Here is a 57,307-nt window from a genome sequence, read left to right on the forward strand (position 1 = left end):
CACCTCCTCACAGTCATGAACACCGCCACGAACCCCCGCACCGGCGCCACCCAGACATCCGGGGCCCAGCCAGCCGGTTCGGATTCCGGCCCCGGTGCGGATTCCGGCCCCGGTGCAGGTTCCGGCCCCGGTTCAGGTTCGCCAGCCGGTGCGGGGTCCGGTTCAGGGCTTGCCGCAGCGGAGAGCCGCGCCGCCGCGGTACCGGCTACCGTGTCCGGCGCGGCCGGGCTGTCAACGCCCACGGGTATTTGGGCGTCCGCCGGGGTGGCACCCGCCGCCGGCACCCCGGAGAATGACCCCGGCACGGCGTGCCTGGACCTCCGCTCACGGGCACAGAAGCTCCTCGACGGCCTCGTCGGCGCCTGCAAAGTTGCCCTCGCCACCGGCTCACTGCCCGCCGCCGGCGGACTCCGCCCACAGGTCATGGTCACCATCGACTACCGGGACCTGCTGGCCCGGCTCGCAACCACCGACAACAACGGCAACGGCGACGACGACGGCAAGGCCGATCTGCAAACCACCTTCGCCGGCCCCGCCTCCTACGGCCCCACCTCCCCCGGCCGGCCCACGGAACACACCGCAGAACACACCGGAACCCTGCCCTTCACCGGACCCATCACCGCCTCCACGGCACGGAAAATCGCCTGTGACGCGGATATCATCCCGGTCCTGCTCGGCGGGGAAGGCCGGATCCTGGACATCGGGAGAGCCTCGAGAATCTTCCCGCCCCACATCCGCAAAGCCATCACCGCCCGCGACCAGGGCTGCGCCTTCCCCGGCTGCACCATCCCCGCCCCCTGGTGCGAAGCCCACCACATCACCTACTGGTCCCACGGCGGAACCACCGGAACAGAGAATAGCGTACTGCTCTGCGCCCACCACCACCACATCATCCATAAAGAACAATGGACCATCCAGATCCGCACCGGCATCCCCTGGTTCATCCCGCCCCCACACCTTGACCCCGGACAAAAACCCCACCGAAACCACTACTTCCGGCCCACAGATCTCAACACACCGGCGTGACTGACAGGATCCACGTGACCCGGCCGCTGCCTGCGCGGCGCCCACGCTATCAGCGCTGATCGCGTCGGCGTCGTGACCGGTCCTGGCGACCTTGGGCCAACTTCGGGCTCAGCGGGCGGGCGGCGGTGCCAGTGGCAGCAGCGCCGCTCCGGCAGTTGCGGTGTCCGCGGACGTTTCCCACACCCGCCGCAGCGCGCAAAACTTCCACCAGTGGTGCTTGAGGACGTCGGGGTTGGCACGCAATGGGCGGACTTCCGTCTCCCCGACGGCGACGGCCAACAGGATCGGGGATTCGCCGTACTTCCAGGACTCCCACTCTCCGGCCACCGGATCCACCAGGCTTTCCTCGGCCTTCATGCCCGCCACGAGCTGCATCACCACTTTGTCGTCGAGCGCCTTGATGGTGCCGTCGCGGCTGGTGCCCTTGGTCTTGTAATCGATAAGGCAGATGCGGCCGTTGATCTTGGCCACGAGGTCCAGGGTGCCGGCGTAGCCAACAGTCTTGTTCCATACCGTGATCTCTGGCGCCACCGGCTCCACCTGGAACAGCTCCCACCATTCGTCGAAGCGGGCGGCGAACGCCTCCTCGCCATTGGCGGACAGGGCCTCGCGGGTTTCCTTCATCTCGTGCGGGCGCCCGAGGGCGCGAAGGGCCACCTGCTCGCAGTAGTTGTGGACCCTGTCCCCGCGCTTCGCGGCATCGTCCCGATACGTTTCTGCTGCCTTGGCGGCGCGGCTTACGGCCTGGCGTACCTTCGCGGGGCTGCCAAGGATGCCCGGCAGAGTGGGGTCCTGGGCGAGGCTGTTAGCTCCCATGTACCCGAACCAGCCGTCCAGGCCATGGGGCTGCTGGCCGATAACGTTGGTGATGGAAGGGGCGGAGAACTGCTCGGATGTGGAGCGGGCATACATCCGGCCGTATTCCGTGGCGTGGGCGAGTAGTGGAGCGGTCATGGAAGAGACTCTTTCACGGGGGTCGGACGGTGGAAGCACGGCGGTGCCACAACAAGAGGCCACAACAAGAGGCCGGGACAATAAGGGGCCGAAACAGTATGAGGCCAAGAACGCGCGTAAAAATAAAATGGTCCGCCCCACTCGGTGAGCGGAACGGACCATCTACTGGGGTGGGCGATACTGGGTTCGAACCAGTGACCTCTTCGGTGTGAACGAAGCGCGCTACCACTGCGCCAATCGCCCCAATGCCATTGAATGCTAGCCCACCCTGGCGGATTTTAGAAATCAGGCCCGAGTCTGCCCGAATGCGTCGCTGCGGGACCCGTCGTCGTACTTCCGCCGACCGCCCAAAGCACCCGGCGGAGCTCCTTGAATTACACTCGTGTAATTAGAAAAATCCCCTAGAATTCAAGGAAGCACGGGCATTCGCCGCCCGTGGCGTCTTCCCGATTTGAAAGATCCCTGAACGTCCTATAGAGTTCTTATTCGTTGGAACGCGAGGAAATGCCGATTGCGGCGGGGAATTGCAAACAATATTGCGGACGTAGCTCAGCTGGTAGAGCACCACCTTGCCAAGGTGGATGTCGCGAGTTCGAATCTCGTCGTCCGCTCGCAGGAGACTGTCACGGTAAGGTTCTTCGGAGTCCTATCTACACGGTGGGTTGGCCGAGAGGCGAGGCAGCGGCCTGCAAAGCCGTTCACACGGGTTCGAATCCCGTACCCACCTCGGTGAATACCCTGGTTTCCGGTTCCGATCGGTTACAAGGGGCGATTGGCGCAGCGGTAGCGCGCTTCCCTGACACGGAAGAGGTCACTGGTTCGATCCCAGTATCGCCCACCACAGCAAGGAGACTTGCTTGATCCAGTTCGGCCGGTCCTCGCCGGCAGGGACTAAAATGCGGACGTAGCTCAGCTGGTAGAGCACCACCTTGCCAAGGTGGATGTCGCGAGTTCGAATCTCGTCGTCCGCTCTCCTCAGCACAACTCAACACCGGAACGTTCCGGTTGCGGGCGATTGGCGCAGCGGTAGCGCGCTTCCCTGACACGGAAGAGGTCACTGGTTCGATCCCAGTATCGCCCACCACATCAAGCAGCTCCCCGTGAGCTGCTTTTTTTGTGTCCTTTTGCCTTGGCCTTCCTGCTGCGCACGACCGACCTGCGCCGATTACCCTGTGGGCGTACACCCTTGGCACCTCCGCTACCGCCGGATAAGATCGAAAGCGCTAGGAGCGATCTGGCTCCGCGACCGAAGGGAGGTGCCCGTGGGTTTACTTGACGATCTAAAGGGCAAGGCTCAGCAACTTATTGGTGGCAACGAACAAGCCATCAAGAACGGCATCGAGAAAGCCGGCGATTTCGTCGACTCGAAGACCGGCGGAAAGCACGCCGACAAGATCGATTCCGTTCAGCGGGGCGCTTCCGACTTCGTGGCCAAGGCGAACGGGCAGCCGAACGCGGCACCCGTCGCTGAGGAGACTCCCGACGCCGGTAAGCCACCCGTTGCCGGTGAGCCACCCGTTGCCGGGGATCCCCGGCAGCAGGGCCTCTGACCCAGATACGTCAGTGAGGTGTCGGTCCCGCCGGGAGGCGGCGCCGGCACCTCCGGCGTTTAACACCACATAAGCAAAAAACGCGGGGTCACATAGGGCCCATCCGGCACGTCAGGATGGGCCCTATGTGACCCCGCGTTGCCTCTAGGGGTTAGGAGGGCTCGTGGTTCTGTCCCTCGCGGGCCAGGGCGGTGAGCCTCGACACGGCCCGGAAATACTTCTTCATGTACCCGCCGGTCATCATTTCCTCGGTGAAGAGCTGGTCGAACGGCACGCCGCTGGCCAGGATCGGCACGTCCTTGTCGTACAGCCGGTCGGCGAGCACCACGAACCGCAACGCCACGGCCTGTTCGGTGATGGTGTGGACGTTTTTCCACACCACGCCCTCGATGCCGTCGAGGAGCTGGCGATAGCGGCTCGGGTGGACGCCGGCCAGGTGGTCGATCAGGGTGCTGAACTCATCGCGCGCCACCGTCTTGCCGTGGAACTCGGCCTGCATGTGGCGGGCCAGGTCCTCGTTGGCCAGCGGCAGCGGCGCCGCGGGCAGCCCGCGGTGGCGGAAGTCCTCGCCGTCGATCCGGACGACGTCAAACTGGTCCGCAAGCACCTGGATCTCCCGGGCGAAGTCCACGGCGGCAAAGCGTCCGTCACCCAGGGAACCCGGCAGGGTGTTGGACGTGGCCGCCAGCTTGACGCCGGCGTCGGCCAGTTCCCGCATGAGCCGGGACATCAGCACGGTGTCGCCCGGATCGTCGAGCTCGAATTCGTCGATGCACACCAGCTTGTAGTGGCTCAGGGCCTCCACCGTCTTGCGGAAGGACAGCGCGCCGACCAAATTGGTGTATTCCACAAAGGTCCCGAAGGCCTTGGGCCCCGGGGCTGCATGCCAGAGCGAGGCGAGCAGGTGGGTCTTTCCCACGCCGAAGCCGCCGTCGAGGTAGATCCCGGCGCGCGAGGTGTCCTTCTTGCCGAAGAGACGTTTGAAGAGCCCGTCGCCGTCACGGGCGCCCACGCCTGCCGCGAAGCCTTCCAGCGCCCGGACGGCGGCGGTCTGGCTGGGCTGGGACGGATCCGGGCGGTAGCTGGAAAACGAGACCTCGCCGAAGCGCGGCGACGGATAGAAACCCTTGAGGAGTTCATCCACGGAAATTGCCGGGGTGCGGGCGGCGAGCTGTTCGATTTGTACCAAGGTGGTCCGTTCTGCTGGTCACTTGTCCCCAGCCAGAATACCGGCATCGCGGGAGCTGCCGGTCTCCCGCTGCCCGGCGGGGAGCGTCAGGTGATAAAGGACATATTTCCGAGTGTTAACCCGGTGGCGCAATCCCGCCGGGGCGTGGCTAGTGTTGTAGCAGACCCGGCGCCGTGATCGATCCTTCCGCGGCCCGGCCTCCTGACCGTTTCAGTGAAAGGCCATCGCCATGCCCTACCCCGTTGAGCAGAACGAAAAGTTCGCCGCCTACGCCCACCCCGGGCGGCTGGTCTCCACCGATTGGCTGGCGGCGGCCATCGAAGCCGGCGCCCTCGAAGACGGAAAGCCCGACGGCGGCGCCCTCGAAGCCGGAAAGCCCGAGGGCGGCAAGCTGGTGGTGGTGGAATCCGACGAGGACGTGCTGCTCTACGAGACGGGCCACATTCCGGGAGCGGTCAAGATCGACTGGCACACGGACCTGAACGACGAGGTCACCCGCGACTACGTCGACGGCGCTGCCTTCGCCGCCCTCGCTGCGGCCAAGGGCATCTCCCGTGACAGCACCGTGGTCATCTACGGTGACAAGTCCAACTGGTGGGCAGCGTACGCCCTCTGGGTCTTCACGCTGTTCGGCCACGACGACGTCCGGCTGCTCGACGGCGGCCGCGACAAGTGGATTGCCGAAGGCCGGTCCCTCACCACCGACAAGACTGTCACCACGCTCTCCGAGTACCCGGTCGTCGAGCGCAACGACGCCCCGATCCGGGCCTTCAAGGACGATGTCCTGGCCCACTTCGGCAAGCCGCTGATCGACGTCCGCTCCGCCGAGGAGTACACGGGCCAGCGCACCCACATGCCCGCCTACCCGGAGGAAGGCGCCCTGCGCGGCGGCCATATCCCCACGGCGGCGTCCATTCCGTGGGCCCGCGCGGCCGCCGAAGACGGCACCTACCGCAACCGTCCCGAGCTCGAGGCACTCTATCTCGGCGAGGCAGGCCTGCAGGAAGGCGACGACGTCGTGGCCTACTGCCGCATCGGCGAGCGTTCCAGCCACACCTGGTTCGCGCTCAAGTACCTGCTTGGCTTCGACACAGTCCGCAACTACGACGGGTCCTGGACCGAATGGGGCAACGCCGTGCGCGTCCCGATCACCAAGGGCACACAACGCGGAACAGTACCGGCCGCCTAATAGCCCCCAATGTGGCCGGGTAAGTCGCCGGCCAGGTCGCCGGCACGGCAGCGGGCAAAGTTGCGGGCGCAGCAGCCGGGAGCAGGACACAATGGCTGCGCCTGCGTAAGCTGGAACGGATGAATACTCCTGCCCTCCCCACCGCACTCGCGGAAATTGTTGATGACTTCCAGGCCCTCACCGAGCCGGACCGGCTGCAGCTGCTGCTGGACTTCTCCCGAGAGCTTCCGGAGCTCCCCGACCGGCTCAAGAACCACCCGGAGCTGATGGAGCAGGTGGTCGAGTGCCAGTCGCCGCTGTTCCTCACGATTGAGACGGAGCAGCACGACGGCGGCGCGCCGGACCGCGTCCGGATCTTCTTCAAGGCGCCGCCCGAGGCGCCGACCACGCGGGGCTTCGCCAGCGTGCTGCACGAGGGCCTCGACGGCTTGAGCCCGGCGGAGATCCTGGCCGTCCCGGACGATATGCCCGAGCTGCTGGGCCTCACCCGCGCCATCACTCCCCTGCGGATGCGCGGAATGTCGGCGATGCTGGGCCGGATCAAGCGCAAGGTTGCTGCGCTCCCGCAGCATGCCTGACCCTGGGCGCCCACTTGGCCCGCAAGCACGCGTCACAGGGAACTCCGGCCACCGCGGCACTCGCCGCGGCCGGGGTTTTCTTTGTCCCGCACCCTTATAGTCATGATCCCGCGGCGGCCAGCTACGGCTTGGAAGCCGCTGAGGTCCTGGGGATTGACCCCGCCCGGGTGTTCAAGACCTTGATGGTCGACGTCGACGGCAAGCTCGCCGTCGGCGTCGTGCCGGTGAGCGGAAATCTGGATCTCAAGGCGATGGCGGCGGCGATGGCGGGCAAAAGGGCCTCGATGGCTGATCCGGCCGCAGCCGAACGCCGGACCGGCTATGTCCTCGGCGGCATCTCGCCGCTGGGCCAGCGGCAGCCCTCCCCCACCGTCGTGGATGAGAGCGCCCTGGGCCTGGCCACGATCCTGGTCTCGGGCGGCCGTCGCGGCCTGGACATCGAGCTGAGCCCGGCCGAGCTGATCCGTCTCACCGGGGCCAAAACGGCACGCATCGGCACCCGCCGGAGCTGACGATCGCCGGGTTGCGCCCCCGCCGGGATGGCCTACGCGGCCAGGCCCGTTCCGGCCAGGCCCGATCCAGCGCGGTCAGGCCAGTTCCGGCGTGGTCAGGCCTGCCCCGGAGTGGGCTGGCCCGGGTTAGCCCGCGGCGCAAGCTGCTGCCGCAGCCAGGCCATCACCAGCCGCTCCCAGCGCTCCGGGTCCACGTTCCATTCCTTGGTATGCCGGGCCCGGCTGAACGTCTCGAAGCTCACCATCTCCGGGTTCTTTTCGGCCAGCGCCGCGGACGGGCCGTAAGGGACGTATTCGTCGTCGACGCTGTGGATGATCAGGGTCGGCGTGCGCAGTTCCACCGCCCGGGAGACCCAGTCCATGGCTTTGAGGTCCACCGGGGCGGCGAGGCCGGTCAGCCGACGGCCCAGCCTGTGGCCCATCATCAGCTGCCCGTATCGGCCAACGGCCGAGGGGATCCGGTTGAGCTCCGCGTGGTGCGCCAGCACATTGACCCAGTTGATCACCGGCGCGTCGAGCACCATGGCCCGGATCAGGTGGTGGTAGCGGGAGAGGTCGGCGGTTTGGAGGCAGATCGCACCGCCCATGGACCAGCCGAAGAGCACCACTTCGCGGGCACCCTGTCCCAGGGCATAGCCGATGGCAGCCTCAACGTCGCGCCATTCGGTGGAACCGAGGCCGTAGCGGCCGTCCTGCGCCGAGGGCGCCTGTCCGTCGTTGCGGTAGGAAATCAGCAGGCTGGACATGCCCAGTTCCCGCGCCGTCCGGACCGCCCGCAGCGCCTCCTGCCGGGTGGCACCGCGCCCGTGCACCATGATCGCCCAGATGTCCGCCGCCGGTGCCGCCGGGATCAGCCACGCAGGCGCGGTCCCGCCGTCGACCTCGATCAGGACCTCTTCGGAGGGGAGTCCGATGCTGGCGGGATCCGGGTGGGTCGTGCCGGTCCACATGCCGCGCCGCGCCGTGGCAAGATCCCCGCTGTAGACGGCCTCGACGTCGCGCTGCACGGTGCGCTCGGCCGGTGAGTAGGACACGATCCTGCCGATCCTCGCGTGGCCCCGGCCGCCGTCGAACAGGAAACCGTAAGTGCCCTCCACCGTGGTCTCGGGGGTGGCCGCCATGATGACCTGCAGCCCATGCGCGTCACGGATCACCGCAAGGATCTCCTGGTCCTCTTCGCGGACCCGGGCGGGGGTGATTACACGGCGGGCGAAATACAGGGCCAGGGCTGAGGAGCCGGCGGCGAGCAGTCCTGCCGCAACGCTCCCGCCGATGATGCCGCCCACCGCCCACTTGGCGCTGCCCGGCAGCGAAACTTCGCCCGCGGGGGCCGGGAGAGTGGCCGCAGCCTTTGCTTGGGCGGTGGAGATCCGGTGCGGGGCGGGCAGGAGGCGCAGGGAGGAAGCCATGGCACCATTCTTACCGACCCCGCGGCTCCCGGCCGCATCCGCGCGGCGTCCGTGACTTAGAACGGGGCCCCTCCCGCACCATCGAGTGCTCCGCAACTGCCCGTAAGACCGCCCAAAAGGGCGCGTTTGGAGCACTCGACGGCACATTTTGTGCGGGGCCAACGGCGCGGGGCTAGGCTGGGGGCATGAGTGATCCAATCGTCATTTTGACAGAAGAGCCCCTCGGCGCGGATGACCGCGTCAACATTGAAACCCTGGTTGCCGGCGGTGATACTCCGCTGGTGGTCCTGGTTCCGGCGAATACCGAGCGGCACCTGCTGGTCGATTTCCTGGAGAACCTCTCCCTGCTGGAGATCGCCAAGGCCTTCCGTGAATTGACGTCGCGGTCCGATCCCGCCGGGGAACGGGCCGAAGCCGCCGAAACGCTGGCAACCTCGCTCACGGCCCTGGCCGGGCTGGGCGGCGGCGTCACCGGCGAAATCGTCGAAGGCAAGGCCGTGGACAGCCTCGTCGCCAAGGTCAAGGAGTTGGGCGCCGGACAGGCTGTGGTAATTACCCGCCCGCACGCCGTCGCGGATACGCTCCACACTGACTGGGCCAACAAGGCACAGGACCAGCTGGGCCTTCCTGTGCTGCATCTGTACGCCGGATCGGGATTTATCGGGGACTCCTGAGCGTTACTCAGGCTATGAGCACCCTCGATAACACCTCAGAAAACACGTCCACGGCCGCCGGCCCGGCTGAAAATGCGCCCGTGGATAAGTCCGATGCGCAGTGGCGCGATGAACTGACGCCGGAGGAGTACCGCGTCCTCCGCCAGGCCGGGACCGAGCGACCGTATACCGGCGAGTACTGGGACAGCCACACCGCGGGCGTCTACCAGTGCCGGGCCTGCGGGACGGAACTGTTCACGAGCAACGAGAAGTTCGATTCGCACTGCGGCTGGCCCTCGTTCTGGGCGCCGCTCGCGGAAGGCACCGTCCGCTACATCCATGACCGCGCCCTGGGCATGGAACGCGTCGAGGTCCGATGCGCCACCTGCGATTCCCACCTAGGCCATGTGTTCGACGGCGAAGGATTTGGCACCCCCACGGACCAGCGCTATTGCATCAATTCAGTCTCGTTGAAGCTGGTTTCAGCGGACGACGCCGGCAAGTAGCCGGACGGGGCAACGGGGGACATGCTCATTCTTCGCACCCGGGACCGGGCACAATGACACTATGCCCATCCGCCGGCCCCGGCGCGGGGCATGTCCCTTCGGGCCGGTGTCCTGGCCAGCGGGACATGCTCATTCTTCGCACCCGGGACTGGGCATAATGGCACTATGTCCATCGCCGGCCCCGGCGCGGGGCATGTCCCTGAGGCCGGACGGGCAGCGCCGCCACCGCTGTAGCTGGAACCGCTCTGCTGACCCACTTGCCACAGTCTTTCTTATGCTCGAAGCAATTTTGCATTAGGATTCCTGATTGCTTGCTACGCTCGCTTTAGTTACAGACGAGCGACGCTCCCCGCAATCAGAAAGGCGCCTGCAGCCGATGACTACCACCGCTATCACCCCCGCCGCCACCATCACCGCCACCGTCACTGCCCCCATCACCGCCAACTCCCCGGACTGGCTGCGGCTCAAGAGCGCCGCCACCGCACTGCAGGCCCTCCAGATCCAGGACGGATCCGTCCCGGAGGCTGCAAACCACGAGGCCGCCGCAGAGCATGTCGGCGCCATCACGGCCGCCATCACGGCTCTGGCCCCCGCTTTCACCCACGACGCGGGCTACCTCGATCTCCTTGTGGCCGACTTCGGCAGCTGGGCCGACGGCGGCTTCGGAGTGCCTGACTTCCTGGACTCCCTGCAGGCCTTCCAGCCGCAGCAGCACCGGGTCAACGGCCTGCAGCACCTCGTAGTCTTTCCGATGTACACGCAGAACGGCAGCAGCAGCCGGCTGGTCGAGGCCGTGCTGATTGAGGTCATCTGGCCGGAGTTCATCGCCGGGCTGGAAGAGGGCGAATACTCCAACAAACTCTTCGTACCGATCCGCTTCCTGGACTTCACTCCGGGCTACAACACCAACTCCGCGGTATTGTTCCCGGAAACCGTCGCCGTCCGGGAAACCCCCACCTTCACCTGGGGTGCCATCTTCGCCGACCGCGAGGCCGCCCGCTTCCGCCGTGTGCTGCGCGCCGCCGCGGACATCACCTCGCTGCAGCTGCCCGAGGACGCCGCCGCCCTGCTCGAGGACCAGGAGCTGACCCAGGAAACGTTTGTGATGTGGGATCTCATCCATGACCGCACCCACATGCGCGGCGATCTGCCCTTCGACCCCTTTATGATCAAGCAGCGCATGCCGTTTTTCCTCTACTCCCTCGAGGAACTGCGCTGTGACCTCACCGCGTTCCGCGAATCCGTGAAAGTCGAAAAGGACGAGGACGCTGATCCGGAGGCCCGTCGGCACGCCAAACTGGTCCAGTACGCCGTCATCTTCGACCGGATCTTCCGTTTCGCCATTACCGGCAGCCGCGTCCGGAACTACGACGGTCTCGGCGGGCAGCTGCTCTTCGCCTGGATGCACCAGCACCACGTCCTGCACTGGACCGACAGCAAGCTCAGCATCGACTGGGACGAGGCTGCCGACGTCGTGGTTGCCCTTGGCGCCCGGATCGAGGAGCTGTACTGGCGCTCGATCGACCGTCCCAAGATGGCCCACTGGCTCGCCGCCTACGAGCTGATCTCCGGCACGGTCACGCCCAACCCGGCCTCCGTCTGGGCCAAGGGCCCCGGCGCGCTGCCCCTGGCCGGCCCGCCGCGCGGCCTCACGGACCAGGTACTCGACGACGAGTTCCCGCTGTCCATGTTCTACGAGGCACTGGAAAAGAAGATGCGCCCGGTCATCGAATCCACGGCAGGCATCACGGGGTCCTCGGACGCCGGCACAGACACCAACCCGGACACCGGCACAGCCGCCGGGGCGGCAGCTACCGCCATGAACGCCGGATGAGTGCCGGCCGCACCCTGACGGTGCTGGTCACCGGCGGCAGCGGGCCGTCCGGGGTCGCCACCGCGCGGGCCCTGCACGACGCCGGCCATAGGGTCTTCACTGTCGGCTCGGACGGACCCCGGATCGGGGCCGCCGCGGCGGCGGCCGGCAGCGGGGTCGTTCCACTGGTCTGCGACCTCGCCTCCCTGGCGGACGTCCGCTCGCTGCACGCCACGATCATCGCGGAGGCAGGGGCCGTCGACGGCGTCGTCCACCTCGTCGGCGGCTGGCGCGGCGCCAAGGGCATCACGGACCAGAGCGACGCGGACTGGGACTTCCTGGAACGCGGCGCCGTCACCACCTTGCGGAACGTCACCCGGGTCTTCTACGACGAGCTCGCGGCCTCGGACACGGGCCGCTTCGCCATGGTCTCCTCCACCGCCGTCGGCAGCCCCACCGCGGGCGGCGCAAGCTACGTCGCGGCCAAGGCGGCGGCCGAGGCCTGGACCCTGGCCGTCGCCGACGGGTTCCGCCGGGGCCAGTCCGGTTCCGCCGGCCCCGGCAGTGCCCGGCCGGTGGAGCAGCACAGCGCTGCTGTGATCTTTGTGGTCAAGGCCCTCGTGGATGCCGCCATGCGGGCGAAGTCCCCCGAACGTACCTTTCCCGGCTTCACCGATGTGGAAGAGCTGGCGGCCGCCGCCGTCGGGCTCTTCACCTCCCCGGCATCCGAGCTGAACGGCCGGCGGCTGGCGCTCAGCCGTTGAGCCGACGCGCCGGAATTAGCCGTTGAGGCCCGATCTCTCTACACTGACCTGTCTACACTGAAAGCGTGAGCAAAGCGATGACCAGCACGGTTGAGATCAGCACCGTTGAAACTGCCCCTGCCAGCACCGCGGTGCGGCTCCATGACCCCTCCGTCCGGGGCTTCGCCTCGGACAACTACTCCGGCGTGCATCCCGAGGTGCTGGCCGCCCTGGCCGCGGCCAACGAAGGCCATCAGGTTTCCTACGGCGAGGACGACTACACCGCCCGGCTGCAGCAGCTGATGGAGGAGCACTTCGGGGTAGGCATCGAATGCTTCCCGGTCTTCAACGGCACCGGCGCCAACGTGCTCTCGCTGCAGTCCCTGCTGCCGCGCTGGGGTGCGGTGGTCTGCGCCTCCACTGCGCATATCAATATGGACGAGAACGGCGCCCCCGAGCGGATCGGCGGCATCAAGCTCCTCCAGGTGCACACGGAGGACGGCAAGCTCACCCCTGAACTGATCGACAAGGAAGCCTGGGGCTGGGGCGACGAGCACCGCGCCCAGCCGCTGGCCGTGTCCATCACCCAGACCACTGAACTCGGCACCTGCTACACCCCGGAGGAAGTCCGCGCCATCGCGGAGCATGTCCACTCCAAGGGCATGAAGCTGCATATGGACGGCGCCCGGCTGGCCAACGCAGCGGCCCATCTGAACGTGCCGCTGCGGGCCTTCACCCGCGACGCCGGCGTGGACATCCTCTCCTTCGGCGGCACCAAGAACGGCCTGCTGTTCGGCGAGGTGGTCGTGGCGCTGAACCCGGAAGCCGCGCACGGCCTGATCTACCTGCGCAAGATGAACATGCAGCTGGCCTCCAAAATGCGGTTCATGTCCGCCCAGTTCATCGCCCTGCTCGACGGCGGTCTGTGGCTGCGCTCCGCCGCGCACGCCAATGCCATGGCGGCCCGGCTGCGCGCCGGCGTCGAGTCCATCCACGGCATCGAGCTGAGCCAGAAAACCGAGTCCAACGGCGTCTTCGCCGTCCTGCCGGCGGGCGTCGCGGACCGGCTGCGCACGTCCTTCCGTTTCTACGACTGGAACGAGGCAACCCGCGAGGTGCGCTGGATGTGCTCCTTCGACACCACGCCCGACGACGTCGATTCCTTCATCGCTGCGATCAAACGCGAACTCGCTGCCGCCTGAATTCCGGCAGGCAGCACCGCACCACAGCTGCCTGGGCGCGCGCCGCCGCCCGGCACCCACTGTGCCGGGCGGCGGCGAGCCTGCCGGACTTGGGCGCAAGAGTTGCATAATCTTCCAGTGTGAGCGCACTCGAGCAGGTTCCGGCAGATTTTCTCTTTGCCCTGGGAACGCTTCGCCAGGCACGGTGCCGCGGCGAGCTGCGGCTGGAGGAGATTCCGGCGCCCGCCCGGCTGGCACCCTTTGCCGTGGCGCTCGGGGCCGAAGTCATTGCCGCGGGCGGTCCGGCGGGTTCCCGGGCGGCCCATGGCCCGGCCTCCGCGGCTTTTGAGCCGGCGTCCGGCAGCGAGGACGTCGAGCTGGCCACCGGCCGCTTCATCCTCCTCCACGACCCCGACGGCTCTGCCGTGTGGGACGGCGAATTCCGGATCGTCACGTACATCCGCGCCCAGCTGGAGCCGGAGATGGGCAACGACGAAATGCTCGGCTCCGTCGCCTGGGCCTGGCTCGTCGAGGCCCTGGAAAACCACTCCGCCCCCTACCGTTCCGCCGGCGGCACCGCGACGCGGGTGCTCTCCGAAAGCTTCGGCACACTCGCCGAACGGCCCAACTCGATCGACATCGAACTCCGTGCGTCCTGGACCCCGTCCAGCCCGGACATCACCTCGCATCTCGAGGCGTGGTCGGACATGGTCTGCACCTTCGCGGGCCTTCCGCCGCTGCCCGACGGCGTCACATCCCTTCCACGCAGGCGCAGACAGCCGTGATATCGGGCCCGGGCAGCCTGCCACCCGGCGCGGCTTTGGCCCGTGTGCGGCCTGCAACGCCGGGGTGCTGGTCACTTGTCGGTAAACTGAAGCCATCATGACCCCTCACATTCCGGAAATCACCACGGCCGCCGCCATACCCGTCACTACAGAGGCTGGACCAGGCGCTTCAGAGGCCCCTGATATCGCAGCCCACATCGCGGTGGACGGCTTCGACAGCCTGGTCCCCGAGGTCATCGACCTCGATGCCCCCCGCGACGGCGTGCCGCTCGTCATTGAAACCCAGTCCGGCCTGGAGCGGTGCGCCGCGGCTCTGGCCGCAGGCCACGGTCCTGCGGGGGTGGACGCCGAACGTGCCTCGGGGTTCCGCTACGGCCAGCGCGCCTTCCTCGTCCAGATCCGCCGCGAAGGCGCCGGCACCTGGCTGATCGATCCGGAGCCGTTCGAGGACCTGCGGATCGTCAACGACGCCCTGCGCGGCGTCGAATGGATCCTGCATGCCGCCAGCCAGGACCTGCCCTGCCTGTCCGAACTGGGCATGTGGCCGGACAAGCTCTTCGACACCGAGCTGGCCGCCCGCCTCGCCGGGCTGCCGCGCGTTGGCCTCGCCGCCGTGATCGAACAGCTGCTGGGCTTCGGCCTGGCGAAGGAACACTCCGCCGCCGACTGGTCCACCCGCCCGCTCCCGGAACCCTGGCTGCGCTACGCGGCCCTCGACGTGGAGGTCCTGACCGAGCTGCGCGAGGAACTGATCGAGCTCCTCACCGCCGACGGCAAGCTGGACTTCGCCGGCCAGGAGTTCGCCGCCCTCCTCGAGTCCGGGCAGGCGCCGCCGCGCGTCGACCCGTGGCGTAAGACCTCCGGGCTGCACCAGATCCGCGACCGCCGCCAGTTGGCTGCGGTCCGCGAACTCTGGGTCGAACGCGACTCGCTCGCCCAGAAGCGCGACGTCGCCCCGGGTCGGCTCCTCCCGGACTCGGCCCTCGTGGCCGCCGCGAAGGCCATGCCCGGCACCGTGCCGCAGCTGCTGGGTACCAAGGGCTTCCACGGCCGCGCGGCCCAGCGCGAGGCACCGCGCTGGCTGCGCTGCATCAGCGCGGCCCGGACCCTCGAGGACCTTCCTCCCCTGCACCTGGCCACCAATGCTCCCCCGCCGCCGCGGGTCTGGGCGGAACGGGACCCGGATGCCGCCGCGAGGCTCGCCACCGCCCGGCCCCTGCTTCAGGCCAAGGCCGAGGAGATCAACATGCCGCTGGAGAATCTGTTGACGCCGGACTACCTCCGCCGGATCGCCTGGCGCCCGCCGGCCGAGCTGAGCGAGGAAGGCATCGCTGAGGAGCTCCAGAACCTTGGCGCCCGCCAGTGGCAGATCCAGCTCGCCGCGCCGCTCATCACCGAGGCTTTCCTGAACCCCCGGCCGCTGCCGGCCAAGGCAGCCCAGGCAGCTTCCGGGACAGAGCCCGACGGCGTCCGCTAAGCCACGGGCGCATCACTCCTTGCCAGCTATGTTACTCACGAGTAACATGTTGCTTAATGTCGCCCGGATTCCCGCCCCTTTGGCACCTCCTGCCACGGGTGCGGCTCCGGCATCCATGTCTCAATGAGGAGTATCACGTGAGCCAAGATCGCCCAAGCGGCCAACCCAGCAGCGGAAACCCGAGCAGCGGACAACCCAGAAGCGCAAATTCCCGCGCGGCAGGTTCCCGCGCCGTGCGCGACGTCGTTTTCGTCGACGGTGTCCGCACCCCGTTCGGCCGCGCAGGAGAGAAGGGCATCTACGCCGGAACCCGCGCCGATGACCTCGTGGTCAAGTGCATCCGCGAATTGATGCGCCGCAACCCGTCCCTGCCTGCGGAACGCATCGACGAGGTGGCCATTGCCGCCACCACGCAGACCGGCGACCAGGGCCTGACCATCGGCCGCACCGCGGCCCTGCTGGCCGGGCTGCCCCGCACGGTGCCCGGCTTCGCGATCGACCGGATGTGCGCCGGCGCCATGACCGCCGTGACCACGACGGCGAGCGGCATCGGCTTCGGCGCCTACGACGTCGTGATCGCCGGCGGCGTGGAGCACATGGGCAACCACCCGATGGGCGCCGGGGCGGATCCCAACCCGCGCTTTGTGTCCGAACGGATCGTGGACCCGGCCGCCCTGAACATGGGCAACACCGCCGAAAACCTGCACGACCGCTTCCCCGCCATCACCAAGGACCGCACCGATGCCTACGCGGTCGCGTCCCAGGACAAGCTCGCCGCCGCCTACGCGAAGGGCCGGATCCAGCCCGATCTGGTGCCCGTCGCCACGATGAAGCCCGGCCAGGGCTGGACCGTCAACACCGTGGACGAGCCGCCGCGCCCCGGCACCTCGGTGGCGGACCTCGCCGGCCTTAAAACCCCGTTCCGTGCCCATGGCCGCGTCACCGCCGGCAACGCTGCCGGCCTGAACGACGGCGCCACCGCCGCCCTGCTGGCCTCCGCCGACGCTGCCGAGGAGCTCGGCCTGCCGGTCAAGATGCGCCTGGTCAGCTACGCCTTCGCCGGCGTGGAGCCCGAAGTCATGGGCATCGGACCGGTTCCCGCCACCGAAAAGGCCCTCAAGAACGCCGGCCTGGGCATCAAGGACATCGGCCTCTTCGAAATCAACGAGGCCTTCGCCGTCCAGGTCCTCAGCTTCCTGGACCACTTCGGCATCGCCGACGACGACCCCCGGGTCAACCGCTACGGCGGCGCGATCGCCGTCGGGCATCCGCTGGCTTCCTCCGGTGTCCGGCTGATGAACCAGCTGGCCCGCCAGTTCGAGGAGGACCCGGCCGTCCGCTTCGGCATGACCACCATGTGCATCGGCCTGGGCATGGGCGCCACCGTGATCTGGGAAAACCCGCACCACGCCGGCTACGGCACCGCTTACCCCGAGACCACCACCACCGAGACTGGAGCCGCAGCATGAGCGCCGCAGATTTCCGCAAGCTTGCCGACCTCTTTCCGAACGAAACGGTGACCCGCTCCTATGTCCAGGACATCCAGCTCCCCGCCGCAGGCGGGAAGAGCCCCGGCACCTTCGCGCTGGTGACCCTGGACAACGGCCTGGACCACTCCAAGCCGACCACCCTGGGTCCCAACACCCTGGTGGAACTCGGCACCGTCCTGGAAGGGCTGAAGGAACGCGCCGCCCGCGGCGAGATCGCCGGCGTCGGCGTCACCGGCAAGCCATACTTCCTTGTGGCCGGCGCGGACCTGTCCACGGTGAAGTCCATCAGCGGCCGCGAACACGGGCTCTGGATGGCCCAGCTGGGCCACGAAGTCTACGCCACCCTCGCCAACCTCGGCGTCCCCAGTTTCGCCTTCATCAACGGCCTCGCCCTCGGCGGCGGGCTGGAGATCGCCCTGCAGTCCACCTACCGCACCGTCTCCACCGGGGCCGGTGCGCTGGCCCTGCCCGAGGCCTTCATCGGCCTCGTTCCGGGCTGGGGCGGGGTGTACATCCTGCCGCGGCTCATCGGCCCCGAGAACGCCCTCAAGGTGATGATCGAGAACCCGCTGAGCAACAACCGCACCCTCACCGGGCCGCAGGCCTTCAAGCTCGGCATGGCGGATGCGATGTTCGAGCCCGCCGACTTCGTCGAGCAGTCCGTCGCCTGGGCCGCGAAGGTCATTGCCGGCGCTGTGACGCCGGAACGGGCCAACGCCGTCGACCCCGCCGAACCGGAGGTCGCCGCCCGCTGGGCCGCCGCCGTCGCCAGGGGACGGGCCTTCGTGGAAGCCAAGACCTCCAACGCCTCACCGGCGCCGGCGAAGGTCCTGGACGTTATGGAAGCCAACCGCACCCTGAGCCAGGCACAGTCCGCCGAGCTGGAATGCGCAACGCTCGCGGATCTTATGCAGACCGACGAGTTCCGTTCCACCGTCTACGCGTTCCTGGATCTCGTGCAGCGGCGTTCCAAGCGCCCCGCCGGCGCCCCGGACCGCAAGCTGGCCCGCCCGGTGACCAAGATCGGCGTGGTCGGCGCCGGGCTGATGGCGAGCCAGCTGGCCCTGCTCTTCGCCCGCCAGCTCAAGATACCCGTGGTCATGACGGATATCGACCAGGCCCGCGTGGACAAGGGCGTGGGCTACGTCCATGCCGAAGTGGACAAGCTGCTGGCGAAGGGACGCATCAGCTCCGACGCCGCCAACCGGACCCGGGCGCTGGTTTCCGGTTCGGTTTCCAAGGAGGCCTTCGCCGACGCCGATTTCGTCATTGAGGCTGTCTTCGAGGAGCTCAACGTCAAGAAGCAGGTCTTCAAGGAGGTCGAGGCGATCGTTTCGCCCGAGTGCATCCTCGCCACGAACACGTCCTCGCTGTCCGTCACCGCGATGGCCGAAGACCTCGAGCACCCGGAGCGCCTGGTCGGCTTCCACTTCTTCAACCCGGTGGCCGTGATGCCGCTGCTGGAAATTGTGCGTGCGCCGAAGACCGACGACGCCGTCCTGGCCACCGCGTTCGAGCTCGCCAAAGGGCTCAAAAAGTCCGCCGTGCTGGTCAAGGACGCCCCGGCGTTCGTGGTCAACCGCCTGCTGCTGCGCCTCATGGGTGAAGTGACCGCGGCCTTCGACGAGGGCACGCCCGCCGAGGTGGCGGACAATGCGCTGCGCCCGATGGGGCTGCCGATGACGCCGTTCGTCCTCGGCGCCATGGTGGGCCTGCCGGTCGCGCAGCACGTTCAGGAATCGCTGCACGCGGCGTTCCCTGACCGCTTCACCGTCTCGGCGAACCTGCAGAATCTGATCGACAGCGGCGTGAAGTCCATCTGGGCCGCGCCGAATGGAACACCGGAGAAGGGCCCGGACGGCAAACCGTTCATCCCGGCCGAATCCCTGGCGCTGATGACGTTCGGCAACGAGCCCTCAACTGCCGAGCAGGTGCTGCGCCGCACCCAGGATGCGCTGGCGGCGGAAATCGGGCTGATGCTCACCGAGGGCGTCGTGGCCGGTCCGGAGGACATTGACCTGTGCATGATCCTCGGCGCCGGCTGGCCGATGTTCCTTGGCGGCATCACCCCGTACCTGGACCGGGTGGGGGCCTCGGAGCGGGTCAACGGCAGGAAGTTCCTGGCGGCCGGGGTGGCGTCCGCGCCGGCCTAAGCCGCGTCTGCCCGGCCATGGGCGTCCGGGACAGCGGCGGCAGGCTTCAGAGTTGGTGGAGCCTGCCGCCGCGCAGGTCCAGCGTCCTGTGCGCGTTCGCTTGCGCGAACCGCCGGTCATGGGTGACCAGCACGACGGCGGCGCCCCTCGCCGTCGTGCTGTCGATAGCCGCCCGCAGCCAATCCAGCCCGTGCCGGTCCAGTCCGATCGTGGGCTCATCCAGCGCCAGCACCGCCGGTTCCCGGGCCAGGACCGTGGCCAGGGCCAGCAGCCGCTGTTGTGAAGCCGGAAGCTCCGCCGGGTGCATCTCCTCAGCATCGGCGAGCCCGACGGCGGCCAGCGCCTCGCGCGCGCGCCGGGCGGCCTCCCCCGCCCCGAACAGCCGGCCAAGCCCGAAGCTGATTTCCCGGCGGACCGTCCGCTCAAATAGCTGGTCCCGCGGCTGTTGAAACAGCAGCCCCACAGAGGCCGCGACGCGGCCGGGCGCTACACCGGCGATACTTTTCCCCTGAACGCTCACTTCCCCGGTGTGCGGCCTCAGCAGTCCATTGAAATGGCGCAGTAGGGTTGACTTGCCGGCACCGTTGGGGCCCGTGACGGCCACGATTTCGCCGGGGCGGACGGTCAGCGCCAGGCCGCGAAGCACTGCTGTCCGCGGGACGTCCCGGGACGATCTGCCGGGGCTCCGGTAGCCGAAGCCGACGCCGCGCAGTTCAAGGGCCGGGGCTGCCCCCGGCGCACGGGTGGACATGACCCGCCGGCCCGTCGCAGCGGAGGACATGTCCGCCACGACGCCGGCCCGCCCCGGCTCCGGCGACGTCTCCAGATCTGCGGGCGTGCCACTCGCCGTCACAAAACCGCCGTCGAGGATGATCCAGTGTGCAGCCGTTAGGGCCAGCCCGTCCGCCGCCTGACTGAGCAGTACCACGGCGGTGCCGGCGTCGAGCAGCCCGCGAATGAGCCCCAGAACCTGGACGCCGCCTTCCGCATCGAGGGAGGCCAGCGGTTCGTCCAGCACCAGCACCTCCGGACGCGTGATGACGGCACAGCCCACGGCCAGGCGGCGCAGTTCGCCGCCGGATAACGAGCCGGGGTCCCTGTCCAGCAGTGCCGCCAGCCCGGTCAGGGCGGCTGTCCCGGCCACCTCGCGGCGCATCTGCTCGCGCGGCATGCCGCGGTTTTCCAGGCCGAACGCCAGTTCCTCCGCCACGGTGGAACGGACCAAGGACAGCATCGCGGCCGCGTCCTGGGGGACGTAGGCCACGCGCTCCGACCAGGCCGCGGGGTCGATCCGGGGATCGTCCTCGCCGCCGCGGAACACCAGGCGGGTCTCCCCCAGCTGCAGGCTGCCGCTGAGGCTGCCCGCCTGGCCGGGCCGCAGCCAGCCGGCCAGCACTTTGCCCAGCGTCGACTTGCCGCTGCCGGAACCGCCCAGCACCGCGGTCAGTGTGCCGGGCCCGGCGTTCAGCCGGATCCCCCGCAGCGCGGGGACGGTGGCCCCGTGGAACGTGAAGGTGTTGATGCTGGCGGCCAGCAAGGGCCGGACGGAAGCAGTCATGCGGCCCCCGCAGCCGGCCAGGAGGAGACGAGCCGCCAGGTGACGCCGGCGGCCGCGAGCAGCAGCAGCACCGCCCGGATCCGCTGCTGGGCAGCCGAATCCGGGACCTCACGGTAGCTTGTGCGCGGTCCCGGCCGGCCAAAGCCCCGGGCGTCGAGGGCCTGCGCCCGGCTGCCGGCGTCCTCGATGAGTCCGAGGACCAGCGGGACCATCTGCAGCCGCGCCGCGCCCAGCCTGGCCGGCAGGCCGCCGCCGAGTACCAGCCCGCGGGCTTCCTGGGCCTGCCGGATCCTGACCAGCCGGGTAGCCATGGCGGGAAGAAGCGTCAGGGCGGACGCCAGGACGAAGCCGAACTGCGGTGGCACCCGCCGCGCGGTCAGGGCGGCGACGAGGTCTGCGACGCTGACGGTGAAGGAGAACAGCAGCAGGACCAGCACACAGGCGGCCGTTCGCGCCCCCAGTTCGAGGGCAAAGCCCAGCCCCTCGGCGGTCACGCGGGCCGGGCCCCAGCTGGCCAGGACCGTACGGCCTGCCGGGAAAAACAGGCCGTGCAGCATCAGGAGGGACAAAACCAACGGAAGCAGGATCGCCGCCGCGGCAGCCATCACCCGGCGTCCGACGCCGGCGCGACAGGCCAGCCCAACCGCCGCGAGTGCAACGGCGGCGGACAGCGGCCAGCTGGCTGCCGACGTCGTGATCACCGCAGTGGACCCGGTGGCCGTCAGCGCCGTCAGCGGGTGAAGGCGCCGGCGCACGTCATCGGAGGACATGGCTCAGGAGGAGGATGTCGCCGCGGCCTTGCCCGCGAGCACCCGGAAGCGGCGGACAAACGGGAACTGGAAGGTGGTGCGGCGCGGAAGTGTGTACGCCAGGAGCGCCGCAATGGCGAAGACGATTGCCTTGTCCATGGGATCCGAGATGAGTGCCTGCTTAGTGATGGCGGCCAGCAGGGTATCGCCCATGGCACGGAAGGCGCTGACAATTGCGCCCGTTCCCAGGCCGGAGGTGCCGCCGAAGACGAAGGCGGCGATCGGGGCGGAGACGACGCCGGCGAGGATGCCCGTGACGAAGCCCGCCACCGGCGCGAGGTAGAAGCGGCGGAACAGCCCGCCGCGGGCGGCCAGCCCGGCCAGGAAGCCGATCAGCGCGGATCCGGCCGCGAACGGCAGGACGGTGGGGTTGACGAAGGACCACACGACACTGCTGAGCACTCCGGTGGCGGCGCCGGCCGCCGGGCCGGCGAGGACGGCGATCAGGACGGTGCCGATCGCATCGAAGTAGAACGGCAGCCCCGTGGACCCCATGAGCTGGCCCAGCACGACGTTGAGGACCAGGGCGACGGGCATCAGGACCAGGGTGGAGGTGGGCAGCACCGGCAGCACCGCGAGAAGCAGCAGCACCGCGCCGAGCAGGAACCCGCCGAGCGCCACCAGCGCGGAGAAGCTGGCCGGTCCGCCGGCAATATCGGCCGGCTGGGTGAGAACGAGGAACACGTAAGTGGCGGCGATGGCTCCGGCACCGGCGAGTTCGAGCAGGCGGCGGCCGCGGCCACCCGCCTCCTGAGACCCGGGGCCGGTAGCGGGGTGGATCAGGGACGGCTGTGACATGGGAGATGGCTGTGACATGGGAATGGTCCTTCGGCAGAGAGCTACAACAGCGGCCTCATGTCACCTCGGCGCAGCTACCATCCTAACGAGTGCCTGCCCGTTCCGCGACGGCAGTCTCAGCCGGGCCCGGCCCGGCCCGCGCCACCCCGGTCCCGGGGCTTGAGGACCAACGCTCGGGAATGTCACGCTAAGCCGGTGGGGCCAGGGCGCAGGGGTTCTGGCCGGAGCTGCTGTTACGCCGGGCCGGGGCAGCCGCCGGCGGCTCGCCGTCCGACCCTTGTTTTGTTGAGGTGGCGCCCGCGGACGAACCGGAGGAAGACGCCCCAAACTCACCTCCGACCAGGCCCACCACGCCCAACAGCTCTACGACGCCGGGGACCACACCGTTCAGCGCATCGCCGACCTGCTTCAGGTCCCACGCTCCAAGAACTACCGTCACCTCAACAAAACAAGCATCGGACGACGCCCCACCCCAGCGCCGTGACCCGGCGTAACAGCGGTGCCGACCAAAACCCCTGCTACCTGGCCCACCGGCCTAGCGTGAATTTCCCCAGCCTTGGTCCTCAGTCCCGGTCCGCGCCGACTTTCCGGGCCAGCGCGCCCACGGAGGAAATCAGCTCCTCGAAACACTGCTCCGGGTCGTTGGAGTCCACTATCCGCGCGTTCGGCGGCAGTCCCCACAGGCCGCGGAAGTCCGCCACCGTGGTACCGATGAGCAGCGGCGACTCGATTTCGACGTCGACCGTGGCCAGCCGTGCGGTGAACGGGGTCCGGCCGGCCGCGGCGCAGGCTGCGAAGGCGTCGTGCATGTGTGCCACGTAACCCTGGTCATAGAGACGGTGGAACTCCAGATAGAACCGGATCGCGTCGGAGAGGCAGGCCACCAACGGATTGTCCGAGGTGCTGCGCAGTCCTTCGGGCTGTTCCGGCAGGACAAGTTCCGGCCCGGCCCCGGCCGCCTCGGCGAGGCGTTTGAGGTGTTCCGGCCGCATTTCGATCCGCTCGGTGGATTCCAGCGCGCAGACGAGCGGCAGCTTGTCCTCCGGGAGGCCGCGGTAGGCATCGAAGACTTCCTTGGCGGCGTGCGGGTCCACCGAGACGTTCCATTCCGCCGTCGGCGTGGTGTTGCCCTGGTAGTAGAAGCTGCCGCCCATGATCACCAGGCCCTTGAGCAGCCGCGGCAGCTCCGGTTCGCGGCGCAGGGCGAGGGCAAAGTTGGTCAGCGGACCAGTAATCAGCCCGGTGATCTCGCCCGGGCTGGCCCTGACCTCTTCCACCCAGACGTCGACGGCGTGGCGCGCTGAGATTTGCTGGGCGGGCGGCGGCAGTTCGGCGTAGCCGATCCCCTGCGGCCCGTGGGTCTCCTCGGTGGTGACCAGCGGAATCTCCAGCGGCACCTCGGCGCCGATGGCCACCTCAATGCCCTGCCGGCCGCACAATTCCAGCAGGGCCAGGTTATTCAGCGCCACCTGCCGGGCCCCCACATTCCCGGCGGTGCACGTGATGGCCTGGAGGCGCACCTCCGGCCGGGACAGCAGGTAGACCAGGGCGAGGGCGTCGTCGATGCCGGTGTCCACGTCCAGCAGGACAGTCTGCGTTGGAGCGGGCACCGTCAGATCCCACCCGGGTGCAAGGGCGCCACTTAGAACAGCGCGACCCTGGGCGTGCGCGGGAAGAGGTCGTTCAGTTCGGCCAGTTCCGCGGCGCTGGGGATCCACGCAACGGCAGCGGCGTTCTGCCGGACCTGCTCGGGCCGGGTGGCTCCCGCGATGACGCTGCTGACCGAGGGCTGGGCAGCGAGCCAGGAGAACGCCACCTGGATCTCGTTCAGGCCCCGCTCCGCGGCGAAGGCGCTGAAGGCGCCAAGCTGGTCCCAGTCGGCGTCGTGGACCAGGTTGGTGCGGGTGTGGCTGAGCCGGGATCCCTCGGGCGCGGTGTCCTTGGCATACTTGCCGGTCAGCAGGCCGTTGGCGAGGGGGAAGTACGGCAACACGCCCAGGCCGTAGGCAACGGCTGCGGGCGTGACTTCGAGTTCGGCCCGGCGGTCCAGCAGGTTGTAGTGGTTCTGGCTGGAGATGAACCGTGATCCCCCGCGGGCCCGGGCCACGAATTCGGCCTCGGCAATCTGCCAGCCGGCCCGGTTGGAGTGGCCGAGGTAGCGTACCTTGCCGCTGGTGACGAGCTCGTCGAGGGCCGCGAGGGTCTCATCGATCGGGGTCAGCGGGTCGGGGACGTGGAACTGGTAGAGGTCGATCCAGTCGGTGCCGAGCCGTCGCAGCGAGGCCTCCGCGGCCTTGATGATGTAGCGGCGGGATCCGCGGGCGCCGAAGTCGTTCCCGTTCGCCCCGCGCATGTCCATGCCGAATTTGGTGGCGATGACCGCATCGTCACGGCGCCCCCTGAGGGCGTTGCCCAGCATCGTCTCGCTGAGGCCCGGCTCCCGGCCGTAGGTGTCCGCGACGTCGAAGAAGGTGATGCCGGCGTCCAGGGCCGCATGCACGACGGCGTCGGTCCCGCCCTGCGACCCGGTGGCCGTATTGGCCCGGCCGAGATTGTTGCAGCCGAGTCCCACCACGGAGACGGTTAATCCGGAATTTCCTACGCGTCGGTATTCAGTCATGGGATTCAGCCTATCCCGGGCCGGCACGGGGACCGGCCGGGTCCGGGGCCGGGCCCCCGGGCGGGTGACCCGCTAATTCCGGGGCAGCTCCAGGCCGTGTTCATCCAGCGCGTCCTGCAGCTGCGCGAGGGTGCGGGGGCAGACCCCCGGCATGCCCGCGAGGCGGCGCTGGCCAAGCAGCGCGACGTGTTCAAGGGTTTCCACTCCTGCATGCGCGAGCGTCCTGCGCGCAGGGGCGGCCAGCCCTGCCGGGAGCGGGGTGCTGCCTGGTTGAGGGGATTTACGTGTCATTGGCTGCCTTCCAGTCGGTTGCCCCCGTATGGTTGCGGACCGTGCCGGGCGCCCTAAAGCGTGAAGCTGTTCGCCGGCTTCGGTGAGTGCTTGAGCCTGAAGGACGTCTCGCCGAACGGTGCCGCGCCGATGCTCAGCTTGGTGAAGTCCAGGTCCTCACCGCGAACGCACACCTTGATGGCGCTCACGGCCTTATTCACGTCCGGGGTGAGGATGATGATATTCAGCTTGGAGTCGGAAAATTCGGAGCGGTCCACGACGCCCAGTCCGCGCCATGCCAGGTGGCTGATCAGGGCGTCCTTTGCTTTCTCTTCGAGGTAGCGGTCCCGGTCCGTGCCGTCCTTGGTCTTGAGCGCATACTGGGCAACCACCCAGAACTGCTCCTGCTCGGGGATCTCGGCGAAGCCGTCGTCGGCGCACTGTGCGGCGAACGCGTCCATCAGACCCTCAGCGGCGGCCGCGTCGGCGACATCGGTCTCGTCGGTCTTGCTCTGGTGCCCGACGACGCCGTGGTTCATCACGAACTGGCTGTAGTCCTCGTCGAACCAGGCCTCCCTGAAGTCAAGGACCCCTTCGTCGCTGCGTTTGTAGACCCGGATAATTCCGCTCATGCCTGTCCTCTCCTGAACCTTTCGCGGCCGGCGCCGTCAAACGGTGGCTCTTGTGCCTTCACTGCCTGGTACAGCTGATGTGTTCCCGGGTTGATCCGGGGCACCGGATCGCCCGTCAGGACCCCGGGGACCCTCACAGAATCGGCAGGCTGCCGGTGCTGGGGTGTTCCTGCCCGGGAAGGGGCCGCGCGAACGGCACCTTGGTCCCCAGGACCTGCGCCACGACGTCGTGCGTGACCTGCTGGGCGGTCAGTCCGACGCGGGCCAGGACCTGGCTGCGGGTTCCGTGGTCCAGGAACTCGACCGGGAGGCCCACCTCGTTGAGGGCCGTATCGACTCCGGCGGCCCGCATTTCCTGCCGGATCCGGGAGCCGACGCCGCCGGCGCGCACGCCGTCCTCGATGCAGATGACCAGACGGTGGTGCGAGGCGAGGGCGATGATGGAGTTCCGGACCGGGAGGACCCAGCGGGGGTCCACCACGGTGGAGCTGATTCCCTGCGCTCCAAGCCGGTTCGAGACGTCCAGCGCGAGTTCGGACATCGCGCCGACGCTGACGATCAGGACATCGTTTTCGCTTGAGCCTGCGGGGCGGCGGGCGAGGACATCGACGCCGTCGCTGAGCCGTTCCACGGCTTCAACCTCGGCACCGACGCTGCCTTTGGAATAACGGATCACGCTGGGCGCGTCCTCGATCGAGACGGCCTCACGGAGTTCCTCGCGCAGCCGGGTGGCGTCGCGGGGTGCGGCCAGGTGAAGTCCGGGCACGATCTGGACCATGGCCATGTCCCACATGCCGTGGTGGCTGGCACCGTCGGGTCCGGTGACGCCGGCCCGGTCCAGGACGATGGTGACCCCTGCCTTGTGCAGGGCCACGTCCATCAGCAGCTGGTCGAAGGCGCGGTTCAGGAAAGTCGCGTACACGGCGACGACGGGGTGCAGCCCGCCGAACGCCATGCCCGCGGCGGAGGTGAGGGCGTGCTGTTCGGCGATCCCGACGTCGAACACCCGCGCGGGGTGCCGGGTCGCGAACTTGTGCAGCCCCACGGGGATCAGCATGGCGCCGGTGATGCCCACAATGTCTTTGCGCTCGTCCGCGATATCGGCGATCTCGTCGGCGAACACGGCGGTCCAGGACTTAGAGCCGCCGACCTCGGTGGGCTCGCCGGTCTCCGGGTCGATGATCCCGACGGCGTGGAACTGGTCCGCCTCATGGGCGCGGGCGGGCGCATAGCCGTGGCCCTTCTCCGTCATGGCGTGGACAATCACGGGTCCTGCGTAGTTCTTGGCGGTGGAGAGGGCGTGCTCCATGGCCTGGAGGTCATGGCCGTCCACCGGGCCGATGTACTTCATGCCGAGGTCCTCGAACAGGCCCTGCGGGGCCCACCAGTCCTTGATGCCCTTCTTCATGGCGTGCAGGCTGCGGTAGGTGAACTGGCCGACGGGTCCGCCGTTCTGCAGCTTCCGCCGCCACCAGTCCAGGGTGCCTTCGTAGGCGGGCGCGGCGCGGAAGGAATCGATGGTGGGGCGCAGCGAGGCGAGGTAATCCGCGAATCCGCCCACCGTCGGGGCGTAGGAGCGGCCGTTGTCATTGACCACTATCACCACGCGGCGTTTCCTGTCCGCGGCGATGTTGTTGATGGCCTCCCAGGCCATGCCGCCGGTCAGGGCGCCGTCGCCCACGACGGCGATCACGTAGCGGTCACCGTCGCCGGTGAGCCGCCGGGCGCGGGAGATCCCGTCGGCCCAGGACAACGAAGAGGAGGCGTGTGAGCTTTCGACGATGTCGTGCTCGGACTCGGCGCGGTCCGGGTAGCCGGAGAGGCCGCCCTGCTGGCGCAGCGTGCTGAAGTCCTGGCGTCCGGTGAGGAGTTTGTGCACGTAGGACTGGTGCCCGGTGTCGAAGACGATGCTGTCGCGGGGTGAATCGAAGATCCGGTGCACCGCGATGGTGAGCTCAACGACGCCGAGGTTGGGGCCGAGGTGCCCGCCCGTCTGGGAGACGTTGCCGATGAGGAAGTTCCTGACGTCGGCTGCCAGCTGTTCCAGCTGCGCCCCGGACAATTTGCTCAGGTCCTGCGGATTCCGGATGGTCTCCAAGATTCCCAACGGCCCCTCCTTCGGGTGGTGGACATGCCTTTTAACTCTAACGCCTCCGGACTGGCCCCCGTGCCCGATTTTTGGCCGGAATGCTGCCCGGGATGCTGGCGGGAACGTGAAGGCCCCGGTCGGTCAGGGACCGGCCGGGGCCTTCACGCCTGGCGGCTCCTCCCTTGCGGGAGAAGTCCGCCGCTAGTTGGCGGAGACGATCTCCGCGCTCCCGCGGTAACCCGGCGGAAAAGCATTGCCGGGTTTACCGCGGGTCCCTACGCGGAGATCTGGCGCAGCACGTACTGCAGGATTCCGCCGTTGCGGTAGTAGTCCGCCTCGCCCGGGGTGTCGATGCGCAGGACCGCATCGAAGGACGTGACGGCGCCGTCTTCCGCCGTTGCCGTGACTTTCAGCGTCTTCGGCGTGGTGCCCTCGTTGAGAGCGGTGACGCCCTCAACCGCGAAGGATTCCGTTCCGGTCAGCCCGAGGCTGGCAGCGTTCTGGCCGGCCGGGTACTGCAGCGGCAGGACGCCCATGCCGATCAGGTTGGAGCGGTGGATGCGCTCGTAGCTTTCGGCCACAACGGCCTTGACACCCAGCAGCGCGGTGCCCTTGGCGGCCCAGTCACGGGACGAACCGGAGCCATACTCCTTGCCGGCCAGGACCACCAGCGGGATGCCGGCGGCCTGGTAGTTCTGGGCGGCATCGTAGACGTAGGCCTGCGGGCCGTCCGCCTGCGTGAAGTCGCGGGTGAATCCGCCCTCGACGCCCGCTCCGTCGTTGAAATCAGCCAGAATCTGGTTCTTGATCCGGATGTTCGCGAAGGTGCCGCGGATCATGACCTCGTGGTTGCCGCGGCGTGAGCCGTAGGAGTTGAAGTCCTTGCGCTCCACACCGTTGGCCAGCAGGTACTGCCCGGCCGGGGTGTCCGACTTGAAAGAACCTGCCGGTGAGATGTGGTCCGTTGTGACCGAGTCGCCAAGCGTCAGCAGCACGCGGGCGCCGGTGATGTCCTTGACGGGCTCCGGGGTCGCCTTGATGCCGTCGAAGTACGGGGGCTTCCGGACGTAGGTGGACTTGGGATCCCAGGCGAAGGTGTCGCCGGCCGGGGTGGAAAGGGCCTTCCAGCGGTCGTCGCCGTCGAAGACGCCCTCGTAGCCGCGGGCGAACATGTCCTTGTCGATCGAGGAGTCAATGACCTGCTGGACCTCGACCGGGTTCGGCCAGATGTCCTTCAGGAAGACGTCGTTGCCGGCCTGGTCCTGGCCCAGCGCGTCGGCTTCGAAGTCGAAGTCCATGGTTCCGGCCAGGGCGTAGGCGATGACCAGCGGCGGGGAGGCCAGGTAGTTCATCTTCACGTCCGGGTTGATCCGGCCTTCGAAGTTGCGGTTACCGGAGAGCACCGCGGCGACGGAAAGATCGTTGGCCGCGATGGCCTCGGAGATTTCGGCGTCGAGCGGGCCGGAGTTGCCGATGCAGGTCGCGCAGCCGTAGCCGACGATGTAGAAGCCAAGCTTCTCCAGGTACGGCGTCAGGCCCGACTTGTTGTAGTAGTCCGTGACCACCTTGGACCCGGGAGCCACGGAGGTCTTGACCCACGGCTTCGAGGCCAGGCCCTTCTCGACGGCGTTGCGGGCCAGCAGTGCAGCCGCCAGCATCACGGACGGGTTGGACGTGTTGGTGCAGGACGTGATCGACGCGATCGAGACCGCGCCGTGGTCCAGCTCGAATTCGCGGCCGTCGGCGGTCTTGACGTTGACCTTGTTGGACGGGCGGCCGTTGGACGTTGGGCCGTGCGCGTGCGGGGCGTCGTCCGTCAGGTGCGTTCCGGAGGCGGTGAAGGACGGTGCGTCCGAGGCGGGGAAGCTCTCGTCGATCGCTTCGTCCAGGCTGCCGCCGGCCAGCTCTTCCTTCACATAGTTGCGCAGGTCCTGGCGGAACTGGGCCTTCGACTCGGTGAGGATGATGCGGTCCTGCGGGCGCTTCGGGCCGGAGATCGACGGAACAACCGTGGACAGGTCCAGCTCGAGGTACTCGGAGAACTCGATCACCTTGGAAGGGTCGTGCCAGAGGCCCTGTTCCTTCGCGTATGCCTCGACGAGGGCGACGTTCTGCTCGGACCGGCCGGTGAGGCGCAGGTACTCGAGGGTGACGTCGTCGATCGGGAATATGGCGGCCGTCGAGCCGAACTCCGGGCTCATGTTGCCGATCGTGGCGCGGTTGGCGAGCGGCACAGCCGCGACACCTTCGCCGTAGAACTCCACGAACTTGCCCACAACCCCGTGCTTGCGCAGCTGTTCGGTGATGGTCAGCACAACGTCGGTGGCGGTGGCGCCGGCCGGGATGGACCCTGTCAGTTTGAAGCCCACGACGCGCGGGATCAGCATGGAGACGGGCTGGCCGAGCATGGCAGCCTCGGCTTCGATGCCGCCGACGCCCCAGCCCAGCACGCCCAGGCCGTTGACCATGGTGGTGTGCGAGTCGGTGCCGACGCAGGTGTCCGGGTAGGCCCGGAGGACGGTGCCGGTCTCGGTGTCCACCTCGCGGGTCATGACGGTGCGCGCAAGGTACTCGATGTTGACCTGGTGCACGATGCCGGTTCCCGGCGGGACTACCTTGAAGTCATCGAACGCCGTCTGGCCCCACCGCAGGAACTGGTAACGCTCACCATTGCGCTGGTACTCGATCTCCATGTTGCGCTCCAGTGCGCCGGAATTGCCGAAGGCGTCGATCTGCACCGAGTGGTCAATCACCATCTCGGCCGGTGCCAGCGGGTTGACCCGCTTGGGGTCGCCGCCGAGTTCCTTGACTGCTTCACGCATGGTGGCAAGGTCCACAACGCAGGGCACGCCAGTGAAGTCCTGCATGATCACGCGCGCCGGCGTGAACTGGATTTCAGTGTCGGGCTCGGCGCTGGGGTCCCAGCCGGCCAGTGCGCGGACGTGGCCGGCCGTAATGTTGGCGCCGTCCTCGGTCCTCAACAGGTTTTCAAGCAATACCTTGAGGCTGAACGGAAGGTTATTTGCACCTTCAACGGAGTTCAACCGGAAAATTTCATATTCGGTACCGGCTACATTAAGTTTGCCTTTTGAACCGAAGCTGTCCACAATGCTCATCGCAGGACTCCTCTCGCAACAGTTTCATCTTTGTCGCGCCGCAGACCCCTTACTAGTTAGGCGAACCTAACTGGTACCAGTGTTAGCGCAGGGTGCGTGAGGTCAGCCGTGATTACGGAGCGCGACGTCGGACTACTCCGCCCATCGTAGTGGCATCAGCCCCGGGGCGTCAGCAGCGCCACAGTCTCCATGTGGTGGGTGTGCGGATAGAGGTCAAAGGCGCGCAGCCCTGACAGCTCCCAGCCGCCCGCCTGGAAGTAGCCAACATCGCGGGCGAACGACGCCGGATCGCAGGACACATAGGCCACGGCCCGGGGTCCGGCCCCGATGACCTGGTTCACAACGGCCCTGCCTGCTCCGGCCCGGGGCGGGTCCAGCAGAATGGCGTCGAAGCGGCGTGCTTTATCGCGCAGCACCCGTTCCACCCGGCCCTGGACAATCTCGACCTGGGACGCGTCATGAAGGTTTTTCCGGGCGTCCCGGCTGCTGCCGGGCGATCCCTCCACCGAGAGTACCGAGCCGGTCACGCCGACGGCGTCTGCCAGCGGCGCGGTGAAGAGGCCCGCCCCGGCGTAGAGGTCCGCCGCCACGGCGCCCGGCGCGAGGAAACCGCCGTCGTGCAGGAAAGCCGTCACGGCCCCCACCAGCGTGTCGGGGGCATCCCGGTGGATCTGCCAGAAACCGTCGCCGGTGACGCGGTAGTCGTGGCCGGCCGCGGTCTCCTGGACATAGGTGCGGCCGCGCAGCCGCAGCACCTCGCCCTTGACCGGGTCAAAACTCGCCACGGAAACGTCCTCGGGCAGCTGCGCGAGGACAGCGCTGAGCCGCTTGGCCCGGGTTCCGGCGCCGGGCACCACGAGCACCAGCGGGCGGGAGCCGTTGGCCGGGGCCGCCACCTCCACACGGTCGATGCCCTGCAGATCGATGTCCCAGAGCCGGAGGGCGTTGATGGCATCCACGGCCAGCGGCATCCCACCCACCGGGAGGACCAGCTCCGAGCGGTGGGCATGCATGCCGAGCTTCCCGGCCGGGGTCACGCCGAAACCGGCACGGGTCCGCCAGGCGAGGCCCGCCGTCGCCGGCGTTCCCGGCTCCCCCACGGCCTCCACAGTGATGGTGCGTTCGACGCCGGCCAGGCGCCGCAGCTGTTCGGCCAGCACCTCGCCCTTGAGGCTGCGCTGGCGTTCAAGTGACATGTGGCCCAGTTCCGCCCCGCCAACGGGCGGGTGGCGGTGGGACCAGGAGCGCTGCGAATCCGCAAGGTCCCAGAAATGCTCCACCCGGTCCGGGGAGGCTTCCAGGACCTCCACCACGTCGGCCCGCCAAAACTTGGCCTCCGGGCCCGACTCGGTGAGGCGGACGCGGACCCTTTCGCCGGGGATGCCGTGCCGGACAAACACCACACGCCCCTCGTGCCGGGCAACGCAGTGCCCGCCGTGCGCCACCGGGCCGACGTCGACCACAAGGTCGGTGGGGGCGTGGGTCTGGGTGTCGGGGCTCATTGGGTATCCTGCAGTCTCTTTGCTTCCTCGGACGATTTGAGTTGCCACGGCACGCTCGCCACCATGACGCCGGGCTCAAAATGCAGCCGCGTCTTGATCCGCAGCGCGGTCTGGTTGTGTACCAGCTGCTCCCACCACTTGCCCACCACGTACTCGGGGATGTAGACCACGATCAGGTCGCGCGGCGAGTCCCGCCGCATGTTCTTGATGTACTCCATGATGGGTGTCACCGTTTCGCGGAACGGGCTGGCCAGCACCGTCAGCGGTACCGGAATTTCGAGCTTCTCCCAGTCCGCGATGGTCTGCTCAGTTTCCTCGGAGCTGATGTCCACCGTGATGGCGTCCAGCCGGGAAGGGCGCGAGGCGCGGGCGTAGGCCAACGCACGCAGCACGGGTTTGCGGACGTGGGAGACCAGCAGCACGGCGTGCACACGGGTGGGCAGGGCCCGCGGCGAGGAGTCCTCATCCACGGCCAGTTCCTTCGCAACATTGTCATAGTGCGCCCGGATGCTCCACATGATCAGGAACAGCACGAACATGGCCAGCAGCGCGATCCAGGCGCCCTGCAGGAACTTGGTGACCAGCACGATCACCAGGACAAGCGCCGTCATGCAGAAACCGATGGTGTTGATGAGGCGCGACTTGGCCATTTTCGCCTTCAGGGCCGGGTCCTTGGCAAGCTTCAGCTCGCGCCCCCAGTGCCGGATCATACCGAACTGGCTCACGGTGAACGAGATGAACACGCCCACAATGTAGAGCTGGATGAGTTTGGTGACGTCCCCGTTGAAGGCGATGATCAGCACGATGGCCCCGGCGGCCAGCGCCAGGACACCATTGCTGAAGGCGAGCCGGTCTCCGCGGGTGCGCAGCTGCCGCGGCAGGTAGCCGTCCTGGGCCAGGATCGAGCCGAGCACCGGGAAGCCGTTGAAGGCCGTGTTGGAGGCGAACACCAGGATCACCCCGGTAGCGGCAACCACGAGGAAGAAAAAGATGGAACCCTGGCCGAAAATGGTCTGTGCGATCTGGCTGATGGCCGGGCTCTGGATGTAGTCCTCCGGCAGCGGCTTGCCGTCCAGCAGGAATTCCGTCGCCGGATCCAGCACGATATGCACCTTGGTGGCGTTGGCGAGGTAGATGATGCCGGCCAGCATGGAAGCGGCGATGACGCCGAGCAGGAGCAGCGTGGTGGCGGCGTTTTTGCTCTTGGGTTTCTTGAAGTTCGGCACCCCGTTGCTGATGGCCTCGATACCGGTCAACGCTGCGGCGCCCGATGAGAAGGCACGCAGCAGCAGGAACGCCCCCGCGAGACCAATCAGGCCTTCATCGAAGCCTTCCGCGGGGACAATTTCGAACGCCGCGGACGGCGCCTCGGCCAGCTGGCCGGTGACCGCCTGGAAGACGCCGACGGCCGTCATGCCGAGGATGGAGGCCATGAAAATGTACGTCGGGACCGCGAAGACGCTGCCGGCCTCTTTGATCCCGCGCAGGTTCACCAGGGCCAGGAGGACGACGCCGATCGTGGCGATGGCAGCCTGCTGGCCGTGCAGCGCGGGGACGGCTGTGGTGAGGTAGGTGGCGGCCGAGGACATCGACACCGCGACGGTCAGGACGTAGTCCACGAGCAGCGCGGCAGCCACCGTAAGCCCGGCGTACTTGCCGAGGTTCACGTTGGCGATCTCGTAGTCGCCGCCGCCGGAGGGGTACGCGTGGACGTTTTGCCGGTAGGACGCGACGACGGTGAGCAGCACCACCATGACGGCCAGCCCCACCCAGGGTGAGAACGCCACGGCACTGACGCCGGAGAGAGCCAGCGTCAGCAGGATTTCGTCCGGCGCATACGCCACGGAGGACAGAGCGTCGGAGGCGAAGATGGGAAGCGCGATCCGCTTCGGAAGCAGCGTGTGGGCCAGGTTGTCGTTCCGGAAGGGTTTACCGACCAGGACCCGCTTCACGGCATTGAATATTGTTGGCACCACCCAAAACTAGTCTGATTCAGTCGCGATGTCATGACGGGGCCCGTCCCCGGCCGCGCGGGCCGCCGTGGCCGGTAGAGTTTTACGCAGCAACAGACACCAAAGCTTTAAGGAGGCACGTGTGGCGCACTTCGTGATCATGGGATGTGGCCGCGTGGGAGCCACCCTGGCGCACACGCTGGAGGACGCCGGGCATTCGGTGGCGATCATCGACCAGGACGACCGCGCCTTCCGGCGGCTCCGCACGGGTTTCACCGGCCGCAAGGTCACCGGCGTCGGCTTCGACCGGGAGACTCTCAAGCAGGCCGGCGTCGCGGAAGCCTATGCCTTCGCCGCCGTCTCCAGCGGCGACAATTCCAACATCCTTGCCACCCGGGTTGCCCGGGAAACCTTCCACGTCCCCCACGTCGTCGCCAGGATCTACGATCCGGGCCGCGCTGAAATCTACCAGCGGCTCGGCATCCCCACGGTTGCGGCCGTGCGTTGGAGTGCGGACCAGGTGCTCCGCCGGATCCTGCCGGAGCAGCACATCGCCGGCGATTTCCGTGATCCCTCCGGCCGGCTGGTATTGGCCGAGGTGGACCTGGATCCGGACTGGATCGGCCACCCGGTGACCTCGGTTGAAAAGGCCGCAGGCATCCGTGTCGCCTACCTGACCCGCTTCGGTGAGGGCATGCTGCCCGTGGCCGGCACCCTGTACCAGGACGGCGACACCGTCCACGCCATGATGAGCGTGGACCGCGGCACCGAAGTTGCCCACATTCTTGCCAAGTCCCCCGCCAAGGAGTCCTAAGTGAAAGTCGTCATCGTCGGGGCGGGAAGCGTCGGTTCCTCGATCGCCCGTGAGCTGCTGGCCCACAAACACGAAATCCTGCTGATCGACCTCAAGCCGGAGGTGATCGGTCGCAGCGGCCTCCGCGGCGCCCGCTGGCTTGTCGGGGATGCCTGCGAACTCAGCACGCTGAAAGAGGCGAAACTGGAAGATGCCGACGTCGTGGTCTCCGCCAGTGGCGACGACAAAGTCAACCTCGTCGTCTCGCTGCTGGCGAAAACCGAGTTCGGCGTCGGGCGGACGGTGGGCCGGGTCAACAACCCCAAGAACGACTGGATGTTCGATGATTCCTGGGGCGTCGACGTCGCGGTCAACACTCCTCAGCTTATGACGGCGCTCGTCGAGGAAGCCGTGGAGATCGGTGACCTGGTCCGGCTGCTGACCCTGCAGACGGGAGTGTCATCGCTGGTCGAGTTCACGGTCCCCCACGATTCGCACGTGATCGGGCTGACCGTCGGCGACATCGTGTGGCCGGAGGACTCCACCCTGGTTGCCATCCTGCGGGACCAGGCACCGATCACTCCGAGCCGGGATGACGTGATCGACGGCGGCGACGAGCTGTTCTTCGTCACCACCATCGTGGCCGAGGACGAGCTGCGCGCGCTCCTTGCCCCCGAGTCCCAGATCGACGAACCGGACGGCGAAGGGCAGCACCCGGTCACCTCGGACCGGCACGGCCAAGGGAACGGACCGTCCGAGAACGACGGCTTCGACGGCTAGGGCTGCGAGCTGCCAGCAGCCGTTGAGCTATCAGCAGTCGTTGAGCTATCAGCAGCCGTTGAGCTATCAGAACGAGTCGTTGTGACGGCTGGGAACACCCCTAACTGATAGCTCAACGGAGCCGTAGTCCTACTTTGCTTCCGCATCAACGGGGGCCGGCGCCGGGCGGGTCAGCAGCCACGCGACCCAGATGCCGAGAATGTACAGCGGGGCCCCCATCAGGAGCCGCATCGTGGCCAGTCCCGCGAGGCCGGCCTCCCCCATGAAGTAGAGCGGCACCTGGACCAGAAGCCGCAGGGCCAGCACGGAGACAATCACCCAGGTGCCGATCCGGTAAGCCTTCACCCGGGCCGGGTGCTTGCGCCATTCCAGGCCTTCGTTCCGGATGAATCCGAAGAGCAGTCCGGCAAAGGGCCACCGGACGGCAATCGAGACGGACATCGCCAGGATGTACGCGGTGTTGGTGAAGAAGCCCAGGACGTAGAAGTCTTCTGCCTTACCGGTGGAATTGGCGAGCCAGGCGGAGAGACCGACGCCGACGACGCCCGCCAGGGCCTGCGTCAGCGGCTTGCGCTGCACCAGCCTGGCGGCGGTAAACGCCGCGGCGACCGCCAGCGAGGAGATCAGCGCCAGGGGAAGCCCGCGCGTGATGGTGAAGGCAATAAGGAAGACCAGTCCCGGCAGGATACTCTCGGCGATGCCCTGGATCCCGCCGGCGCTCTTTAGCACGTCGATGTTGCCGTTGCCCGAACGGTGCAGCCCGGCCTTCGCCGCGTACCCTTCGGCGAGCTGCGCCACCGTGGGCTGGACTTCCGTGGGCTGGACTTCCGCGGGCTGGACTTCCGCGGGCTGGACTTCCACCTGCTGGTCAAGTCCGGGCCCGGGCTTCCCGGGTTTCTCTGGCTTCTCGGGCTTTTCGGGCACGGTCATTGCTCCTCCTGGCCGGAGAGTATTTCGTAGCGGGGGTTGAACATGGTGGGCAGGCCGTCACGCACAGTGACCATGCCCTCGAGCCGGAGTTCCGAGCCGGCGTCCACCCCGGGAATGCGGCGGCGCCCCAGCCAGACGACGCGGAGCCTGTCCTTGGGGACGGTTCCGCGGCGGCGCCGGGGGGCGGCTGCCGCGGACGCGTCGGCGGGCTGTGACGCGTCGGCGGCTGCCGTCACGGCCCTGGCCCAGCGTGCCGTGGCCGGCGGCTGGCCGTGGTCGACCACGATGGCGGTGAAAGCGGCCACTTGGCTGGCCGGCGCAAAGGTGACGGCCTCGATGAAGCCATGGCACAGCACACGGCCGCGGTCCGGCAAGCCTCGGACGGACACGGAGGTGGCTGGATCCTCGCGGGGGGTGTCAGCCAATCTGGGTAGTCTCCGGTCCTCGTTCGGGCTGGTCCAGGTCAGGGGCGGACTGGGGCGCCGGTGTGGCGTTTTCCTTGGGCAGGCGGAGCTGCAGCAGGTCGCGGGGCGGCATGGGGTTCTCGCCCCGGACCACGACGATCCGGCGGAACAGCCCTTCAAGTCCGGCGGCAGCGTCGCGGTCCACTGCGGCCTCGCCGCCCAGGACACCACGGAGGAACCAGCGCGGGCCGTCGCAGCCGATGAAGCGGGCCACGCGGTAGCCGTGGCTTGCGTCCGCGCCGCCGGCCGGCAGCTTGGCGAGGAGCTCTGTGCCGAAGCTGCCCTGGATCTCCTCGATCTGGCCGCCCTGGCTTCCCACCGATTGGCCGATCTGCTCGCGGATTTCATCCCACAAACCTTCCGAGCGCGGCGCTGCAAACGCCTGCAGCTGGAGGCTGGAACCTTCCAGATCCAGGGTGACGGCGACGACACGCTGCGTGGCCTCTTCGACCTCGAGCCGGAGCTGCAGGCCTTCGGCAGGCGCGATCAGGAGCGCTCCGAGATCGACGTAGCCGTCCTGGTCCTCGATTTCCGAGACATCGAAGGGACCCGTGGACCCACGGAGGGAGGGGCCGGCGGCCTCGGCGGAACCATCGGCGCGCACGTCAGCGCCCTCGCCGGGCACATCGGCGGCTGCCTCCGGGGCTTCGCCGGGCTCCGTCAGCTGTTCCTGCTTGGCTTTCCTGCCGCGCCCAAAAACCATGGGTTTGTCTCCTTTGTTGTGATCCTGTGCCCGCCGTACGGCACCGCCGCGGCAGTGCGTCCGTATGGCGTCTGCCGCCCTTAAGGGGGCAGCCGCCGGCCTAATATCTCGAAATTCCGATCAGAAAAACGGGGTCCCACACTTCACCTGGCTGGGGCGATCCGTCCCGGCCTCAGGCCTGCGGCGCCCCGAAGCCGCCGGTGGAGCCGAAGCCCCCGGCACCGCGGACAGAGCCGTCCAGCTCCTGGACCGGCACGAACCGGGCGTACTCCACGCGCTGGATAACCATTTGTGCAATTCTATCGCCGCGCCTGAGTTCAATCGCCTCGTGGCGGTCAGTGTTGAGCAGTGTCACCGCAATTTCTCCGCGGTAGCCCGCGTCGACGGTGCCCGGAGCATTTACCACCGTCAGTCCGTGCCTGGTGGCGAGGCCGGAGCGCGGATGGATGAGGGCCACGAACCCGTCCGGGAGCGCGATGGACACTCCGGTGGGCACCAGCCGCCGCTCCCCCGGTTCCAGCACCACATCTTCGCGGGCGCACAGGTCCGCCCCCGCGTCGCCGGGGTGCGCGTACGACGGCGGCTCCAGCCCGTCGTCGAGCATCTTCAGCTGCACGGTCAGAGTGGGGGTACCGTCCTGCCCTGCGCCACTTTCCGCTGGCTGGTCCGGGCGGCCTGTCACGGCGGTTTTTTCTTCAGTCACAGTTCCACACTCTAACGCCAGCACCGAAGATCGGCCTAGCGGTCATTTTAGCTAGTTCGTCGGGAGCTAGACGGAGCCTGGACCTATACGCGCCGCGGGATCAGCGGGGACATGCCCATTCTTCGCACCCGGGACTGGGCATAAAGACACTATGTCCATCCGCTGCCCCAGGCGCGGGACATGTCCCGTTGGGCCGGTGTCCAGTCCAGCGGGACATGCTCGTTCTTCGCACCCGGGACTGGGCATAGTGACATTATGTCCATCCGCTGGCCCCGGCGCGGGGCATGTCCCAGAGCCCAGCCACCGTGCCCAGACCGCCGACGAACTAACGAAAAGGCCGACTAGCCGCGGCCGGGACTGGGGCAGCCTGCCGGCGGCCAAGATGAAATAGCCCGGGAAAAGTGGAAAGCTGGGCACATGCCCGAATCCAGTGCAGCCGTGCCTGCCGCCAGTAACTCCCCCAGTGACGAAGCCGTCCTCTACAACGAGAAGCTCTGGCCGAACTTCTGGATCTGGCTGGTGTCCGCGGGATTCTCCGGCGCGGGAATCCTGGTGTTCGCCCCGATCAGCATGGAAGCCGCGTTCACGGCCGCCGCTGTGCTGTTCGTGATCATCGCCGTATTGCTGATTCTTTCGACACCGGCCATCACCGTGACTGCTTCAACGCTGCGCGTGGGCCGGGCCACGATCGAGCGCCGCTTCGTCGGCACCGCGGACGCCTTCCGCGGCAAGGAGGCGACGGCGGAGCGCGGCACCCGGCTTAATGGCCTCGCGTTCATGTGCATCCGGGGCTGGATCGATCCGGTGGTCCGCATCGAAATCACCGATCCGTCCGACCGCACGCCTTACTGGCTGACGTCCAGCCGGCACCCGGACCGGCTGGTCTCTGCGCTCCAGTCCTAGCTCTGCGCTCCAGTCCTGGCCCTGCCGGCCGGGACCGCCGTGCTAGCCCACGCAGTCCCGGCAGTACGTGAGGCCGTCTTTTTCGCGTGCGATCTGCGAACGGTGGCGGACCAGGAAACAGGAGGCACAGGTGAACTCATCTGCCTGGGCCGGCATGACCCGGACCAGCAGTTCCTCCCCGGACAAGTCTGCCCCGGGGAGTTCGTAGCCCTCCGCGAGGTCTGCTTCGTCGTCATCGACCACAGCCGCTGGCTTGTCCGAACGCCGCGTCTTCAGGGCCTCAATGGAGTCCTCGTTGAGGTCTTCTTCGGTTTTGCGCGGCGCATCGTAGTCTGTCGCCATTGTTTGTTGCTCACACTCCGCATTCGTTCGGTTGGCTCGCTGCTCCGGGGTGGTCCCGCCGGGCTGCTGGCCCGTCAGTTCCCGGGGCCGGCTCACCGATGCCAACGCCGGCCACGCGGTTTTTGTGCCCGACGTCGGGTCATCTTTGCTTAAGCGGCAGCTGAAAGCCAGAGACCGCGGGCCGCTTACGACGCCGGCTGCCGGGGACAGCCCGTGAATCGGCGGAAAATCCGCGTGGCAACGCCTGAAATGTAGCGCAAATTCGCGGAAAACGACGGCGCGCCCTCCGTCCTCACCGGATTTTCCCCCGATCGGTGGCAGAGTTTCGATTGTTAGTAATGCCAGGGTGGAGGATTTGTATGCAGGATCTACGGCTTGTAGGCGTCCATGACGTCGGGGAGCATCTCCTGTTGAGCGGCAGCGGCGGCGAGATGTTCCGGCTGCCAATCGATGAAGCACTTCGAGTCGCAGCCAACCGGACGTCCGCGAAGGCGGCTCCCAGTGCGGGCGCCGTTCCTATTGCCATGTCGCCGCGCGATATCCAGTCCCGGATACGCAGCGGAGCGACGGCGGCTGAGGTGGCGGAACTTTCGGGCATTCCGCTCGCGAAGGTGGAACGCTATGAGGGTCCCGTGCTTGCCGAGCGCGAACATGTCGCCCAGCAGGCCCGCAAGGTAGAAGTAGCTTCCCCGGCCCCCGGCCACGACGTCTACCGCTCAGTTTTCGGGGACAGCCCTGCCTCCCTCGGCGAAATGGTGACTCACCGGCTGAGCGCGCACGGCATTGAAGCCTCCACCGTTGAGTGGGACTCCTGGCGGCGCCAGGACGGCAACTGGAACGTGGTGGCCCGTTTCGAAACGAAGTCCGGCGGAGCGTCCGGTATCGGCGAAGAGCCGCCGGCCATGTGGACCTTCAGCCCCACCCGGAAGTCCCTGCAGAACGCCAACCGCTGGGCCCAGCAGCTCAGTGAACTAGAACCCCTCGACGGCCCGGTCCCGGCGCGTCGGCTCTCGGCGGTCTCGGACCGGCCCTTTGATTTTGAAACCGACGCCGACGTCGCCGCCCGGACCGCGACCGCCCATCTGCAGGTCCAGCAGCTTCAGCTGCAGAAGGACAAGGAGTCGGACGGGCTGCTCGACATGCTGCGCTCCCGCCGCGGTCAGCGCCTTGGTGTGGACGAAGACGCCGACGATGCCCTCGCCCTGCTGATGACCAACGGTGTACCGGCGGCCCACCCGCGGCCGTCCGAAGTGGCTGCCGAACCGGACGAGTCAGCTCCGGAGGCTTCGGGCGCCGTCGAGGCGAAGCAGGCTGAGGGCACGGCGCAGGACACTGCGCCACGCCCGGACACCGACCCCTGGGAGCGGCGCCGTGACGGCCGGCCTTCCATGCTGTCCCGGCTCACCCTCGCCCCCCGGCATCAGGATGACGACGCCCTTAAGCTGCATGACGGCGTCAGCACCGATACCCGGGAGATTACCATCGTGGCCTCGCAGCTGCGGCCCGTTGGGCAGCAGGGACCCACCGCGAGCCCCGGACTGGACGAGCTCCTCGGCGGCGGGTCGTCCCGCCGCCAGCACCGCGACACGCCGGCGGTTGCCCGCCCCGAGCGCGAGTCCGCGGAACCCGAGCGCCAGCCGGCCAAGCCCAAGCGATCCAGCGTACCCAGCTGGGACGAGATTGTCTTCGGAGCCCGCGGGGACTAGCAGCCTGTTTTCGCTGGCCCCTCGGCGGTCCCGGTCCAAAGGTGTGTGGGACGGCCTGGCCCAAGGACTGGCCCCCGCCGGTGCCAGCGGCACCGGACTCTCCGCCGTCGCCTAGGCCGTGGCCCTGGGCGCTTTCCTGCCGTCGGCACGGAAGCACAACAGCGGGACTTCACGCTCGGCCTTGGTCAGGGACCCGTGCTGGCCCACCACCTCCATGGCCGTCGGACGCACCCGGCGGGTGTCATAGAATGCCAGGGCATCCCGGACGGCAATCATGACGTCACCGATCCGCGGCACAACTTCCGCGCGGACCTCACCGAACAGCCCGGCGGCAATTGCCTGTTCCCGGGTGAAAGCCCAGATCCGGTCACCGAAGCGGGACCGCCAGGCATCTATCAGCTGCGCGCGTCCGGCGTCGTCTCGTCCCGCTTCGAGGTAAAGGTGGACCATCCGCGGTTCCCCCGCGGTGTGCCGGACCCCGGCCACGAGGGCTGGTTCGGCCGAGTAGTCGATCCGCTGGGATTCGGGCACATCGAGCATGCCGTGGTCCCCCGTGAGCAGCACCGTGGTGCCGGCCGGCAGGGTGGCACTCAGCCGCTTCACGGTGGCGTCGAGTTCTTCGAGCTGGTGCTCCCATTGCGGTGACTGGCAGCCGTGGCGGTGCCCGGCCTTGTCGAGTTCGTTGACGTAGAAATACATCAGCGACTTTGTTGCACCGGCCATCGCGTCGGCGGCCGCCGCGGTCCTGGCATGCGAAGTGGTCGCGGTGACGAAGCGGCCGCCCCGCAGCGCGGCCTGGGTCATGGCCGAATTGCTGAACTGGGGCAGGCTGACGGTGCTGACGTCGGCATACCCGGCGGCGCGCTCGAACACGGTGGGGAACGGCTGCCAGCGCTGGGGATCCACGCCGGCGTCCCAGCCGCCGAGCATGTTGACCACCCGGTCCTGGTCCGGGTCCAGGACGTCGTAGCCCACCATGCCGTGTTGCCCGGCAGGGAGGCCGGTACCGAAGCTGGCGAGGGAGGCGGCGGTCGTGGAGGGAAACGCGGAATCAAGGACCACCGGCACCTGGCCCTGGCCTGCCTGCACGACGGAGCGCAGGAAGGGGGTGTGCGCCGATTTCTGCTTCAGCAGGTTCCGGCCCAGCCCATCGGCGAGCACCACGCAGACACGTTTGGCCGCGGGCAGCTTCAGCCGGTTCTCGAAGCCCGGGACGCCGAGGCTGGCCGCGGCACTGGTGAGCACCTCGGCGATGGAACGGCTGCCGAAGGCCGGGGCGGCGGGCAGCGGCGTGGTGGGGGCGGTTGGGGCAGCGAGCGGTTCGGGCATACGGACCGGCGCCATCTCAGCGCTGGTGGCCGCGGCTGAGGCGGTTCCCGAAGACACCCATCCGGGCGCGGGGCGGCAGCCCGGGGCCCGTGTGCGGCACGGGGGCGGAGGATCCGGTATTCACGGCCCGGAGGGCGCGGGCGAAGAGCTTGGCGTCCTGGACGGCCTGCAGCCCGTCCGCTTCGGCGCTGATCCGGAGCACAATGTCCTCCTGCGCGATGGTACCGCTGTAGCCGTGGTCGGCCTCGCACTGCGGATCGCCGCAGCTGACCGGGCCCATGTCCAGGCGCTGGCCGCCGGACCAGGCGATGGACAGCGTCAGTTCACGGACCGGGTCCGAGGCCTTGTAGTCCTGCGGCTGGGCGTAAACGTAGCTGAGCACCACGGAGCGGATCTGCGTCACGGGGACGGATTCCGTGGACACTTGCGCGACGGTCTGCTCCCCTGCCTCGTCGAGCTGCTGGTCATCCACATGGGTGATGACCAGCATGTCCTCGGTCAGCACCAGCACGGTGATGTGGCGGCGGACCTCGGCGCGGTCGAAGTGCGTCTCGAGATGAACGAGGTGGGCCACGCAGTCGCGGCCGTCCAGGGCGTCGGCGACGACGTCGGCTACGAGGCGGGGGTAGAAACCGGCCTGCTGGAGGGCCCCTTCCAGGCTGTGACCGTGCGCACTGTGATCGTGCAGGCCGTGGTGGTGCATGCCCAGGGCGGTGACGGGCGCCTGGGGCTTGGGTGTCGGAGACGGAAAGCTCATGGTCTCCATTTTCACAGATCGGCCGGGGACATGCTAACGCCGGCGGACGGTGACGGCCGACGGCGGGTCCCCGTCGGGGAGCCGGCCGGGTCCCCGACGGCGGTCCCTGCTGGGCGTTCCGCTAGCTCCGCATCGCGCGGCGGGCGCTGTCGGTGCGCTGGGCGGCGTTGGCGATCCTGACGTCGGCCGCGAGGATTGACACGCCGTCGGGTCCGGCAAGGACGGGGTTGAACTCCACCAGGGCGATCTCAGGATGGTTGTCCTTGAGCCTGGTCAGCCGGGCCGCAAGGTCCTCCAGTGCGGCGGCGTCCACAGCCGGCAGCCCCTGGTAACCGAAGAGCTTCCGTGAGGCCCGGGGCGCGCGGATGAGGTCGTGGACATCGGAACCGGACAGCGGCGGAACCCGGTGGGCCCAGTCGTCCAGCAGGTTGACCGCGTCCCCGGCCAGGCCAAAAGAGACCACCGGGCCCAGCAGCGGGTCCTCGACGGCGCGGAAAGTGCACGCCTGCCCCACCGGCATCATGGTCTGCACTTCCAGCGACGGCGAGCCGTAGCGTTCCAGCGACTTGCGCATTTCGAGCACATTCCGGCGCAGCGCATCCGCGTCCTGGATGTCCAGCCGCACCCCGCCGAGGTCCAGGCGGTGCCGCAGCGCGGGGTCGGTGGTTTTCAAGGCCACCGGCCAGCCGAGCCGGCCTGCGGCTGCTACCGCTTCCTCGACGGTCTCGAAGCCTTCGGAGGGGATCACCCGGATGCCGTAACGGGCCAGCAGCCTCGAGGCCGCCGCCTGGTCCAGCCGGACCAGGTGCTCGCCGCCCACATGCTCCAGCAGGCTTTCGAGGTCGGTATGGGTGCCGTCGGGGTCGCAGCCAACGGGCTCCACGAAGAGGCCCTGGTCCCGGTTCAGCCACTGGGCGTACCGGACGACGGCGCCGAGCGCGGCCACGGCGGCGCCCGGGTTGGAGTAGCAGGGCACGGCCGTCGGGCCCGCTTCGCTGCCGACCATGCCTTCCACATAGATGGAGGGGTCAAGGAGCCCGCTGAAGGCTGCAACCACGGGTTTTCCGGCGGCTACGGAGCACTCGGCGAGGACCGCGGCGATCTTTTCCACCGTGAGGCCGTGCGCGGGCAGAAGCGCCACCACCACTGCGTGCACGGTGTGGGTGGCCAGCGTTTCCTGGAGGCTGCGCCGCAGGGCCGGCAGTGCCACCGACATACCGGCATCAAGGTCGACGTCGGTGACAATCCGCTCCACACCGAGCCCCTGCTTGGCGGCGCTGTCCGCGACGACCTTCCCGAGTGCCCGGGAGTTGCTGAAGACGGCGAGCCCCGGCCCGTTGGGCAGCGGCTGGCTGGAGACGATCTGGGCGACGTCCATCAGCTGCTCGATCGTCTCGACCCGGATCACGCCGGCCTGGCGCATCATGGCGTCGAGGGCCTCCGGCGGCGCCTGGGTGGTGCGCACGGCGTGGCCGGGCGGCAGCCCCAGTCCCATGGCGTCGGACTTGGCCACAATGACAGGTTTGGTCCGGGCCAGCCGGCGTGCCAGCCGGGAGAACTTGCGCGGATTGCCGATCGATTCGAGGTAGAGGCCGACGGCGGTGGTGTCGGCGTCGTCCTCCCAGAACTGCATCATGTCGTTGCCGGAGACGTCGGCGCGGTTGCCGGCGGAGAGGAAGGTGGAGATACCCACGCGGCGGCGGCTGGAGGAAGCATAGAGGGAGACGCCGATCGCCGCCGACTGGCTGAACAGGCCCAGGCCGCCGCGGCGCGCCAGCGAGGGTGCCATCGAAGCGTTGAGGGACACGCCCGGGTGGGAGTTCATGATGCCCAGGGAGGCCGGGCCGATCACGCGCATGCCGTTGGCGCGGGCCTGCCGGACCAGCTCCCGCTGCCGGGCGAGCCCGCGTTCGCCGTCGTCGTCGTACCCTGCAGTGGCCACGACGATCCCCTTGACCCCGGCGGCGCCGCATTCCTGAACCACCTTGGGGACCTCGGCGTACGGGACGGCGATGATCGCGAGCTTGACCGGGCCCGGGACCTCGGAGAGCCGGGCGAAGGAGAGCATCCCGGCGAGCTCGAGGGCCTCCGGGTTGATCGCGTAGACCGGGCCGGTGAAACCGCCTTCGATGATGTGCTCGAGCAGCTGGTAGCCGATGGTGCCCCATTTGCGGCTGGCGCCGATCACGGCCACGGAGGACGGGGCGAGCAGTTCCTGGATGCTGCGGGCCTCGGCGCGGTGTTCGCGGGACTCCATCACGGCGCGGGATTTGTCGGTGGGGTCGATGTTGAACTCGAGGCTGACAATGCCGTCGTCGAAGTGGCGTTTGACGTCGTAACCGGCGTCGGAGAACACCATCAGCATCTTGCGGTTCTCCGGCAGGACCTCGGCGCTGAACGTCCGGATGCCGTGCTCGCGGGCGGCGGCGGCGAGGTGCTCGAGCAGGATGGAGCCGATGCCGCGGCCCTGGTGGGCGTCCGCGATGTTGAACGCGACTTCGGCTTCCCTGGGATCGTCGAGCCGGTCGTAGCGGCCGATCCCCATGATCTCCCCGCCGATGGTGATCACCAGGGCCACCCGGTCCCGGTAGTCCACCTCGGTGAAACGCTTGAGTTCCTTGGCGGAGAGCCTGGACTTGAACGCGAAGAAGCGCATGTAGATGGACTTCTGCGACTGGCCTACATGGAAGGCCTGCACGGCGTCTGCGTCGGACGGGTGGATGGGGCGCAGATGCGCCGTCCCGCCGTCCCGCAGGACTACATCGGCTTCCCAATATTCCGGATATACGCCGTCCGCGGGCTGATCCACCATAGGCTTAGCCTAGTCATAAACCCGCGCAGCACCGCTCAGCACCCGCAGAAGGACCCACCAGCCTCATGGCACGCCGCCCAACCACGCCCCCGGCAGGGGAAGCCGACCACGATTCCGCAGGAATATTCATCGAGAACATCGTCGACATCGACGTCACGTCCGAGATGGAAGGATCGTTCCTCGAGTACGCCTATTCGGTGATCTATTCCCGGGCCCTTCCGGATGCCCGCGACGGCCTGAAGCCCGTGCAGCGGCGCATCCTGTACATGATGAGCGAGATGGGCCTGCGCCCGGACCGCGGCCACGTCAAGAGCGCCCGTGTGGTGGGCGAGGTCATGGGCAAGCTGCACCCGCACGGTGACACCGCGATCTACGACGCCATGGTGCGCATGGCGCAGGACTTTTCGCTGCGGCTGCCGCTGATCGACGGCCACGGCAACTTCGGCTCGCTCGACGACGGCCCGGCGGCCCCGCGGTACACCGAGGCCCGCCTGGCGGCGGCGGCCCTGACCCTGACGGACCACCTCGACGAGGACGTGGTCGATTTCGTCCCCAACTACGACAACCAGCTCACCCAGCCCGAGGTGCTGCCGGCTGCGTTCCCGAACCTCCTGGTCAACGGCGCCACCGGCATCGCCGTCGGCATGGCCACCAACATGGCCCCGCACAACCTGGTGGAAGTGATCGCCGCGGCCCGGCACCTGATAGATCATCCGGACGCCACGCTCGAGGACATCATGAAGTTCGTCCCCGGCCCGGACCTGCCCACGGGCGGCCGGATCGTGGGACTGGACGGCATCCGGGACGCCTACGCCACCGGGCGCGGTTCCTTCAAGACCCGCGCAAAGGTGGAGATCGAGCAGCTCTCGGCGCGCCGTACCGGGCTGGTGGTCACGGAACTGCCGTACATGGTGGGCCCGGAAAAGGTGATCGAGAAGATCAAGGACGCCGTCAACGGCAAGAAGCTCACCGGCATCAGTGACATCGTGGACCTCACGGACCGCAAGCACGGGCTGCGCCTGGTCATCGAGCTCAAAAACGGTTTCAACCCCACCGCCGTGCTCCAGCAGCTGTACCGTTACTCGCCGATGGAGGATTCCTTCGGCATCAACAACGTCACCCTCGTGGACGGCCAGCCGCAGACCCTTGGGCTGCTGCAGCTGCTCACCGTCTACGTGGAGCACCGCATCACCGTGGTCCGGCGCCGCACTGCCTTCCGGCTCGGCAAGAAGAAGGACCGGCTGCACCTGGTCGAGGGCCTCCTCATCGCCATTGTGGACATCGACGAGGTCATCCAGATCATCCGTTCCTCGGACGAGGTGGCCGCGGCCAGAACCCGGCTGATGTCCATCTACGACCTCACCGAAATCCAGGCCAACTACATTCTGGAGCTCCGGCTCCGGCAGCTGACCAAGTACTCCCGGATAGAACTCGAAAAAGAGCAGGACGAACTGCGCCGGGAAATCGCCGAACTCGAAGCCATCCTCGGCTCCAGCGAGCGGCTCCGCGCCCTGGTGTCCGCCGAGCTGGCCGAAATTGCGGAGAAATACGGCACCCCGCGCCGGACTGTGCTGCTCGAGTCCGAGGCCGTCTCCCCCACCGTCGCCGCAGCCCTGGCCGCTGCGCCGGGAGCCAGGGGCAAGGGCGCCCCGCTGGCGCTCGAGATCGCGGACGACCCCTGCTGGGCCGTCCTTACCGCGTCCGGGATGATCGCCCGCACCGCCAGCCAGGACAGCCTCGCAGAGTCCGGCCCGCGGAACCGGCACGATGTGTTCCGCTCCGTGATCAAAACGTCCGCGCGCGGCGAAATTGCCGCCGTCACGTCCCAGGGCCGCATGCTGCGCCTGCAGGTGATGGACATGCCCGTGCTGCCGCCGACCTCGGGTACGCCGAACCTGGCCGGCGGGGTTCCCGCCAAGGACTTCATCACCCTGCTCAAGGGCGAGTCGCTCGTCGCGTTCGCGCCGCTGGACGAGGTGCTGGCCATCGGCACGGCGCAGGGTGTGGTCAAGCGCGTCCAGCCGGACTACCCGTTGAACCGTGAGGACTGGGAGGTCATCGCACTCAAGGACAAGGACACCGTGATCGGCGTTTCCCCGGCAGGGTCCGACGACGTCGACCTCGTGTTCGTGACGCAGCAGGCGCAGCTGCTGCGCTTCGGCTCCGCCGCCGTCAGGCCGCAGGGCCGGACCGCCGGGGGCATGGCCGGCATCAAGCTGGGCGCCGGGGACACTGTGGTGTTTTTCGGCGCCGCCGGCGTTGCCGACGCGGCCGCCGTCGTTGTGACCATTGCGGGCACCGAGGGGGCGCTTCCGGGCACCGCTCCGGGGGCCGCCAAGGTCACCGCCTTTTCCGAGTATCCGGCGAAGGGCCGCGGCACGGCAGGGGTCCGGGCGCACCGCTTCCTGAAGGGCGAGGACACGTTGCTGCTCGCGTGGGCCGGCCACGGTCCGGCGAAGGCATCCTCGCTGGCCGGGGTGGCCCGCTCCCTGCCCGGCGAACACGGCCGCCGCGACGGGTCTGGGATTCCGCTCTCGCAGGCTATCGACGCGATCGGGCCGAGTATGGCGTGGGCCGCCGAACCGGTCCTGGAGACGGAAGACTAAGGTTTCGCTGGGGCTACGGCGGCGGGCCCGGCGCTGCGGTTCCGCCGGCGCCCGGACTCCTGTTCCGGCAGAGCACTCCGGGAGCCCCTGCAATCGTGCCGGGGTGTCGGCTCACGGCCTCCGGACTGCACGTCAAAGGTCATGGGGCCACCCATTCGCCACAAATGGCCGCTATGGGGCCCGCCGTTGCGGCCATCTGCGTCAAATGGCCGGCGCAAAGGCGCCCCGGCTCGTCAGTCTGGACGAGGGCACCGGCCTGCCAGTCGCACCACCGTGGGCCGCTGCACTACTTGTGAACAAGTCCAGATATCGGCCCCGCTTTATTGCTCTGGGGCAAGTGCGATGCATGCTTGACACGGCCCGTAAATGGAAGGACTTCCAATGCACATGGATTTTCAAGGACTACTTGGACAATGTGGTCACGTTGTCGGCCTCACCCCAGAGTTGTTTGCGGAGTACTTCGATCCAGCCGTGGAACAGGAGTGCCCGGTTCCGGAGTGCCGAGCTAACTTTGATCTTTGGTCGTCTGTGAAGAGCTGTTTCGTCGGCGCGGGATCTACATTCAGCCTGCTGGCACCGCTGGGCGGCCGCACCACAATTGCGAGCGTTGAGATCATTGCTGGGCAGACCATGACACTCGATCTCGGGGCCTTCGGAATCACCCCCAATGACATTGTGAGAGGGGTTAGCCTGACCGGCACCGATGCCGGAACAGACGGCCTAATCGTTCCCGCGCTCATGTTCGGCAACCAGCCTAAACTTCCGTCCCACTTGCCTCACCAGCTTTACTTCTACGGCGTCCCACAAGGGCCCATGCCTCCCTCAAAGTCCTATTTTTCGGTTCATGTTCAATACTTGCCCGCGCAGGAAGAGCCACACCTGAATCTTCTTTCGGACGGTGCATTCGCACACGGAGACCACGACTATCGGCGTGGAATTATCGATGCTCACACCGCCGCCGACATAGCCTTACAGTTATTCATTTCGCGGTCGCTGAACCCTCTCACACCATATGACGAATCCCGGCTTGGATTCCTGGAAAAAGTGGCCGTGCTCGCCCTCACCCGCGCAGCCGCAGGTTTGTCGGCGCCCCCGGTATTGCTCCTGGAAGCGTTTCGAGGGCTTAACCGAAGTAGGAACCGTGCTGTTCACCCTTCGAAGGGCACGAACACGGTTGACGAGGAGATGGGTGCCGAATGCCTCACGGCATCCGTGTTCCTTATGCGATTCATTCATTCGGCGAGTCCGTGACCTGCTGCTGCGATGCCCTTCTGCCTGAAGTAGCGGGCGGCAGGTTGCGGCGCCCTCACACACAGCGCACCCATTCGCCACAGATGGCCGCCATGGGACCCGCCATTGCGGCCATCTGTGGCAAATGGCCGGCTTCGGCTCGCGTGCAGGTGCGGGATTTAGCGAAGCAACGGGTTCGGTGTGGACCGCATCCCCCGTCATCCTCGGCTGCACCGGGAGAATGCGCTTAGACTGCTCGCATGCCTATCATCCCGGATCTCAAGGATTGGACCTGGGTCCTGCAGCGGCCCTGCCCGGAGTGCGGTTTCGATGCCTCGGCGGCCACCCCCGCCACGGCGCCGGGGATCGTCGAAAGCATGCTCCCCCGCTGGCGGGCGGCGCTGAGGCGTCCGGACGTGGCGGAGCGCCCCGATGAGGACACCTGGTCGGTGCTTGAATACGCCAGCCACGTCCGCGACGTCTGCACCCTGTTCGACCACCGGCTTTCCCTGATGTCCACGGTGGACGACGCCCGCTTCGACGACTGGGACCAGGACCTCACGGCGGTCGAAAAGGACTATGCTAACGCCGACCCGGCCCAGGTCAGCACCGAACTGACCGCAGAGGGAGAGCAAATCGCCGCCGCCTTCGCCGGCGTTCCCGAGGAGGACTGGGGCCGCAAAGGTACCCGCAGCAACGGTTCGGAGTTCACCGTGCTGACCTTCGCGCAATACTTCGTGCACGACGTCGTCCATCACCTCCACGATGTGGACGGCTAGCGCGCGGACGGCGAGCATGTGCATGGCAAGCTACAGGTCCTTGTCCCAGACCATGCTGGTGCTGACGGCCACATAGCCCATCTTGGCGTAGAGGGCCAGGGCGCCGGTGGGGGTCTCCGAGTCGACGTCGAGCGATGCCTTGTCCATCCCTGCCGCGGCGAAGCGGCGCATCGCATCGGCAAGGAGAGCCTGCGCCACCCCGCGGCCGCGGAACTCGCGCTGCACGCCCAGCAGGTCCGTGTAGCCCTCGGCATATCCGCGCGACTCGGCGCTCCCCGCGTCGTGGCTGGCGAGCTGGTAGTCGGCCACCCGCCCGCTGGCCCGTTCCACGACGACGGCGCTCAGGTCCGGCCGGGCCAACGGATCATTCACCACGAAGCCCCAGCCCTCCTCGTTCCGGGGTTCGCTGCCCCAGTGGTCCCGGAAGGCCTCGTTGTGCGCCAGCTGCACCGGCTCGTGCAGCCGGGGCCCGAAGGTCACCAGTTCCAGCCCGCCGTCCAGCACCGCCTCGGGGAAGCCATCCTGCAGCGGGCGGTGCATCTCGTTGAAGTAGCGGACAATCCGGTTGCCGGCATCCCCGAACAGCGCCGCCTGGTGCGTGTGCTGCTGCTCCATATGGAGCCGCAACCTCGGCGCGGCTCCGGACCCTCCGTCGGCCCCCGCGTCTGCGTCCGCGGCGAATCGTTGCCGGGTCCGGGCCTCCATCCAGCCCAGCAACCCGGTGCCGATCCCGCTCCCCTGCCACCCGGGATCGACGCAGCCGAACCCGATCGCTTTCTCCCCCTCCGGGTTCCTGGTGATCCGGCCGCAGGCCCGGGCCACGCCCTCCGGGTCGAAGCCGAGGATGGTATTCGCGGCTGCCGGGTTCTTCTTTGACGCGAGGATCTGTTCCAGATCGGCGCGGCGCTCGAACCAGACGGGCCGTTCGACGGCGGCGGTCCGGGCGATCAGGGCGGCCCAGTCCGCCAGGTCCGCGGTCGCCGCGGCACGCCACTGAAGGCGGAGATCGAGACTAGTCAGGGGGCCAACGTCGGCATGTCCGTTCATGGCAACAGGCTAACGTCCGGCCGACCCCCGAACCAGCATCCGCGGTGCCTCCCGCGTTGGCTCCGTTGCCGGTGCCGGTGCCGCCGCCGTGCGCGCGGCCGCCGCGCGGTCCAGGTCCAGCCGGCTATCCGCCACCGCGATGTCCGCCGGGTTGTGGGTCACAAGAACAACGGTGCGGTTCCGCAGGCCGTGCCGCAGCTCGGCCAGCATTGCGCGGCCGGACTCCGCGTCCAGATGGGCCGTGGGTTCGTCCAGCAGGATCACGTCCGCGCCGGTCAGCAGCGTGCGGGCAACGGCAAGGCGCTGCCGTTCGCCGCCGCTGAGGAATGCCCCGCCCGGGCCGATCCGGGTGTCCAGCCCGTGCTCCAGCCGCCCGATCAGCGGCCCGAGGCCCACCGCGGCCAGGGCATCCTGCAATGACTGCTCCGCCTCTGCCCCGTTTACTCCCGCGTGGTCTGCCCCGTGTTCTGCCCCGCGTTGGCCTTCCGGACGACCCAGCAGCAGGTTGCCGCGGATGGTCGAGTCGAAGAGGTGCGCCTCCTGCGGGCACCACGCCGCCCGCCCGCCGAGCAGGATCTGCCCGCGTGCGGCCGGGAGGAAGCCCAGGATCACGGCGAGCAGGGTTGATTTGCCGGACCCGGAGGCTCCGGTGACCGCGAGCCAGCGCCCGGGTTCGGCGGCGGCGGACAACCCGGTAAAGACCGGCGGACCGCCGGGCCAGGCGGCCGCAAGATCCTGGAGTTCAATCCCGGGTTTGCCGCCCGGCCTCCCTGCCACCGGGACAAGACCGCCGTAATCTTCGGTGCCGGCCAGGACACCGGCTTCGCCGATACGCCGCAGCACGGCGCGCAGCGCCGGGTACTGCCGGACCGCCGTCGCCATCGCCGCGTACGGCTCCATGAGCGCGAGCTGCAGCAGCACAACGACGGCGACGGTCGCCGGCTCCACGGCTCCGCTGAGGGCCAGGGGCGCGGCCAGCACGGCGCTGGCCAGTGCAGCGGCCCCGCAGGCCAGCACGGTCAGCCCCTGGCCAAGTCCTTCGGCCCACGCGGACCGCTGGGAGGCCGCCGTCGCGGAACGGTCGGCCCGGGTGATCGCCGCGAGCACCGGGGCGGCGACGCCGTTGGCGTGGAGTTCGGCTCGGGCGTCCAGCGCGGCCGCGACCTGGCGGAGGACGCCGGAGCGCAGCCGCTGCTCGGTGCCGGCGGACATCCGGTCCGCCGCCAGTGCCAGGCCCGGGGCGGCCACGAGGCTCAGCAGTGCGGCCGCGATCACGGCCGGCAGCGCGGCCGGCAGCAGCAGCCCGATGCCGGTGATGGCGGCGGCCGCGACGGCTACGGCGGTCAGCGGCGGCAGCACCACGCGGGGCAGCAGTTCCCGCACGGTGTCGACGTCGTCCACCACGGTGCCCAGGACGTTGCCGCCCTGCAGGAGCCGCCGCAGCGAAAGTGCGCGGTGGCTCAGCGACTCCCAGAGCCGGCCGCGGAGCCTGGTCAGGGCGGCGAACACGGCATCGTGGAGCAGGAGCCGTTCGAGGTAGCGCAGGGCGGCCCGTCCGACGCCGAAGAAGCGCACACCCACAATCGCAGTGAGCAGGTAGAGGATGGGCGGCTGCTCGCTGGCGCGGATGATGAGCCAGCCGGAGAGCCCGGCCAGGGAGACGGCGAAGAGGGCCGCCAGCGCGCCGACGGCGCCAGCGGCGGCGAACCTGCCCGCGACGGGGGCCAGCAGCCGGCGGAGCCCGGCTGCCGTTGAACCGCGGGCCGCGCCGGTAGAGGGCTGTGGCTCCCGGGTGCCGGCTGCCACGGCTGGTGGCGTCAGGCTGGCTGCCGTGGAGGACGCTGCGGAGGCTGCCGCAAAGGACTCCGCGGCCGTATATACGGTGTCCGGCGGTGCTGTGGCGCCGACGGCCACCGTCACCAGTTCGTCCGCGAGTTCGCGGGTCTGCCGGTCGTGCGCCACGAGCAATACCGTGACCTTTCCGCGCAGTGCGGCGATGGCGCGGCTGACGACGGTGGCGGAGTCGCGGTCCAGGTGGGCGGTGGGTTCGTCGAGCAGCAGCACGGTGGCTCCGGCCTCGATCCGGGCCAGGCCCCGGGCCAGCGCCACGCGGCGCAGCTCCCCGGGGCTGAGTTCGGCCGGATGCTTCGCGGCGAGGTGCTCCGCGGCGCAGGCTGCCAGGCAGCGCAGGGCTGATTCGTCGGTCGCCCCGCCCGCTGCAGCTCCCAGATACAGCCGGAGCTCGTCCAGCACTGTCGGGGCGACCATCACGGGGTGCTGCGGCACCCAGGCGAGGTCCGCCGTCGTGAATCCTTCGAGGCGTCCGGTGGTGACTGTCCCGTTCCCCGTCCCGATGGTGCGGGCCAGAACGCCGAGGACGGTGCTCTTGCCGGCGCCGCTGGGCCCGGCCAGCGCCGTGATGCGGCCCGGGGCGGCGGTGAAGCTCAGCGGCCCCACGCCCGTCCCGGCCCGGCCGGCGTAGCGGACGGTCAGTCCGGCCACGGTGACGGCTGGCGGCCCTGCCCTCACCGTGGCCGGCCCGGGGGCGGCGGCAGCCACAGGAAGCAGCGGGGCGGCCTCAGGAGCCTCAAGGATGGCGGTGGTTTCGGCGAGCGCGGCACGGCCCTCGTCGCTGGCGTGGTGTGCGGTGCCCAGTTCCCGGAGGGGGAGGTAGCAGTCGGGGGCCAGGATCAGCGCCAGCAGCCCAGCTTCCAATGCCATGTCGCCGTGGACCAGCCGGACGCCGATGAACACCGCGACGATGGCGACGGAAAGGGTGGCGATGAGCTCCAGGGCAAGGGCCGAGAGGAACGCGGTGCGCAGCGTGCCCATGGTCCGGGTCCGGTATTCGTCCGAAATATCCTCGAGGGCTTTGCGCTGCGCGGTGGCGCGGCCCAGGCCCACCAGGACGGGGAGGCCCTTCGCGAGCTCCAGCATGTGGCCGGACAACCGGGACAGCGCCGATTGGGCTTCCCTGACCCGGTCATCGGTGTAGCGCCCGATCAGGATCATAAAGAGCGGCACCAGCGGCACGGTCAGCACAATCACGACGGCGCTGATCCAGTCCGCGAACAGGATCCGCGCGCCCAGCAGCAACGGGATCGCCGCGCAGTTCACCAGGGCGGGCAGGAACTGGGTGTAGTAGTTGTCCAGGGCGTCGAGTCCCCGGGTCGCCAGGATGGCGAGGCCGCCGTCGGAGGGGCCGGCGGAGCGGGTACCGTTGCGCAGGGCACGCTCCAGCAGCCGTGAGCGCAGTTCCTCTTTGACTCCCAGAGCGGCCCGGCACGACGCCACGGCCTGTGCCCAGACCGTCAGGGACCGCAGGGCTACCCCCGCGACTCCCCAGTACAGCTGCCCGCCCCAGGCAGGGTCACCGGCCATAAGACCCGCAAGCATGGACGCGACGGCCTGCCCCATCAGCACGAGGGACAGGGCTTTCAGTGCCGCGAGGAGGCCCAGCAGGTAGAGAGCGGCGCGGTTGGCGGGGCCCGTGGGGAATTGCGGTCTCATCGGCTGCTAATCCTTGGGCGCCAGGACTTTGGCGGCGATCGCGGGGAGGAAGCTGTGGGCCTCGGGGATGTGCGCATCGCTCACCCGGCGCCGGAACACCCAGTACGTCCACCCCTGGTAGGCGAGGACCAGCGGCAGCCCGATGCAGGCGACGATGCTCATCAGCCCCAGGGTGTAGTCCGAGGAGGAGGCGTTGGAGATGGTCAGGTTGAAGTCCGGGTTCAGCGTGGACGGCAGCACCACCGGGAACGCGGCGCCGAAGATCGAGGCGCTGCCGAGCAGCAGGAAAGCGCCCAGGGACAGGAACGCGCGGCCTTCGGCACCCGTGCGGGCGAAGATCCAGGCCAGGACCGCGGCTGCGACGGCGGCCACGACGGCCACCACGGTCCACGTCTCGCCGCTGAGCAGCTGCAGGCTCACCGCCCAGCCGGCGATCGGCAGCAGGAGCACGGGCAGGAGCCGGACGAACCACCGGCGCGCCCGGTGCCGGATATCGCCGTCGGTCTTCAGGGCCAGGAAAGCGAGGCCGTGCAGGAGCGAGAAGCCGACGACGGCGAGACCGCCGAGCACCGCGTAGGCGCTGAACCACGCGAACGGTCCGCCTTCGCGGTCACCGTTGGCGTTCAGCGGCAGTCCCGTCGTGGTGAGCGCCAGGGCGGCCCCGATGCCGAAGGCCGCGACGAGGGAGCCAAGGGAGATAGCCCAGTCCCAGCGGGCCCGCCACTGCGGATTGTCCACCTTGCCGCGGTATTCGAAGGCGACGGCGCGGAAGATGAGGGCCACGAGGACCAGCAGCAGCGGCAGGTACAGGGCGGAGAACAGGGAGGCGTACCAGAGCGGGAAGGCCGCAAAGGTGGCTCCGCCGGCGGTCAGGAGCCAGACTTCGTTGCCGTCCCAGACCGGGCCGATCGTGTTGAGCAGGACGCGGCGCTCCTTGTTGTTCCGGGCGAATCCCTTCATGAGCATGCCGACGCCCAGGTCAAAGCCCTCGAGAAAGAGATAGCCCGTCCAGAGCACTGCGATGGCGATGAACCAGATGGTCGGTAGCAGTTCCATGCTCAATATCCTCTGTCTCGTGGGTACGTTCCTGGGTGCGTTTGCTGGCGAACGCTTGCTGGCGAACGCTTGCGGGGTGCGCTTGCGGGGTGCGCTTGCTGGCGAACGCTTGCGGGGTGCGCTTGCTGGAGAACGCTTGCGGGGTGCGTCAGTAGGCGGGCGTCAGTAGGCGGGCGTCAGTAGGCGGGCGTCAGTAGGCGAAGGCCAGGACATCGTCGGCCCCGGGCTTGCCGGGACCACCGTCCTCGTTTTCGCCGGCGGGGGCGTGCACGAGTTCAGGCATGGCCGAGACGACGCCTCCCC

Annotated in this window: 47 protein-coding genes, 6 tRNA genes and 1 pseudogene (1 of these 54 cut by a window edge); 27 read left to right on the forward strand and 27 right to left on the reverse strand. The window is 68.3% G+C overall.

Annotation, left to right across the window (positions count from 1 at the left end):
- Positions 1–1,026, forward strand: a 1,026-nt coding sequence (locus RCH07_RS06150) for an HNH endonuclease signature motif containing protein (RefSeq protein WP_326966597.1), incomplete at its 5' end; no start/stop codon positions are given.
- Positions 1,027–1,134: 108 nt separating this feature from the next.
- On the opposite strand, the gene RCH07_RS06155 is transcribed toward RCH07_RS06150, so the two are convergent.
- Both RCH07_RS06155 and RCH07_RS06160 read right to left on the reverse strand, forming a co-directional pair.
- The gene (locus RCH07_RS06155) at positions 1,135–1,980 is read right to left on the reverse strand and encodes a cytochrome (RefSeq protein ID WP_326966598.1); all 846 of its coding nucleotides are present in this window, start codon (positions 1,978–1,980) and stop codon (positions 1,135–1,137) included.
- A gap of 171 nt (positions 1,981–2,151) precedes the next feature.
- A tRNA-Val gene (locus RCH07_RS06160) sits at positions 2,152–2,223 on the reverse strand.
- 295 nt (positions 2,224–2,518) lie between these two features.
- On the opposite strand from RCH07_RS06160, the gene RCH07_RS06165 reads away from it, so the two are divergent.
- From RCH07_RS06165 to RCH07_RS06190, 6 genes are all read left to right on the forward strand, one after another.
- Positions 2,519–2,591 (forward strand) — tRNA-Gly (locus RCH07_RS06165).
- A gap of 45 nt (positions 2,592–2,636) precedes the next feature.
- Positions 2,637–2,707 (forward strand) — tRNA-Cys (locus tag RCH07_RS06170).
- Between the two features lie 39 nt (positions 2,708–2,746).
- Positions 2,747–2,821 (forward strand) — tRNA-Val (locus RCH07_RS06175).
- 57 nt (positions 2,822–2,878) lie between these two features.
- Positions 2,879–2,951 (forward strand) — tRNA-Gly (locus RCH07_RS06180).
- Between the two features lie 38 nt (positions 2,952–2,989).
- Positions 2,990–3,064, forward strand: a tRNA-Val gene (locus RCH07_RS06185).
- Between the two features lie 178 nt (positions 3,065–3,242).
- Positions 3,243–3,530: an antitoxin gene (locus RCH07_RS06190; RefSeq protein ID WP_326966599.1), complete on the forward strand. Its 288-nt coding sequence runs from the start codon at positions 3,243–3,245 to the stop codon at positions 3,528–3,530.
- Between the two features lie 151 nt (positions 3,531–3,681).
- On the opposite strand, the gene zapE is transcribed toward RCH07_RS06190, so the two are convergent.
- Entirely contained in the window at positions 3,682–4,719 is a 1,038-nt protein-coding gene (zapE, locus tag RCH07_RS06195; RefSeq protein WP_326966600.1) for a cell division protein ZapE, read from the reverse strand.
- Positions 4,720–4,948: 229 nt separating this feature from the next.
- On the opposite strand from zapE, the gene RCH07_RS06200 reads away from it, so the two are divergent.
- From RCH07_RS06200 to ybaK, 3 genes are all read left to right on the forward strand, one after another.
- On the forward strand, positions 4,949–5,908 hold the full coding sequence (locus tag RCH07_RS06200; RefSeq protein ID WP_326966601.1) for a sulfurtransferase: 960 nt from the start codon (positions 4,949–4,951) through the stop codon (positions 5,906–5,908).
- A gap of 119 nt (positions 5,909–6,027) precedes the next feature.
- On the forward strand, positions 6,028–6,486 hold the full coding sequence (locus RCH07_RS06205; RefSeq protein WP_326966602.1) for a SufE family protein: 459 nt from the start codon (positions 6,028–6,030) through the stop codon (positions 6,484–6,486).
- A gap of 14 nt (positions 6,487–6,500) precedes the next feature.
- Positions 6,501–6,998, forward strand: a complete 498-nt coding sequence (ybaK, locus tag RCH07_RS06210; RefSeq protein WP_326966603.1) for a Cys-tRNA(Pro) deacylase — start codon at positions 6,501–6,503, stop codon at positions 6,996–6,998.
- Positions 6,999–7,093: 95 nt separating this feature from the next.
- On the opposite strand, the gene RCH07_RS06215 is transcribed toward ybaK, so the two are convergent.
- Complete coding sequence (locus RCH07_RS06215) at positions 7,094–8,407, reverse strand: alpha/beta hydrolase family protein (RefSeq protein ID WP_326966604.1); 1,314 nt, start codon at positions 8,405–8,407, stop codon at positions 7,094–7,096.
- Positions 8,408–8,592: 185 nt separating this feature from the next.
- Between RCH07_RS06215 and RCH07_RS06220 the strand changes: the two genes are divergently transcribed.
- The 9 genes from RCH07_RS06220 to RCH07_RS06260 all read left to right on the forward strand — a co-directional run bounded on the left by RCH07_RS06220 (position 8,593) and on the right by RCH07_RS06260 (position 19,208).
- Positions 8,593–9,081 (forward strand): hypothetical protein, encoded by a 489-nt coding sequence (locus RCH07_RS06220; RefSeq protein ID WP_326966605.1) that lies wholly within the window; start codon positions 8,593–8,595, stop codon positions 9,079–9,081.
- Between the two features lie 14 nt (positions 9,082–9,095).
- A complete protein-coding gene (gene msrB / locus RCH07_RS06225; RefSeq protein ID WP_326966606.1) occupies positions 9,096–9,566 on the forward strand; it encodes a peptide-methionine (R)-S-oxide reductase MsrB in 471 nt (156 codons plus the stop codon).
- A gap of 376 nt (positions 9,567–9,942) precedes the next feature.
- Positions 9,943–11,400: a DUF6421 family protein gene (locus RCH07_RS06230; RefSeq protein WP_326966607.1), complete on the forward strand. Its 1,458-nt coding sequence runs from the start codon at positions 9,943–9,945 to the stop codon at positions 11,398–11,400.
- Positions 11,397–12,143: an SDR family oxidoreductase gene (locus tag RCH07_RS06235; protein ID WP_326966608.1), complete on the forward strand. Its 747-nt coding sequence runs from the start codon at positions 11,397–11,399 to the stop codon at positions 12,141–12,143. The genes RCH07_RS06230 and RCH07_RS06235 overlap by 4 nt, the downstream gene beginning before the upstream one ends.
- A gap of 77 nt (positions 12,144–12,220) precedes the next feature.
- Positions 12,221–13,324 carry a threonine aldolase family protein gene (locus RCH07_RS06240; protein WP_326966676.1) on the forward strand — a complete coding sequence of 368 codons (1,104 nt, stop codon included), beginning with the start codon at positions 12,221–12,223 and terminating at the stop codon, positions 13,322–13,324.
- Positions 13,325–13,443: 119 nt separating this feature from the next.
- Complete coding sequence (locus RCH07_RS06245) at positions 13,444–14,088, forward strand: DUF3000 domain-containing protein (protein ID WP_326966609.1); 645 nt, start codon at positions 13,444–13,446, stop codon at positions 14,086–14,088.
- 97 nt (positions 14,089–14,185) lie between these two features.
- Positions 14,186–15,565 carry an HRDC domain-containing protein gene (locus RCH07_RS06250; protein ID WP_326966610.1) on the forward strand — a complete coding sequence of 460 codons (1,380 nt, stop codon included), beginning with the start codon at positions 14,186–14,188 and terminating at the stop codon, positions 15,563–15,565.
- Positions 15,566–15,798: 233 nt separating this feature from the next.
- On the forward strand, positions 15,799–17,034 hold the full coding sequence (locus tag RCH07_RS06255; protein ID WP_326966611.1) for a thiolase family protein: 1,236 nt from the start codon (positions 15,799–15,801) through the stop codon (positions 17,032–17,034).
- Positions 17,031–19,208 carry a 3-hydroxyacyl-CoA dehydrogenase NAD-binding domain-containing protein gene (locus RCH07_RS06260; RefSeq protein ID WP_326966612.1) on the forward strand — a complete coding sequence of 726 codons (2,178 nt, stop codon included), beginning with the start codon at positions 17,031–17,033 and terminating at the stop codon, positions 19,206–19,208. Before RCH07_RS06255 ends, RCH07_RS06260 begins: the two co-directional genes overlap by 4 nt.
- A 46-nt stretch (positions 19,209–19,254) precedes the next feature.
- Here the strand turns inward: RCH07_RS06260 and RCH07_RS06265 are convergent, their stop codons facing one another.
- Genes RCH07_RS06265 through RCH07_RS06275 form a run of 3 tightly spaced genes read right to left on the reverse strand, consistent with a single transcriptional unit; the run spans position 19,255 to position 22,373 of the window.
- Positions 19,255–20,766 carry an ABC transporter ATP-binding protein gene (locus RCH07_RS06265; protein ID WP_326966613.1) on the reverse strand — a complete coding sequence of 504 codons (1,512 nt, stop codon included), beginning with the start codon at positions 20,764–20,766 and terminating at the stop codon, positions 19,255–19,257.
- Positions 20,763–21,536: an energy-coupling factor transporter transmembrane component T gene (locus RCH07_RS06270; RefSeq protein ID WP_326966614.1), complete on the reverse strand. Its 774-nt coding sequence runs from the start codon at positions 21,534–21,536 to the stop codon at positions 20,763–20,765. Before RCH07_RS06270 ends, RCH07_RS06265 begins: the two co-directional genes overlap by 4 nt.
- Before the next feature lie 3 nt (positions 21,537–21,539).
- Complete coding sequence (locus tag RCH07_RS06275; RefSeq protein ID WP_326966677.1) at positions 21,540–22,373, reverse strand: ECF transporter S component; 834 nt, start codon at positions 22,371–22,373, stop codon at positions 21,540–21,542.
- Positions 22,374–22,746: 373 nt separating this feature from the next.
- On the opposite strand from RCH07_RS06275, the pseudogene RCH07_RS19265 reads away from it, so the two are divergent.
- Positions 22,747–22,857, forward strand: a pseudogene (locus RCH07_RS19265) (hypothetical protein); the annotation flags it as partial.
- Positions 22,858–22,936: 79 nt separating this feature from the next.
- Here RCH07_RS19265 and RCH07_RS06285 read toward each other — a convergent pair.
- From RCH07_RS06285 to RCH07_RS06320, 8 genes are all read right to left on the reverse strand, one after another.
- The gene (locus RCH07_RS06285; RefSeq protein WP_326966616.1) at positions 22,937–23,983 is read right to left on the reverse strand and encodes a nucleoside hydrolase; all 1,047 of its coding nucleotides are present in this window, start codon (positions 23,981–23,983) and stop codon (positions 22,937–22,939) included.
- A 32-nt stretch (positions 23,984–24,015) separates the two neighbouring features.
- Positions 24,016–24,993, reverse strand: a complete 978-nt coding sequence (locus RCH07_RS06290) for an aldo/keto reductase (RefSeq protein ID WP_326966617.1) — start codon at positions 24,991–24,993, stop codon at positions 24,016–24,018.
- 72 nt (positions 24,994–25,065) lie between these two features.
- Positions 25,066–25,284 (reverse strand): hypothetical protein, encoded by a 219-nt coding sequence (locus RCH07_RS06295; RefSeq protein WP_326966618.1) that lies wholly within the window; start codon positions 25,282–25,284, stop codon positions 25,066–25,068.
- A 53-nt stretch (positions 25,285–25,337) separates the two neighbouring features.
- A complete protein-coding gene (locus tag RCH07_RS06300) occupies positions 25,338–25,895 on the reverse strand; it encodes a hypothetical protein (protein ID WP_326966619.1) in 558 nt (185 codons plus the stop codon).
- A 133-nt stretch (positions 25,896–26,028) separates the two neighbouring features.
- Positions 26,029–28,002 carry a 1-deoxy-D-xylulose-5-phosphate synthase gene (dxs, locus tag RCH07_RS06305; protein WP_326966620.1) on the reverse strand — a complete coding sequence of 658 codons (1,974 nt, stop codon included), beginning with the start codon at positions 28,000–28,002 and terminating at the stop codon, positions 26,029–26,031.
- A gap of 257 nt (positions 28,003–28,259) precedes the next feature.
- On the reverse strand, positions 28,260–31,100 hold the full coding sequence (locus RCH07_RS06310; protein ID WP_326966621.1) for an aconitate hydratase: 2,841 nt from the start codon (positions 31,098–31,100) through the stop codon (positions 28,260–28,262).
- A 155-nt stretch (positions 31,101–31,255) separates the two neighbouring features.
- On the reverse strand, positions 31,256–32,602 hold the full coding sequence (locus RCH07_RS06315) for a class I SAM-dependent RNA methyltransferase (RefSeq protein WP_326966622.1): 1,347 nt from the start codon (positions 32,600–32,602) through the stop codon (positions 31,256–31,258).
- The gene (locus RCH07_RS06320; RefSeq protein ID WP_326966623.1) at positions 32,599–34,575 is read right to left on the reverse strand and encodes an APC family permease; all 1,977 of its coding nucleotides are present in this window, start codon (positions 34,573–34,575) and stop codon (positions 32,599–32,601) included. Before RCH07_RS06320 ends, RCH07_RS06315 begins: the two co-directional genes overlap by 4 nt.
- Before the next feature lie 121 nt (positions 34,576–34,696).
- On the opposite strand from RCH07_RS06320, the gene RCH07_RS06325 reads away from it, so the two are divergent.
- Positions 34,697–35,368, forward strand: coding sequence for a potassium channel family protein (locus RCH07_RS06325; RefSeq protein WP_326966624.1), 672 nt, complete (start codon positions 34,697–34,699; stop codon positions 35,366–35,368).
- Positions 35,369–36,127, forward strand: coding sequence for a potassium channel family protein (locus tag RCH07_RS06330; protein WP_326966625.1), 759 nt, complete (start codon positions 35,369–35,371; stop codon positions 36,125–36,127).
- Positions 36,128–36,256: 129 nt separating this feature from the next.
- On the opposite strand, the gene RCH07_RS06335 is transcribed toward RCH07_RS06330, so the two are convergent.
- The 4 genes from RCH07_RS06335 to dut form a co-directional block, all read right to left on the reverse strand.
- On the reverse strand, positions 36,257–37,057 hold the full coding sequence (locus RCH07_RS06335) for a DUF3159 domain-containing protein (protein ID WP_326966626.1): 801 nt from the start codon (positions 37,055–37,057) through the stop codon (positions 36,257–36,259).
- Positions 37,054–37,482 (reverse strand): hypothetical protein, encoded by a 429-nt coding sequence (locus RCH07_RS06340; RefSeq protein ID WP_326966627.1) that lies wholly within the window; start codon positions 37,480–37,482, stop codon positions 37,054–37,056. Before RCH07_RS06340 ends, RCH07_RS06335 begins: the two co-directional genes overlap by 4 nt.
- Positions 37,475–38,224 (reverse strand): DUF3710 domain-containing protein, encoded by a 750-nt coding sequence (locus tag RCH07_RS06345; protein WP_326966628.1) that lies wholly within the window; start codon positions 38,222–38,224, stop codon positions 37,475–37,477. The genes RCH07_RS06340 and RCH07_RS06345 overlap by 8 nt, the downstream gene beginning before the upstream one ends.
- A 172-nt stretch (positions 38,225–38,396) precedes the next feature.
- On the reverse strand, positions 38,397–38,927 hold the full coding sequence (gene dut, locus RCH07_RS06350; RefSeq protein ID WP_442784781.1) for a dUTP diphosphatase: 531 nt from the start codon (positions 38,925–38,927) through the stop codon (positions 38,397–38,399).
- Between the two features lie 417 nt (positions 38,928–39,344).
- On the opposite strand from dut, the gene RCH07_RS06355 reads away from it, so the two are divergent.
- Positions 39,345–39,830: a DUF3093 domain-containing protein gene (locus RCH07_RS06355; protein WP_326966629.1), complete on the forward strand. Its 486-nt coding sequence runs from the start codon at positions 39,345–39,347 to the stop codon at positions 39,828–39,830.
- Between the two features lie 42 nt (positions 39,831–39,872).
- Here RCH07_RS06355 and RCH07_RS06360 read toward each other — a convergent pair whose 3' ends face one another.
- A complete protein-coding gene (locus RCH07_RS06360) occupies positions 39,873–40,172 on the reverse strand; it encodes a DUF4193 domain-containing protein (protein WP_326966630.1) in 300 nt (99 codons plus the stop codon).
- 359 nt (positions 40,173–40,531) lie between these two features.
- Between RCH07_RS06360 and sepH the strand changes: the two genes are divergently transcribed.
- The gene (gene sepH / locus RCH07_RS06365; RefSeq protein ID WP_326966631.1) at positions 40,532–41,878 is read left to right on the forward strand and encodes a septation protein SepH; all 1,347 of its coding nucleotides are present in this window, start codon (positions 40,532–40,534) and stop codon (positions 41,876–41,878) included.
- 111 nt (positions 41,879–41,989) lie between these two features.
- Here the strand turns inward: sepH and RCH07_RS06370 are convergent, their stop codons facing one another.
- The 3 genes from RCH07_RS06370 to RCH07_RS06380 all read right to left on the reverse strand — a co-directional run bounded on the left by RCH07_RS06370 (position 41,990) and on the right by RCH07_RS06380 (position 46,776).
- Complete coding sequence (locus RCH07_RS06370) at positions 41,990–43,207, reverse strand: alkaline phosphatase family protein (protein ID WP_326966632.1); 1,218 nt, start codon at positions 43,205–43,207, stop codon at positions 41,990–41,992.
- A 16-nt stretch (positions 43,208–43,223) separates the two neighbouring features.
- On the reverse strand, positions 43,224–43,964 hold the full coding sequence (locus RCH07_RS06375) for a DUF5998 family protein (RefSeq protein WP_326966633.1): 741 nt from the start codon (positions 43,962–43,964) through the stop codon (positions 43,224–43,226).
- Between the two features lie 121 nt (positions 43,965–44,085).
- A complete protein-coding gene (locus tag RCH07_RS06380; protein ID WP_326966634.1) occupies positions 44,086–46,776 on the reverse strand; it encodes a bifunctional acetate--CoA ligase family protein/GNAT family N-acetyltransferase in 2,691 nt (896 codons plus the stop codon).
- Between the two features lie 65 nt (positions 46,777–46,841).
- Here RCH07_RS06380 and RCH07_RS06385 point away from each other — a divergent pair, with 65 nt between their 5' ends.
- From RCH07_RS06385 to RCH07_RS06395, 3 genes are all read left to right on the forward strand, one after another.
- Complete coding sequence (locus tag RCH07_RS06385; RefSeq protein WP_326966635.1) at positions 46,842–49,382, forward strand: DNA gyrase/topoisomerase IV subunit A; 2,541 nt, start codon at positions 46,842–46,844, stop codon at positions 49,380–49,382.
- 381 nt (positions 49,383–49,763) lie between these two features.
- Positions 49,764–50,633 (forward strand): hypothetical protein, encoded by an 870-nt coding sequence (locus RCH07_RS06390; protein ID WP_326966636.1) that lies wholly within the window; start codon positions 49,764–49,766, stop codon positions 50,631–50,633.
- 239 nt (positions 50,634–50,872) lie between these two features.
- Positions 50,873–51,391, forward strand: coding sequence for a DinB family protein (locus tag RCH07_RS06395; protein WP_326966637.1), 519 nt, complete (start codon positions 50,873–50,875; stop codon positions 51,389–51,391).
- 30 nt (positions 51,392–51,421) lie between these two features.
- Here the strand turns inward: RCH07_RS06395 and RCH07_RS06400 are convergent, their stop codons facing one another.
- The 4 genes from RCH07_RS06400 to RCH07_RS06415 all read right to left on the reverse strand — a co-directional run.
- Positions 51,422–52,438: a GNAT family N-acetyltransferase gene (locus tag RCH07_RS06400; RefSeq protein WP_326966638.1), complete on the reverse strand. Its 1,017-nt coding sequence runs from the start codon at positions 52,436–52,438 to the stop codon at positions 51,422–51,424.
- Between the two features lie 9 nt (positions 52,439–52,447).
- Entirely contained in the window at positions 52,448–55,948 is a 3,501-nt protein-coding gene (gene cydD / locus RCH07_RS06405) for a thiol reductant ABC exporter subunit CydD (protein ID WP_326966639.1), read from the reverse strand.
- A gap of 6 nt (positions 55,949–55,954) precedes the next feature.
- Complete coding sequence (cydB, locus tag RCH07_RS06410; RefSeq protein WP_326966640.1) at positions 55,955–57,004, reverse strand: cytochrome d ubiquinol oxidase subunit II; 1,050 nt, start codon at positions 57,002–57,004, stop codon at positions 55,955–55,957.
- A gap of 190 nt (positions 57,005–57,194) precedes the next feature.
- On the reverse strand, positions 57,195–57,307 hold the final stretch of the coding sequence (locus RCH07_RS06415; RefSeq protein ID WP_326966641.1) for a cytochrome ubiquinol oxidase subunit I. 1,471 nt of this gene lie beyond the right edge of the window; the window shows 113 of its 1,584 coding nt (coding positions 1,472–1,584); the start codon falls outside the window, past its right edge — the gene reads right to left on this strand; the stop codon is at positions 57,195–57,197.

The organism is Arthrobacter sp. CG_A4, assembly GCF_035985125.1.
Taxonomy (GTDB): Bacteria; Actinomycetota; Actinomycetes; order Actinomycetales; family Micrococcaceae; genus Arthrobacter.

Excerpts from the sequence above, each read along its gene's own strand:
- RCH07_RS06155 (WP_326966598.1), bottom strand. The coding sequence starts at position 1,980 with ATGACCGCTCCACTACTCGCCCACGCCACGGAATACGGCCGGATGTAT.
- RCH07_RS06200 (WP_326966601.1), top strand. The coding sequence starts at position 4,949 with ATGCCCTACCCCGTTGAGCAGAACGAAAAGTTCGCCGCCTACGCCCAC.
- RCH07_RS06205 (WP_326966602.1), top strand. The coding sequence starts at position 6,028 with ATGAATACTCCTGCCCTCCCCACCGCACTCGCGGAAATTGTTGATGAC.
- RCH07_RS06215 (WP_326966604.1), bottom strand. The coding sequence starts at position 8,407 with ATGGCTTCCTCCCTGCGCCTCCTGCCCGCCCCGCACCGGATCTCCACC.
- RCH07_RS06220 (WP_326966605.1), top strand. The coding sequence starts at position 8,593 with ATGAGTGATCCAATCGTCATTTTGACAGAAGAGCCCCTCGGCGCGGAT.
- msrB (WP_326966606.1), top strand. The coding sequence starts at position 9,096 with ATGAGCACCCTCGATAACACCTCAGAAAACACGTCCACGGCCGCCGGC.
- RCH07_RS06230 (WP_326966607.1), top strand. The coding sequence starts at position 9,943 with ATGACTACCACCGCTATCACCCCCGCCGCCACCATCACCGCCACCGTC.
- RCH07_RS06235 (WP_326966608.1), top strand. The coding sequence starts at position 11,397 with ATGAGTGCCGGCCGCACCCTGACGGTGCTGGTCACCGGCGGCAGCGGG.
- RCH07_RS06240 (WP_326966676.1), top strand. The coding sequence starts at position 12,221 with ATGACCAGCACGGTTGAGATCAGCACCGTTGAAACTGCCCCTGCCAGC.
- RCH07_RS06250 (WP_326966610.1), top strand. The coding sequence starts at position 14,186 with ATGACCCCTCACATTCCGGAAATCACCACGGCCGCCGCCATACCCGTC.
- RCH07_RS06260 (WP_326966612.1), top strand. The coding sequence starts at position 17,031 with ATGAGCGCCGCAGATTTCCGCAAGCTTGCCGACCTCTTTCCGAACGAA.
- RCH07_RS06265 (WP_326966613.1), bottom strand. The coding sequence starts at position 20,766 with ATGACTGCTTCCGTCCGGCCCTTGCTGGCCGCCAGCATCAACACCTTC.
- RCH07_RS06270 (WP_326966614.1), bottom strand. The coding sequence starts at position 21,536 with ATGTCCTCCGATGACGTGCGCCGGCGCCTTCACCCGCTGACGGCGCTG.
- RCH07_RS06275 (WP_326966677.1), bottom strand. The coding sequence starts at position 22,373 with ATGTCACAGCCGTCCCTGATCCACCCCGCTACCGGCCCCGGGTCTCAG.
- RCH07_RS06290 (WP_326966617.1), bottom strand. The coding sequence starts at position 24,993 with ATGACTGAATACCGACGCGTAGGAAATTCCGGATTAACCGTCTCCGTG.
- RCH07_RS06295 (WP_326966618.1), bottom strand. The coding sequence starts at position 25,284 with ATGACACGTAAATCCCCTCAACCAGGCAGCACCCCGCTCCCGGCAGGG.
- RCH07_RS06300 (WP_326966619.1), bottom strand. The coding sequence starts at position 25,895 with ATGAGCGGAATTATCCGGGTCTACAAACGCAGCGACGAAGGGGTCCTT.
- RCH07_RS06310 (WP_326966621.1), bottom strand. The coding sequence starts at position 31,100 with ATGAGCATTGTGGACAGCTTCGGTTCAAAAGGCAAACTTAATGTAGCC.
- RCH07_RS06315 (WP_326966622.1), bottom strand. The coding sequence starts at position 32,602 with ATGAGCCCCGACACCCAGACCCACGCCCCCACCGACCTTGTGGTCGAC.
- RCH07_RS06335 (WP_326966626.1), bottom strand. The coding sequence starts at position 37,057 with ATGACCGTGCCCGAAAAGCCCGAGAAGCCAGAGAAACCCGGGAAGCCC.
- RCH07_RS06345 (WP_326966628.1), bottom strand. The coding sequence starts at position 38,224 with ATGGTTTTTGGGCGCGGCAGGAAAGCCAAGCAGGAACAGCTGACGGAG.
- RCH07_RS06355 (WP_326966629.1), top strand. The coding sequence starts at position 39,345 with ATGCCCGAATCCAGTGCAGCCGTGCCTGCCGCCAGTAACTCCCCCAGT.
- RCH07_RS06360 (WP_326966630.1), bottom strand. The coding sequence starts at position 40,172 with ATGGCGACAGACTACGATGCGCCGCGCAAAACCGAAGAAGACCTCAAC.
- sepH (WP_326966631.1), top strand. The coding sequence starts at position 40,532 with ATGCAGGATCTACGGCTTGTAGGCGTCCATGACGTCGGGGAGCATCTC.
- RCH07_RS06370 (WP_326966632.1), bottom strand. The coding sequence starts at position 43,207 with ATGCCCGAACCGCTCGCTGCCCCAACCGCCCCCACCACGCCGCTGCCC.
- RCH07_RS06375 (WP_326966633.1), bottom strand. The coding sequence starts at position 43,964 with ATGAGCTTTCCGTCTCCGACACCCAAGCCCCAGGCGCCCGTCACCGCC.
- RCH07_RS06380 (WP_326966634.1), bottom strand. The coding sequence starts at position 46,776 with ATGGTGGATCAGCCCGCGGACGGCGTATATCCGGAATATTGGGAAGCC.
- RCH07_RS06385 (WP_326966635.1), top strand. The coding sequence starts at position 46,842 with ATGGCACGCCGCCCAACCACGCCCCCGGCAGGGGAAGCCGACCACGAT.
- RCH07_RS06390 (WP_326966636.1), top strand. The coding sequence starts at position 49,764 with ATGCACATGGATTTTCAAGGACTACTTGGACAATGTGGTCACGTTGTC.
- RCH07_RS06395 (WP_326966637.1), top strand. The coding sequence starts at position 50,873 with ATGCCTATCATCCCGGATCTCAAGGATTGGACCTGGGTCCTGCAGCGG.
- RCH07_RS06400 (WP_326966638.1), bottom strand. The coding sequence starts at position 52,438 with ATGAACGGACATGCCGACGTTGGCCCCCTGACTAGTCTCGATCTCCGC.
- cydD (WP_326966639.1), bottom strand. The coding sequence starts at position 55,948 with ATGAGACCGCAATTCCCCACGGGCCCCGCCAACCGCGCCGCTCTCTAC.
- cydB (WP_326966640.1), bottom strand. The coding sequence starts at position 57,004 with ATGGAACTGCTACCGACCATCTGGTTCATCGCCATCGCAGTGCTCTGG.